Origin of the sequence: Maritalea mediterranea (assembly GCF_021568695.1) — a bacterium.
GTDB classification, from domain to species: domain Bacteria; phylum Pseudomonadota; class Alphaproteobacteria; order Rhizobiales; family Devosiaceae; genus Maritalea; species Maritalea mediterranea.
In genome coordinates, this window is the sequence record NZ_JAKGTI010000005.1 from 1 (window position 1) to 54,321 (window position 54,321).

Annotated in this window: 60 protein-coding genes, 1 tRNA gene, 1 pseudogene and 1 riboswitch (1 of these 63 only partly in view); of the genes and pseudogenes, 40 read left to right on the top strand and 22 right to left on the bottom strand. The window is 54.4% G+C overall.

Translation table 11 applies throughout. The features are described from left to right. Positions 1 to 487: 487 nt before the first annotated feature. On the bottom strand, positions 488 to 955 hold the full coding sequence (locus tag L1I42_RS15600) for a low molecular weight protein-tyrosine-phosphatase (protein WP_236115672.1): 468 nt from the start codon (positions 953 to 955) through the stop codon (positions 488 to 490). 207 nt (positions 956 to 1,162) lie between these two features. Here L1I42_RS15600 and L1I42_RS15605 point away from each other — a divergent pair, with 207 nt between their 5' ends. The 3 genes from L1I42_RS15605 to rlmN all read left to right on the top strand — a co-directional run bounded on the left by L1I42_RS15605 (position 1,163) and on the right by rlmN (position 3,631). After that, positions 1,163 to 1,696: an invasion associated locus B family protein gene (locus L1I42_RS15605; RefSeq protein ID WP_236115673.1), complete on the top strand. Its 534-nt coding sequence runs from the start codon at positions 1,163 to 1,165 to the stop codon at positions 1,694 to 1,696. A gap of 186 nt (positions 1,697 to 1,882) precedes the next feature. Next, complete coding sequence (locus L1I42_RS15610) at positions 1,883 to 2,362, top strand: invasion associated locus B family protein (protein WP_236115674.1); 480 nt, start codon at positions 1,883 to 1,885, stop codon at positions 2,360 to 2,362. 78 nt (positions 2,363 to 2,440) lie between these two features. Beyond that, positions 2,441 to 3,631, top strand: coding sequence for a dual-specificity RNA methyltransferase RlmN (gene rlmN, locus L1I42_RS15615; RefSeq protein WP_236115675.1), 1,191 nt, complete (start codon positions 2,441 to 2,443; stop codon positions 3,629 to 3,631). Positions 3,632 to 3,643: 12 nt separating this feature from the next. Here the strand turns inward: rlmN and L1I42_RS15620 are convergent, their stop codons facing one another. Continuing rightward, complete coding sequence (locus tag L1I42_RS15620) at positions 3,644 to 4,318, bottom strand: LysE family translocator (RefSeq protein WP_236115676.1); 675 nt, start codon at positions 4,316 to 4,318, stop codon at positions 3,644 to 3,646. 160 nt (positions 4,319 to 4,478) lie between these two features. Here L1I42_RS15620 and L1I42_RS15625 point away from each other — a divergent pair, with 160 nt between their 5' ends. Together L1I42_RS15625 and L1I42_RS15630 are read left to right on the top strand one after the other, a co-directional pair. Continuing rightward, the gene (locus tag L1I42_RS15625; RefSeq protein ID WP_236115677.1) at positions 4,479 to 5,699 is read left to right on the top strand and encodes an argininosuccinate synthase; all 1,221 of its coding nucleotides are present in this window, start codon (positions 4,479 to 4,481) and stop codon (positions 5,697 to 5,699) included. Further along, on the top strand, positions 5,696 to 6,298 hold the full coding sequence (locus L1I42_RS15630; RefSeq protein ID WP_236115678.1) for a VOC family protein: 603 nt from the start codon (positions 5,696 to 5,698) through the stop codon (positions 6,296 to 6,298). The genes L1I42_RS15625 and L1I42_RS15630 overlap by 4 nt, the downstream gene beginning before the upstream one ends. Before the next feature lie 187 nt (positions 6,299 to 6,485). Here the strand turns inward: L1I42_RS15630 and L1I42_RS15635 are convergent, their stop codons facing one another. Then, positions 6,486 to 7,685, bottom strand: coding sequence for a benzoate/H(+) symporter BenE family transporter (locus L1I42_RS15635; RefSeq protein WP_236115679.1), 1,200 nt, complete (start codon positions 7,683 to 7,685; stop codon positions 6,486 to 6,488). 264 nt (positions 7,686 to 7,949) lie between these two features. Here L1I42_RS15635 and typA point away from each other — a divergent pair, with 264 nt between their 5' ends. Next, positions 7,950 to 9,767, top strand: coding sequence for a translational GTPase TypA (gene typA / locus L1I42_RS15640; protein WP_236115680.1), 1,818 nt, complete (start codon positions 7,950 to 7,952; stop codon positions 9,765 to 9,767). Between the two features lie 21 nt (positions 9,768 to 9,788). On the opposite strand, the gene L1I42_RS15645 is transcribed toward typA, so the two are convergent. Then, a complete protein-coding gene (locus L1I42_RS15645; RefSeq protein ID WP_236115681.1) occupies positions 9,789 to 10,283 on the bottom strand; it encodes a hemerythrin domain-containing protein in 495 nt (164 codons plus the stop codon). 185 nt (positions 10,284 to 10,468) lie between these two features. On the opposite strand from L1I42_RS15645, the gene ccoN reads away from it, so the two are divergent. From ccoN to ccoP, 4 genes are read left to right on the top strand one after another with little or no spacing between them, the layout of a single operon-like run. After that, complete coding sequence (gene ccoN / locus L1I42_RS15650; RefSeq protein ID WP_236115682.1) at positions 10,469 to 12,085, top strand: cytochrome-c oxidase, cbb3-type subunit I; 1,617 nt, start codon at positions 10,469 to 10,471, stop codon at positions 12,083 to 12,085. A gap of 10 nt (positions 12,086 to 12,095) precedes the next feature. Further along, the gene (ccoO, locus tag L1I42_RS15655; RefSeq protein ID WP_236115683.1) at positions 12,096 to 12,827 is read left to right on the top strand and encodes a cytochrome-c oxidase, cbb3-type subunit II; all 732 of its coding nucleotides are present in this window, start codon (positions 12,096 to 12,098) and stop codon (positions 12,825 to 12,827) included. A gap of 13 nt (positions 12,828 to 12,840) precedes the next feature. After that, the gene (locus L1I42_RS15660) at positions 12,841 to 13,011 is read left to right on the top strand and encodes a cbb3-type cytochrome oxidase subunit 3 (protein ID WP_236115684.1); all 171 of its coding nucleotides are present in this window, start codon (positions 12,841 to 12,843) and stop codon (positions 13,009 to 13,011) included. Between the two features lie 4 nt (positions 13,012 to 13,015). Next, positions 13,016 to 13,879, top strand: coding sequence for a cytochrome-c oxidase, cbb3-type subunit III (ccoP, locus tag L1I42_RS15665; protein ID WP_236115685.1), 864 nt, complete (start codon positions 13,016 to 13,018; stop codon positions 13,877 to 13,879). A gap of 76 nt (positions 13,880 to 13,955) precedes the next feature. On the opposite strand, the gene L1I42_RS15670 is transcribed toward ccoP, so the two are convergent. Then, positions 13,956 to 14,537: a flavodoxin family protein gene (locus tag L1I42_RS15670; protein WP_236115686.1), complete on the bottom strand. Its 582-nt coding sequence runs from the start codon at positions 14,535 to 14,537 to the stop codon at positions 13,956 to 13,958. A 214-nt stretch (positions 14,538 to 14,751) separates the two neighbouring features. Between L1I42_RS15670 and L1I42_RS15675 the strand changes: the two genes are divergently transcribed. Next, positions 14,752 to 15,132 (top strand): winged helix-turn-helix transcriptional regulator, encoded by a 381-nt coding sequence (locus L1I42_RS15675; protein WP_305067713.1) that lies wholly within the window; start codon positions 14,752 to 14,754, stop codon positions 15,130 to 15,132. Between the two features lie 122 nt (positions 15,133 to 15,254). Beyond that, positions 15,255 to 15,422, top strand: coding sequence for a hypothetical protein (locus tag L1I42_RS15680; protein WP_236115687.1), 168 nt, complete (start codon positions 15,255 to 15,257; stop codon positions 15,420 to 15,422). 16 nt (positions 15,423 to 15,438) lie between these two features. Here the strand turns inward: L1I42_RS15680 and L1I42_RS15685 are convergent, their stop codons facing one another. From L1I42_RS15685 to msrB, 4 genes are all read right to left on the bottom strand, one after another. Then, positions 15,439 to 16,038, bottom strand: a complete 600-nt coding sequence (locus L1I42_RS15685) for a GNAT family N-acetyltransferase (RefSeq protein WP_236115688.1) — start codon at positions 16,036 to 16,038, stop codon at positions 15,439 to 15,441. After that, positions 16,035 to 17,258, bottom strand: a complete 1,224-nt coding sequence (locus tag L1I42_RS15690) for a cation:proton antiporter (protein ID WP_236115689.1) — start codon at positions 17,256 to 17,258, stop codon at positions 16,035 to 16,037. The genes L1I42_RS15685 and L1I42_RS15690 overlap by 4 nt, the downstream gene beginning before the upstream one ends. A gap of 63 nt (positions 17,259 to 17,321) precedes the next feature. Further along, positions 17,322 to 17,678, bottom strand: coding sequence for a cupin domain-containing protein (locus L1I42_RS15695; RefSeq protein WP_236115690.1), 357 nt, complete (start codon positions 17,676 to 17,678; stop codon positions 17,322 to 17,324). 7 nt (positions 17,679 to 17,685) lie between these two features. Further along, positions 17,686 to 18,138, bottom strand: a complete 453-nt coding sequence (gene msrB, locus L1I42_RS15700; protein ID WP_236115691.1) for a peptide-methionine (R)-S-oxide reductase MsrB — start codon at positions 18,136 to 18,138, stop codon at positions 17,686 to 17,688. Between the two features lie 193 nt (positions 18,139 to 18,331). On the opposite strand from msrB, the gene ccoG reads away from it, so the two are divergent. The 5 genes from ccoG to L1I42_RS15725 are packed head-to-tail and all read left to right on the top strand — an operon-like array spanning position 18,332 to position 23,153. Beyond that, positions 18,332 to 19,900, top strand: a complete 1,569-nt coding sequence (gene ccoG / locus L1I42_RS15705) for a cytochrome c oxidase accessory protein CcoG (protein ID WP_236115692.1) — start codon at positions 18,332 to 18,334, stop codon at positions 19,898 to 19,900. A 16-nt stretch (positions 19,901 to 19,916) separates the two neighbouring features. After that, on the top strand, positions 19,917 to 20,402 hold the full coding sequence (locus L1I42_RS15710) for a FixH family protein (RefSeq protein ID WP_236115693.1): 486 nt from the start codon (positions 19,917 to 19,919) through the stop codon (positions 20,400 to 20,402). Then, entirely contained in the window at positions 20,402 to 22,687 is a 2,286-nt protein-coding gene (locus L1I42_RS15715; protein ID WP_236115694.1) for a heavy metal translocating P-type ATPase, read from the top strand. Before L1I42_RS15710 ends, L1I42_RS15715 begins: the two co-directional genes overlap by 1 nt. Further along, positions 22,684 to 22,854, top strand: a complete 171-nt coding sequence (gene ccoS / locus L1I42_RS15720; protein WP_236115695.1) for a cbb3-type cytochrome oxidase assembly protein CcoS — start codon at positions 22,684 to 22,686, stop codon at positions 22,852 to 22,854. Before L1I42_RS15715 ends, ccoS begins: the two co-directional genes overlap by 4 nt. An 8-nt stretch (positions 22,855 to 22,862) precedes the next feature. Further along, entirely contained in the window at positions 22,863 to 23,153 is a 291-nt protein-coding gene (locus tag L1I42_RS15725) for a 4a-hydroxytetrahydrobiopterin dehydratase (protein WP_236115696.1), read from the top strand. Between the two features lie 7 nt (positions 23,154 to 23,160). On the opposite strand, the gene L1I42_RS15730 is transcribed toward L1I42_RS15725, so the two are convergent. Beyond that, entirely contained in the window at positions 23,161 to 23,685 is a 525-nt protein-coding gene (locus L1I42_RS15730) for a hypothetical protein (protein WP_236115697.1), read from the bottom strand. 110 nt (positions 23,686 to 23,795) lie between these two features. Here L1I42_RS15730 and L1I42_RS15735 point away from each other — a divergent pair, with 110 nt between their 5' ends. The 3 genes from L1I42_RS15735 (at position 23,796) to L1I42_RS15745 (ending at position 25,222) form a co-directional block, all read left to right on the top strand. After that, entirely contained in the window at positions 23,796 to 24,242 is a 447-nt protein-coding gene (locus L1I42_RS15735) for a tellurite resistance TerB family protein (protein ID WP_236115698.1), read from the top strand. A gap of 365 nt (positions 24,243 to 24,607) precedes the next feature. Continuing rightward, the gene (locus L1I42_RS15740) at positions 24,608 to 24,898 is read left to right on the top strand and encodes a YggT family protein (protein ID WP_236115699.1); all 291 of its coding nucleotides are present in this window, start codon (positions 24,608 to 24,610) and stop codon (positions 24,896 to 24,898) included. A 9-nt stretch (positions 24,899 to 24,907) separates the two neighbouring features. Then, entirely contained in the window at positions 24,908 to 25,222 is a 315-nt protein-coding gene (locus L1I42_RS15745) for a DUF167 domain-containing protein (RefSeq protein ID WP_236115700.1), read from the top strand. Here the strand turns inward: L1I42_RS15745 and L1I42_RS15750 are convergent. Further along, positions 25,219 to 25,947 (bottom strand): Crp/Fnr family transcriptional regulator, encoded by a 729-nt coding sequence (locus L1I42_RS15750; protein WP_236115701.1) that lies wholly within the window; start codon positions 25,945 to 25,947, stop codon positions 25,219 to 25,221. The two genes, L1I42_RS15745 and L1I42_RS15750, sit on opposite strands and share 4 nt — an antisense overlap. Before the next feature lie 305 nt (positions 25,948 to 26,252). On the opposite strand from L1I42_RS15750, the gene L1I42_RS15755 reads away from it, so the two are divergent. From L1I42_RS15755 to L1I42_RS15770, 4 genes are all read left to right on the top strand, one after another. Next, the gene (locus tag L1I42_RS15755) at positions 26,253 to 26,837 is read left to right on the top strand and encodes a helix-turn-helix domain-containing protein (RefSeq protein WP_236115702.1); all 585 of its coding nucleotides are present in this window, start codon (positions 26,253 to 26,255) and stop codon (positions 26,835 to 26,837) included. Between the two features lie 122 nt (positions 26,838 to 26,959). Further along, positions 26,960 to 28,159 (top strand): glycine C-acetyltransferase, encoded by a 1,200-nt coding sequence (locus tag L1I42_RS15760; RefSeq protein ID WP_236115703.1) that lies wholly within the window; start codon positions 26,960 to 26,962, stop codon positions 28,157 to 28,159. Further along, the gene (tdh, locus tag L1I42_RS15765) at positions 28,159 to 29,184 is read left to right on the top strand and encodes an L-threonine 3-dehydrogenase (RefSeq protein WP_236115704.1); all 1,026 of its coding nucleotides are present in this window, start codon (positions 28,159 to 28,161) and stop codon (positions 29,182 to 29,184) included. The genes L1I42_RS15760 and tdh overlap by 1 nt, the downstream gene beginning before the upstream one ends. 426 nt (positions 29,185 to 29,610) lie before the next feature. Continuing rightward, positions 29,611 to 29,847 carry a DUF1858 domain-containing protein gene (locus L1I42_RS15770; RefSeq protein WP_236115705.1) on the top strand — a complete coding sequence of 79 codons (237 nt, stop codon included), beginning with the start codon at positions 29,611 to 29,613 and terminating at the stop codon, positions 29,845 to 29,847. A 7-nt stretch (positions 29,848 to 29,854) separates the two neighbouring features. Here the strand turns inward: L1I42_RS15770 and L1I42_RS15775 are convergent, their stop codons facing one another. Further along, the gene (locus tag L1I42_RS15775; protein WP_236115706.1) at positions 29,855 to 30,559 is read right to left on the bottom strand and encodes a Crp/Fnr family transcriptional regulator; all 705 of its coding nucleotides are present in this window, start codon (positions 30,557 to 30,559) and stop codon (positions 29,855 to 29,857) included. A gap of 95 nt (positions 30,560 to 30,654) precedes the next feature. Between L1I42_RS15775 and L1I42_RS15780 the strand changes: the two genes are divergently transcribed. Continuing rightward, complete coding sequence (locus tag L1I42_RS15780; protein ID WP_439651514.1) at positions 30,655 to 31,104, top strand: pseudoazurin; 450 nt, start codon at positions 30,655 to 30,657, stop codon at positions 31,102 to 31,104. 64 nt (positions 31,105 to 31,168) lie between these two features. Beyond that, complete coding sequence (locus L1I42_RS15785) at positions 31,169 to 32,374, top strand: NnrS family protein (protein ID WP_236115707.1); 1,206 nt, start codon at positions 31,169 to 31,171, stop codon at positions 32,372 to 32,374. Positions 32,375 to 32,470: 96 nt separating this feature from the next. Here L1I42_RS15785 and L1I42_RS15790 read toward each other — a convergent pair whose 3' ends face one another. The 3 genes from L1I42_RS15790 to L1I42_RS15800 form a co-directional block, all read right to left on the bottom strand. Next, positions 32,471 to 33,391 (bottom strand): formylglycine-generating enzyme family protein, encoded by a 921-nt coding sequence (locus L1I42_RS15790; protein WP_236115708.1) that lies wholly within the window; start codon positions 33,389 to 33,391, stop codon positions 32,471 to 32,473. A gap of 88 nt (positions 33,392 to 33,479) precedes the next feature. Then, positions 33,480 to 34,586 carry a copper-containing nitrite reductase gene (nirK, locus tag L1I42_RS15795; RefSeq protein WP_236115709.1) on the bottom strand — a complete coding sequence of 369 codons (1,107 nt, stop codon included), beginning with the start codon at positions 34,584 to 34,586 and terminating at the stop codon, positions 33,480 to 33,482. 199 nt (positions 34,587 to 34,785) lie between these two features. Continuing rightward, positions 34,786 to 35,712: a DMT family transporter gene (locus L1I42_RS15800; RefSeq protein WP_236115710.1), complete on the bottom strand. Its 927-nt coding sequence runs from the start codon at positions 35,710 to 35,712 to the stop codon at positions 34,786 to 34,788. A gap of 110 nt (positions 35,713 to 35,822) precedes the next feature. Next, positions 35,823 to 35,973, bottom strand: a riboswitch (FMN riboswitch). A gap of 189 nt (positions 35,974 to 36,162) precedes the next feature. On the opposite strand from L1I42_RS15800, the gene L1I42_RS15805 reads away from it, so the two are divergent. Then, positions 36,163 to 37,344, top strand: coding sequence for a BaiN/RdsA family NAD(P)/FAD-dependent oxidoreductase (locus L1I42_RS15805; protein WP_236115711.1), 1,182 nt, complete (start codon positions 36,163 to 36,165; stop codon positions 37,342 to 37,344). 150 nt (positions 37,345 to 37,494) lie between these two features. Beyond that, positions 37,495 to 38,280 carry a DUF2189 domain-containing protein gene (locus L1I42_RS15810; protein WP_236115712.1) on the top strand — a complete coding sequence of 262 codons (786 nt, stop codon included), beginning with the start codon at positions 37,495 to 37,497 and terminating at the stop codon, positions 38,278 to 38,280. Here the strand turns inward: L1I42_RS15810 and L1I42_RS15815 are convergent. Continuing rightward, on the bottom strand, positions 38,269 to 38,739 hold the full coding sequence (locus L1I42_RS15815; protein WP_236115713.1) for a GNAT family N-acetyltransferase: 471 nt from the start codon (positions 38,737 to 38,739) through the stop codon (positions 38,269 to 38,271). The genes L1I42_RS15810 and L1I42_RS15815 overlap by 12 nt on opposite strands. 70 nt (positions 38,740 to 38,809) lie before the next feature. Between L1I42_RS15815 and L1I42_RS15820 the strand changes: the two genes are divergently transcribed. Further along, a complete protein-coding gene (locus L1I42_RS15820) occupies positions 38,810 to 39,763 on the top strand; it encodes an alpha/beta hydrolase (protein ID WP_236115714.1) in 954 nt (317 codons plus the stop codon). Positions 39,764 to 39,780: 17 nt separating this feature from the next. Here the strand turns inward: L1I42_RS15820 and L1I42_RS15825 are convergent. Further along, positions 39,781 to 39,856: transfer RNA gene (locus L1I42_RS15825), tRNA-Thr, on the bottom strand. A gap of 358 nt (positions 39,857 to 40,214) precedes the next feature. Between L1I42_RS15825 and L1I42_RS15830 the strand changes: the two genes are divergently transcribed. Further along, positions 40,215 to 40,658 (top strand): MarR family winged helix-turn-helix transcriptional regulator, encoded by a 444-nt coding sequence (locus tag L1I42_RS15830; protein WP_236115715.1) that lies wholly within the window; start codon positions 40,215 to 40,217, stop codon positions 40,656 to 40,658. A gap of 16 nt (positions 40,659 to 40,674) precedes the next feature. Further along, a complete protein-coding gene (locus L1I42_RS15835) occupies positions 40,675 to 41,391 on the top strand; it encodes a deiodinase-like protein (RefSeq protein ID WP_236115716.1) in 717 nt (238 codons plus the stop codon). A gap of 4 nt (positions 41,392 to 41,395) precedes the next feature. Here the strand turns inward: L1I42_RS15835 and L1I42_RS15840 are convergent, their stop codons facing one another. The 4 genes from L1I42_RS15840 to hemC are packed head-to-tail and all read right to left on the bottom strand — an operon-like array spanning position 41,396 to position 45,922. Further along, complete coding sequence (locus L1I42_RS15840; RefSeq protein ID WP_236115717.1) at positions 41,396 to 42,787, bottom strand: heme biosynthesis protein HemY; 1,392 nt, start codon at positions 42,785 to 42,787, stop codon at positions 41,396 to 41,398. Continuing rightward, positions 42,784 to 44,199 carry a hypothetical protein gene (locus L1I42_RS15845; protein ID WP_236115718.1) on the bottom strand — a complete coding sequence of 472 codons (1,416 nt, stop codon included), beginning with the start codon at positions 44,197 to 44,199 and terminating at the stop codon, positions 42,784 to 42,786. The genes L1I42_RS15840 and L1I42_RS15845 overlap by 4 nt, the downstream gene beginning before the upstream one ends. 43 nt (positions 44,200 to 44,242) lie before the next feature. After that, positions 44,243 to 44,956 (bottom strand): uroporphyrinogen-III synthase, encoded by a 714-nt coding sequence (locus L1I42_RS15850; RefSeq protein WP_236115719.1) that lies wholly within the window; start codon positions 44,954 to 44,956, stop codon positions 44,243 to 44,245. Positions 44,957 to 44,965: 9 nt separating this feature from the next. Then, complete coding sequence (gene hemC / locus L1I42_RS15855; RefSeq protein WP_236115720.1) at positions 44,966 to 45,922, bottom strand: hydroxymethylbilane synthase; 957 nt, start codon at positions 45,920 to 45,922, stop codon at positions 44,966 to 44,968. Between the two features lie 79 nt (positions 45,923 to 46,001). Between hemC and tsaD the strand changes: the two genes are divergently transcribed. The 8 genes and pseudogenes from tsaD to L1I42_RS16415 all read left to right on the top strand — a co-directional run bounded on the left by tsaD (position 46,002) and on the right by L1I42_RS16415 (position 53,188). Continuing rightward, positions 46,002 to 47,084 (top strand): tRNA (adenosine(37)-N6)-threonylcarbamoyltransferase complex transferase subunit TsaD, encoded by a 1,083-nt coding sequence (gene tsaD / locus L1I42_RS15860; protein WP_236115721.1) that lies wholly within the window; start codon positions 46,002 to 46,004, stop codon positions 47,082 to 47,084. After that, complete coding sequence (locus L1I42_RS15865) at positions 47,081 to 48,073, top strand: NAD(P)H-dependent glycerol-3-phosphate dehydrogenase (protein WP_236115722.1); 993 nt, start codon at positions 47,081 to 47,083, stop codon at positions 48,071 to 48,073. The genes tsaD and L1I42_RS15865 overlap by 4 nt, the downstream gene beginning before the upstream one ends. Before the next feature lie 12 nt (positions 48,074 to 48,085). After that, the gene (locus L1I42_RS15870) at positions 48,086 to 48,376 is read left to right on the top strand and encodes a YciI family protein (RefSeq protein ID WP_236115723.1); all 291 of its coding nucleotides are present in this window, start codon (positions 48,086 to 48,088) and stop codon (positions 48,374 to 48,376) included. Between the two features lies 1 nt (position 48,377). Then, complete coding sequence (locus L1I42_RS15875) at positions 48,378 to 48,794, top strand: EVE domain-containing protein (protein ID WP_236115724.1); 417 nt, start codon at positions 48,378 to 48,380, stop codon at positions 48,792 to 48,794. A gap of 145 nt (positions 48,795 to 48,939) precedes the next feature. After that, positions 48,940 to 49,278: pseudogene (locus L1I42_RS15880) on the top strand (DUF1761 domain-containing protein); the annotation flags it as partial. Between the two features lie 296 nt (positions 49,279 to 49,574). Then, entirely contained in the window at positions 49,575 to 50,087 is a 513-nt protein-coding gene (locus L1I42_RS15885; RefSeq protein WP_236115726.1) for a PAS domain-containing protein, read from the top strand. Then, entirely contained in the window at positions 50,062 to 51,648 is a 1,587-nt protein-coding gene (locus tag L1I42_RS15890; protein WP_236115727.1) for a methyl-accepting chemotaxis protein, read from the top strand. The genes L1I42_RS15885 and L1I42_RS15890 overlap by 26 nt, the downstream gene beginning before the upstream one ends. 82 nt (positions 51,649 to 51,730) lie before the next feature. Continuing rightward, positions 51,731 to 53,188, top strand: coding sequence for a cryptochrome/photolyase family protein (locus L1I42_RS16415; protein ID WP_369413110.1), 1,458 nt, complete (start codon positions 51,731 to 51,733; stop codon positions 53,186 to 53,188). On the opposite strand, the gene L1I42_RS15900 is transcribed toward L1I42_RS16415, so the two are convergent. After that, positions 53,177 to 53,353 (bottom strand): DUF1674 domain-containing protein, encoded by a 177-nt coding sequence (locus L1I42_RS15900; RefSeq protein ID WP_236115729.1) that lies wholly within the window; start codon positions 53,351 to 53,353, stop codon positions 53,177 to 53,179. The genes L1I42_RS16415 and L1I42_RS15900 overlap by 12 nt on opposite strands. 132 nt (positions 53,354 to 53,485) lie before the next feature. Between L1I42_RS15900 and htpX the strand changes: the two genes are divergently transcribed. Continuing rightward, positions 53,486 to 54,321, top strand: the 5' portion of a protein-coding gene (gene htpX, locus L1I42_RS15905) for a zinc metalloprotease HtpX (protein ID WP_236115730.1). It continues 166 nt past the right edge of the window; only the first 836 of its 1,002 coding nucleotides appear in the window; it begins with the start codon at positions 53,486 to 53,488; the stop codon falls past the right edge of the window.

Below are 54,321 nucleotides of genomic sequence, written 5' to 3' on the forward strand. Positions count from 1 at the left end.
CGAGAAAGAAGGCGGGGGTGCCGGGGTAGCGAACGCAGCGAGCGACGGCGGCGCAAAAAAGAGCCGGGGGTGCCGGGGCAGCGAACGCGTGAGCGACGGCCGCGAGAAAGAAGGCGGGGGTGCCGGGGTAGCGAACGCAGCGAGCGACGGCGGCGCAAAAAAGAGCCGGGGGTGCCGGGGCAGCGAACGCGTGAGCGACGGCCGCGAGAAAGAAGGCGGGGGTGCCGGGGTAGCGAACGCAGCGAGCGACGGCGGCGCAAAAAAGAGCCGGGGGTGCCGGGGCAGCGAACGCGTGAGCGACGGCCGCGAGAAAGAAGGCGGGGGTGCCGGGGTAGCGAACGCAGCGAGCGACGGCGGCGCAAAAAAGAGCCGGGGGTGCCGGGCTTAGCCCGTCCGGCGTGAGGGCAGAAAATTAGAACGTCGTGAGCGACGGCGGCGCGAAAAACGGCAAAGCCGCCGCTCGACCTTGAGCACAAAAGCTCCCCCTCTATTCCTTATACCGCGCCAAAATGCTGCTGCTGGCGTCCTCGATCAGGTTGAGGACATGATCAAATCCGTCTTCACCGCCAAAATAGGGGTCGGGCACTTCTTCGGTGGTGCTGTCGCCGTAGGGCAAAAATAATTCGACTTGCGCGCTGGCATCGGCAGGGGCGAGCTTTTTTAGATTGCGCAGATTGGAGCGGTCCATGGCGAGGATCAGGTCGAAGCGGTAAAAATCATCCTGTGTGACCTGACGGGCTTTTAAGGCGGACAAATCATATCCCCGTGCCGCTGCGGCATTCATCGCCCGTTCATCTGGTGTGTGGCCAATATGCCAATCGCCGGTGCCGGCGCTGTCGATTTCGAGCGAGATATCATCCTTGAGCGCCATTTGCTGCAACACAGCGTGCGCGGTGGGTGAACGGCAGATATTGCCAAGGCACACAAGCAGGATTGAACGGGGAAATGTCGACATTTTGGCTCCTTTTGGCCGAGGTTTTAACGCTTCGTTCACCTTGAATTGTGAAACAGGGTATATGGATAAGACATATGCCAAAATAAGGTCAAATTTCTGCTTATGTTGAGGATTTGATTAAAAAGCTGCAAATCTTTGCGGCTTGGTAACCCTCATTGGCGGATAATAAGCGGGAACGTGGGTGAGTGGATAAAGGAACCCAAAGGAATGATTGAAGCTAAACAGATGAAAAGATTTGCGCTTAAGGCGGGTGTTGCAGTGATGGTTGGCCTGCTATCAGCAGGCTCAGCGCAGGCCGCGGCGACAAAGCTGGGCACGTTCAACTTTTGGACCGCGTGGACCGATCAGGATAGCAATGGCAAAATCTGCTACATCTCTTCGCAACCTCAGGATGCGCAGCCGACCAATGTGAAACGCAGCCCGATTCACTTTTTGGTGACCCATCGCATGGGCACGGGCAAACGCAATGAGGTGGCGACCTTGATCGGTTATCCCTATAAGCCAGGTGCCGAAGCCAGCGCCACCGTGGATGGCAAAGCCTATCCAATGGTCACGGACAGTGAGCAGGAAGCGGGGTGGTTGGCCTCTACAGCAGATGAGCCCAGCTTTGTGGATGCGATGAAACGTGGCTCTGAGATGGTGGTGCGCGGTATTTCCACCCGGGGCACCCGCACAACGGACACCTATTCATTGTCTGGTGTGACCGCCGCGATGAATGCCATCGACAAAGAGTGTAATTAATCCCGCTTGGGATATAACGTCATGTGAAGCGCGAACCTGGTTCGCGCTTTCATGCGTTTAGGGGTGCATTTTTGCCAAAGCTGTGGTTTAACCCCAAAATAAAGCGATCAACCGATAGGGCTGCATATGCGCATTCGACATTTCTGGATTTCCCAATGCACACTGGTCAGGCTTGGATTTCTGGCTATGCTCATATTGTTGGCGTTCGGCCAGGCGGGTTTTGCACAATCGGTGCAGTCTTTGGGAGACTTTAAAGCCTGGTCAGCCTATTCGACAGTGAAATCGGCCACCAATTTGTGCTTTGTGCATTCCAAGCCGGTGGAGATTGAGCCGCAGTTGGAAGATATGGGTGACCCGTATTTTTATGTGACCCACCGCCCGAATGAGGGCGTGCGCTATGAGATCAATCTGGTTGCTGGCTTCAATTTTCAGACTGACAGTTTGGCCGCGGCGCAAATTGGCGGTCAGTCTTATTCCCTGTTTACACAAGGGGATGCCGCCTGGCTGGAAGATGTGAGCCAAAGCGCGGACATGGCCGCAGCGATGCGGCGGGGCACCACAATGGTGGTTGAAGGGATTGATGAACGTGGCACCAAAGTGCGCATGGTCTTTTCCCTTTCGGGCGCAACCGCGTCCATGCGCGCCATTGATAATGCCTGCAGCTAGCGGGCCACACACCAAAATTCTTTGCCTTTTGGCCTAGTCTCTGGTATTGGCTCGCCTCTGAATTGATGAGGTTATAAGATGTCGATCAGCCTAGATATTGCCAATGCCAATGTGAAAACCGCCACCAAACCGTCTTTGGTGGGGATGGATCGTGATGATCTGATGGCGGCGTTGGAAGAGTTGGGCCTGCCCGAAAAACAGCGCAAGATGCGCGTTTCACAGCTGTGGAACTGGCTTTATGTCAATGGCGTGAGCGATTTCGACCAGATGACCAATATCGCCAAAGGCTTGCGGCAAGAACTGGCTGACAAATTTGACCTGTCGCGCCCGGAAATCGTGTCCGAGCAAGTCTCGACAGACGGCACCCGCAAATGGTTGTTCCGGTTCAAAGATCCGATGCAGCCCAACATGCCGCCGGTAGATGTTGAGACGGTCTATATTCCCGAAGAAGATCGCGGCACCTTGTGTGTGTCGTCGCAAGTGGGCTGCACGCTCACCTGCACCTTTTGCCATACGGGCACGCAAAAGCTGGTGCGTAATCTGACCGCGGGTGAAATCGTGTCGCAAATTTTGATGGCGCGGGAGCGTTTGGGCGATTATCCGGGGGGCGAGCGCCCGACGGACGGGATCGTACCGCGCGCAGGCATTCGCTCGGTCACCAATGTGGTGATGATGGGCATGGGCGAGCCGCTTTACAATTATGACAATGTGAAAAAGGCGATGCTGCTGATGTCAGACGGGGAAGGCATTTCCCTGTCACGCCGCCGCATTACCTTGTCGACCTCCGGGGTTGTGCCGTTCATTCCAAAAATTGGCGAAGAGACCGGCGTCATGCTGGCGATTTCATTGCATGCGGTGAATGATGAGTTGCGCAATGAGCTGGTGCCGATCAATAAAAAGTGGCCGCTTGAAGAGCTGCTCGAAGCGTGCCGCAATTATCCGGGGCTTTCCAATGCCAAGCGGATCACTTTTGAATATGTGATGCTCAAGGATGTGAACGATAGCGTGCAGGACGCCAAAAAGCTTGTGCGCATGCTGGATGGCATCCCCGCCAAGATCAATTTGATTCCGTTCAACCCGTGGCCAGGCTCACAATATGAATGCTCAAGCTGGGCGCAGATTGAAAAATTTGCCGACATTGTCAATATGGCCGGTTATGCCAGCCCGGTGCGCACCCCGCGCGGCCGCGATATTTTTGCCGCCTGTGGTCAGTTGAAATCTGAAACTGAGCGCATGAGCAAAAAAGAGCGCGACGCGCTCGCCTCCTGATCTGATCTCGGGCTAGTGCCGCGCTTGCGCGGTCAGGATGGTCGCGGCGAAAGCCGTGAACACCGCGGCGAACGAGTAATTGAGCGCGCGCCCGATCCATTTTGATTTCATTAGTGCTTTGGACAGCCAGTCCGCGCCGAATATCATGGCGAGGGTGAGGGGCAGCGAAATCAGAATGAATAAAAGCCCCAACGTGAATAGCTTGTGAGCGGCATAAGGATCGCCCGCCACCACAAATTGCGGCAAAAAGGTCATAAAGAACAGAACGATTTTGGGGTTCAGCAAATTGATGCCCACCCCCGTCAGATAGGATTTTTTGAGGCTGGGCTGTTTGCTGCTTTCCCCGAAATTGAGTTGCATGGTGTTGCCCGCCCGCACGGCGGCGATGGCCAGCCAGATCAAATAGAGCGCCCCGGCAATTTTCAGCACCAAAAAGGCGGTCGGCGCGGTGGCGATCAGCACGGAAATGCCCAGCGCCACAAGCAGTGTATGGATCAAAATGCCGGTGCAGGCGCCTGCCAGCGCGGCCATGCCGTGGGCGCGGCCAAAATTGAGGGCGCGCGACAAGAACAGCGCCATATCCGGGCCGGGGGTGATCGCCAAAACAATGGTGGCCAGCGCGAAGGCCAGCAGCAATGCCGGTCCGGGCAAAAGAATCGTGCCCAGTTCTGCCATATATGCCAACATATGTGATGACCTCCCCATCGAATTCGATGCATCATAGGCGCGGTTTTTAGGATTTGTCCATTGGTTTGAAAAGGCTGAAATTGCCCGGAATGGCTTTTCATTTGGCTTGGGCAAATCTATAAGGGGCGCGAGATAGCACAAAAGCAAAGAGTTTGAGCCGATGAGCAAGAAAATCAATAAAGTGGTGTTGGCCTATTCTGGCGGGCTGGACACCTCGATCATCCTGAAATGGTTGAAAGTGGCCTATGATTGCGAAGTGGTGACCTTTACCGCCGATCTGGGCCAGGGCGAAGAGTTGGAACCCGCCCGCAAAAAAGCGGAAATGATGGGCATCAAGGAAATCTTTATCGAAGATGTGCGCGAAGAATTTGTGCGCGACTTTGTGTTTCCCATGTTCCGCGCCAATGCCCTTTATGAAGGGGTTTATTTGCTCGGTACCTCCATCGCACGCCCGTTGATTTCCAAGCGTCTGGTCGAAATTGCCCATGAAGTGGGCGCCGATGCGATTTCGCATGGGGCGACCGGCAAGGGCAATGACCAGGTGCGGTTTGAGCTGGCGGCCTATGCGCTGGATCCGAACATCAAGGTGATTGCGCCATGGCGCGAGTGGGATTTGCAATCGCGCACCAAGCTTTTGGAGTTTGCCGAACAGCATCAAATTCCGGTGCCAAAGGATAAGCGCGGCGAAGCGCCCTTCTCGGTGGATGCGAACCTGTTGCACACCTCATCAGAGGGCAAAGTGCTGGAAGATCCCGCGCAAGAAGCGCCGGATTATGTCTATCAGCGCACCGTGAACCCGGAAGATGCGCCGGATACGCCGGAATATATCACCATCGAATTTGAAAAAGGCGACCCGATCGCCGTCAATGGCGAGAAATTGTCGCCCGCCTCCCTGCTGACCAAGCTGAACGAGCTTGGCGGTAAGCATGGCATTGGCCGGTTGGACCTGGTGGAAAACCGGTTTGTGGGCATGAAGTCGCGCGGCATTTATGAAACACCGGGCGGCACCATTTTGCTCGAAGCGCACCGGGGCATGGAATCCTTGACCTTGGATCGCGGCGCGGCGCACCTGAAAGATGAGATTATGCCACGCTATGCCGAGCTGATCTATAATGGCTTCTGGTATTCGCCGGAGCGCGAAATGTTGCAGGCACTGATCGACAAGAGCCAGGACATGGTGGCAGGTGAAGTGCGCTTGAAGCTTTATAAAGGCAGCGCCACCATTGTGGGTCGCTCTTCACCCTTCTCGCTTTATTCAGAAGATCTGGTGACCTTTGAAGAAGGCTCGGGCACCTATGACCATCAGGACGCGCAGGGCTTTATCCAGCTCAATGGCCTGCGGCTGAAAACTTATGCCGCGCGGCGGGATCAAAATAAATGAAACTCACGCTAGACCATTTGGTGTTGGGCACCGCAGACCTTGCGCAAAGTGCAGCGCAACTGACTGAATGGTTTGGTGTGGCGCCTTTTGGTGGTGGCGAACATGATTTGTTTGCCACCCACAATAAATTGTGGCGGCTGGATGCACCTAACTATCCGATCTATCTGGAGTTGATTGCGATTAATCCGGCGGCCGAACCGCAACAGGCGCGCTGGTTTGGGTTGGATGCTTGCGACTTTTCCGACAGCTCAATCTTGCCAATTGGCATGGTGGCCCGCTGTGTGGATATTGTGACCGCCGTGCAGCAGTTCGGCCCTGACCATTATGATGTTCTGGCTCTGTCGCGCGGTGATTTGCATTGGAAATTCGCTGTGGAGCGCAGCGATTATTGTTTTCCCAGCCAATACCCCAATCTGATCGAATGGGAAGAAGCACATCCGCTGGACGGGGTAGCGTCTCAGGGGCTGACGCTGGAACAGGTGGTCTGGCCGCAAAATCTGGCGTTGGACTTAGATTGGCCTTGCTCGGCGAAATTAGGTGATGTGGGGAAATTTGGTTTCGTGATGGCCAATGCTATTGGTCAAACCATTCAATTTTAAATCAAATTCCCACTCGCTCTGCGCTTACGGTGATGAAAGAAAATCATTGGGTTGGTATCATTCAGGTCATCTTGAGCGATGCTCCCTAATTCAGGCACTATGGCCAAGATTTTGAATGCATCGCGAACTCCCGTTTGCTGCTGATAAATCAGTTTATAAGGGTCTCTCAGCGCCAGATGAGGGGCCCTTATTTGTTTTCAGATTTCGCATTATATCGCTTCATCATATTGTTGGCGAACACGATAAAAATACCGGCCAACAGCCCCCAAAACGCTCCTGCCACCCCAAAAAAACTGACACCTGAGGCGCTGATCAAAAAGGTGACCGCTGCGGCCTCGCGGTGGTCTTCCGCTTCAAACGCCCCCTTGGCAGAGGCGGCAAAAGCCCCGATCAGGGCCAGCCCGGCCACCGCTTCGATCAAAATGCTGGGGGCCAGCGTAATAAAGGTGGCGGCGACGCCGGCGATCAAGCCCAACAATACATAGGCGATGCCCGCAATGATGGCCGCCCAATAGCGTTTTTGCGGGTCTGGATGCGCCTCTTCGCTGGCGCACATGGCGGCGGTGATGGCGGCTAGGGTTACTCCATGGGCCCCGAAGGGCGCGGCCAACAGGCTGAATATGCCGGTGCTGGAGAACAGATCGCCGGCTGGGGCATCATATTTATGCACCCGCAAGACGGTGAGGCCGGGAATGTTCTGGCTGGCCATATTGACAAAAAACAGCGGCAGCGCCAGGCCGATCAGGGCGGGCAGGCTGAACTGAGGCGTCACCCAAGCCAGTTTGGGCGGAAAGGCCGCGGCCAGTTGCGCGCCGCTATCCGCGGGCAGTTCAATGGCCAGCACCACAACAATGATAAAGGCGATCAGCGCGGCAGGCACCGCCAAGACTTTGTTGAACCGTCCCACTATAAGCCAGGCCAAAACGATGGGCAGGCCCAACGCCGGATTAAAGGCAATGGCTTTAAAGGGGGCAAAGCACAGGATCACCAGAATACCAGCTAGCATGGCGTTGGCGATGGCGTGGGGAGTTTTGTTAATCAGATGGCCAAAGGGCTTTATATAGCCCGCCATGATCACCAACAAAGAGCTGATAAGAAACGCGCCGATGGCCACACCAAATCCGCCCTCGACGGGACCCGAATTGATCAAGAGGGCCGCTCCCGGTGTGGACCAGGCCACAGAAATGGGCATGCGATATTTTTGCGCCAGATAAATGCCCCCCAGTCCCATGGCGATAAACAGCGCCATGAGACCTGTGGAGGCCTGATCTTCGGTCGCGCCAACGGCGCGCAGACCCTGCAGCACCACGGCGAAGGAGCTGGCAGAGCCGACAAAGGCAACAAGAAGGCCCATAAACAGGGCTTGGGGGGAAAATTGCTTAAGCATGGTGATCATTCTGTTGGCGTACTTATGGGTACACTACCAGTTTTTACAACTGGGCCAACCAATTATTATAGGTCGATGCCTTTGTTGCGCTGGTGAAATGGGTGGTGAACCCTGTTGCACCAAACGCACATCATTTACCCAATTTGTAAATATGGGCGTCAAACACCTGGTTTTTCGGCTGTTTGCGCAAATATAACTTGCTAGAAGGCCCGATCACACGTAAAGCAGCCCCAGATAGAATTCCCAATAGATTGGACTTGAATAATGGCTTTGCGCAATATTGCCATCATCGCGCACGTTGACCATGGCAAAACCACTTTGATTGACGTGCTTTTGAAGCAGTCAGGCTCTTTCCGCGAAAATCAACGCGTTGAAGAACGGGCCATGGACAGCAATGATCTGGAACGTGAGCGCGGCATCACCATTTTGGCCAAGGTTACCTCGGTCGACTGGAAAGACACGCACATCAATATCGTCGATACGCCCGGCCACGCCGACTTTGGCGGCGAGGTGGAGCGGATCCTCAATATGGTGGATGGCGCGATTGTGTTGGTGGATGCGGCCGAAGGCCCGATGCCCCAAACCAAATTTGTGTTGTCGAAAGCCTTGAAAATTGGCTTGAAACCGATTGTGGCGATCAACAAAATTGATAAGCCGGACCAACGGGCTGAGGAGGTTTTGGACGAAATCTTTGATTTGTTCGTGGCGCTGGATGCCAATGAAGAACAATTGGATTTCCAAGTGCTTTACGGCTCGGCCAAACAAGGCTGGATGGCGGCAGACCCGTCAGGGCCGCAAGACAGCATGACCCCCTTGCTGGATATGGTAATTGACCATGTGCCGGAACCGAAGGTGGAAGAGGGCGAATTTAAAATGTTGGCGACCACCATTGAATCCAACCCATTTTTGGGCCGGATTTTGACAGGTCGCGTGGTTTCAGGTTCGATCAAGCCAAATGATCAAGTGCACGGCCTTTCTGCTGATGGCACTGTGATTGAGCGTGGCCGGATTTCTAAGGTGCTGACCTTTAAAGGGTTGGAACGTGTGCCTGTGGAAGAAGCGAAGGCGGGCGACATTGTTGCGCTTTCTGGCTTGTTGACCACCACTGTGGCCGACACGATTGCATCGCCCAGCGTGAAAGAAGCGTTACAGGCACAGCCGATCGATCCCCCAACCTTGTCCATGTCGTTCCGGGTGAATGATGGCCCGTTGGCGGGCACGGAAGGCGACAAGGTTCAGTCGCGCGTTATTCGCGACCGTCTTTATGCGGAAGCGGAAGGCAATGTGGCCTTGCAGGTGACCGACGGCGTTGATGGTGACAGCTATGAAGTGTCGGGCCGTGGCGAATTGCTGTTGTCAGTTCTGATTGAGACCATGCGTCGCGAAGGCTTTGAGCTTTGCCTCGGGCGTCCGAAAGTGGTGTTCCGGGAAGAAAATGGCCAGACGCTTGAGCCGATCGAAGAAGTGATCATTGATGTGGACGAAGAGTTTTCTGGTCCGGTCGTGCAAAAACTTTCTGAGCGCAAGGGCGATCTGATTGAAATGAAGCCGTCTGGTGGCGGCCGCACCCGTTTGGTGCTGCATGTGCCCACCCGTGGCTTGATCGGCTATCAGCCCGAATTGCTTTCTGATACGCGCGGCACAGCAATTTTCAACCGCGTGTTCCACGAATATGCGCCATTCCGGGGCAAGATGCAGAGCCGTTGTACTGGCGTGTTGATTTCCAACGGAAATGGCAAAGCGGTGCCTTTCGCGATGTTCAACCTTGAAGATCGTGGACCGATGATCATCGAACCCGGCGTTGATGTTTATGAAGGCATGATTGTTGGCGAACATTCGCGCGGCAATGATTTGGAAGTGAATGTGCTTAAAGGCAAGCAGCTGACCAATGTGCGGGCATCAGGCAAGGACGATGCGGTGAAATTGACACCGCCCAAAAAATTGTCTTTGGAGCAGGCCCTGTCTTACATCGCTGATGATGAATATGTGGAAGTGACGCCCAAAAGCATTCGCTTGCGCAAAATCATGCTCGACCCGAATGATCGTAAACGCGCTTCACGGGCCGCGGCCAAGGCGTCATAGCGCGCTAAGCAGATCAAGACTTTAGGAAGCGTCGGATTTATCCGGCGTTTTTTTTTGTCTAAGGGCCGAAGTTAGATGGCGTTCATAGGCCATATGGCGACGAAGTTTTTCGAAAAAGCCCCGCAACATATAGCCCGTGGCGTTGGCAGTCTGTGTCGGCTCGCCATTGATGATGGCGCGCAGATTGTCGCGCACCTCTTCGGCGAAGCACAAATCTTCATAATGTTCGTCGCGCAATTGTTTGATGATTTCGCCAATGTCGGTGTCCAACAGGCTCAACGCCTCAAGGATCGGGAAAAGTTCCTCTTCTTCAAAGCTTTGAGCGTCTGACAATGTCTTCACCATGCCGTCGCTGGTGAATTTGCAAAGGGTTGGATCTGCCTGATCGGGCAGCAAATCAGCAATAAGCTCCAGCCGCGTGCACAAAGCTTCCATCTGGCGTTGATGCGCATCAAAGCTCTCAAGCACGGTGAGAGCCTTTTGTTCAGTCCTGACGGATTTGCGATCAGTTTTCATGTTGCTTTGATTTGCTCGTTAAGGCGGTTGTGGCGTCGTTGGCTGAGATGATGCCGGTAAAATTTGGGCTTGGCCTTGACCTAGATCAACGAGGCGATGAGCGCACCTGGCTAGGTTGCTCTTGGGGCAAACCGGGAAATCATTCCGGTGCAACTTAAACCGAGATAATTTTTTCGCGGGGACATATGAGAAATTTAGGCTGGACGATCTTGCTGGCATTTGGGGCTATGCTGTCGCTGTTGGCGGCTGGCTTTGCACAAGACGTATTATTTCAAACACATGCGTGGGTGATCTTTTTCGCTCTGGCATTGGCAACAATCTATATGCTGCGCAAAGTCGACTTTGCCGGCACGGCAGCGCCGGTTGATAAATCGGGCTATTTTGACGACCCCATTCGTGCAGGCGTGATCCTGACGACCTTTTGGGGCGTTGTTGGTTTTCTGGTCGGGGTTGTTGTTGCGTTACAACTGGCGTTCCCGCAGCTCAACATTGAACCCTATTTGAATTTTGGTCGTTTGCGCCCGTTGCACACCTCCGCGGTGATTTTTGCATTTGGCGGTACGGCGTTGATCACCTCCAGCTTCTATGTGGTGCAGCGCACCACGAGTGCCCGTTTGATATCTGACGGGTTGGCTCAATTTGTGTTCTGGGGCTACCAGCTGTTCATTCTGATGGCGGCCACCGGCTATGTGCTCGGCATTACCCAGGGGCGTGAATATGCAGAGCCTGAATGGTATGTCGACATTTGGATCACCATTGTTTGGGTAGGCTATTTGATCCTGTTCCTCGGGACTTTGTTTAAACGCAAAGAGCCACACATTTATGTGGCGAACTGGTTCTATCTCGCCTTTATTTTCACCATTGCCATGCTGCATGTGGTGAACAATCTGGCGATGCCGGTTTCTCCATTCTCGATCAAGAGCTATTCCGCTTTTGCCGGCGTGCAGGATGCGTTGACTCAATGGTGGTATGGCCACAATGCGGTGGGCTTCTTCCTGACAGCGGGCTTTTTGGGCATGATGTATTACTTTATGCCAAAGCAGGCTGAGCGCCCGGTTTATTCTTACCGTTTGTCCATCATTCACTTCTGGTCGCTGATCTTTATGTATATCTGGGCTGGCCCGCACCATTTGCACTACACCGCGCTGCCAGACTGGGCGCAAACTTTGGGCATGGTGTTCTCTGTAATGCTCTGGATGCCTTCTTGGGGCGGCATGATCAACGGCTTGATGACCCTTTCAGGCGCTTGGGACAAGCTGCGCACCGATCCGATTATCCGGATGATGGTGATTGCGGTGGCCTTCTACGGCATGTCCACATTTGAAGGGCCAATGATGTCCATTAAAGCGGTGAATGGTTTGTCTCACTATACAGACTGGACCATTGGTCACGTGCACTCAGGTGCACTGGGCTGGGTGGGCATGATCAGCTTCGGCATGGTCTATTTCCTGGTGCCACGTCTTTGGGGCCGCGAGCGTCTCTATTCGCTGCGCATGGTCAACTGGCACTTCTGGCTCGCCACCCTCGGCATTGTGGTTTACGCCGCGGTGATGTGGGTGTCTGGCATCACTCAAGGCCTGATGTGGCGCGAATATGATGCGGAAGGCTTCCTGGTTTATTCCTTCGCTGAAACCGTTGCCGCGTTGAAACCTTACTACATCCTTCGGGCTGTGGGCGGGGCCATGTATCTCGTGGGCGGCTTTGTGATGGCCTACAATGTGTACATGACCATCAAAGGCAAAACCCGTAACGAAAAACCGATCGCCGTTGCCCACGTGGCGTCAGCGCAACCAGCAGAATAGGGGTTGAACCATGGGATTGTTAGATAAACACGGTGTTATTGAACGTAACGCAACCCTTTTGCTGGTCGCTGGTCTGGTGACCGTTTCCATCGGGGGGATCGTTGAGATCGCGCCTTTGTTCTATTTGGAAAATACGATTGAAGAGGTGGAGGGCATGCGGCCCTACACCCCGCTCGAACTGGCAGGCCGGAACATTTATATTCGTGAGGGGTGCTACAATTGTCACTCCCAAATGATCCGCCCCTTCCGGGATGAAGTGGAACGTTATGGTCATTATTCATTGGCGGCGGAGTCGATGTATGACCACCCGTTCCAATGGGGATCGAAACGGACCGGGCCGGATTTGGCGCGGGTGGGCGACCGCTATTCCAATGAATGGCATGTCCAGCACTTGAAGGATCCGCAATCTGTAGTGCCGGAGAGCATTATGCCCAGCTATAGCTTCCTGGCGAAAGCTGATCTTGGCTTCAATAATGTGAAAGACCATTTGGTGGCCAATCAGCGCGTCGGCGTGCCTTACACCGAAGAGATGATTGAGAATGCCGAGGCGGATTTGAAAGCGCAGGCAGACCCGAATGCGGATTGGGAAGGCTTGGAAGCGCGCTATCCAAAAGCGGTATTGGGCGACTTTGACGGGGACCCGAGCCGGCTGACGGAGATGGATGCGTTGGTGGCCTATATGCAAATGCTGGGTACGCTGGTTGATTTCAGCTCTTACGACGCACAAGCAAACTATCGCTAGGGGAGAAAAGATTATGGATTACAACGCTTTTCGACACTTTGCAGACAGTTGGGGACTTTTATATCTGCTCGCGATCTTTGTGTTCGTGGTGCTGTTTATGTTTCGTCCCGGTGCGAAGAAACATGCCCAAATGGCTGCCCAAATCCCTTTAAAAGATGATCGTTCGCCTCAAGGAGAGGAATAGGCCGATGAGTAAAAAAGAAATTGATGAAATCAGCGGCGTTGAAACCACCGGTCACGAATGGGACGGGATTAAAGAGCTGAACACACCCATGCCGCGTTGGTGGTTGTGGACCTTTTACGGCACGATTGTGTGGGCCGTGATCTACTGCATTCTTTATCCTGCAATTCCATTGATCAATGGGGCAACACCAGGCATTCTGGGCTATTCCAGCCGTGGGGAGCTGGCCAAAAACGTGGCCGCTGCCGAAGAGGCAAAAGCCGAGTTTGTCACTCAGATTGAAGGCATGGAGGTTGGGGCCGTTCTTGAAAATTCAGAATTGACCCGCTTTGCAGTTGCCGGAGGTGAATCGGCCTACAAGGTCTATTGTTCTCAGTGCCATGGCGCGGGTGCGTCCGGGGCTGAAGGCTACCCGAACCTGAACGATGATGAATGGTTGTGGGGTGGGTCAATTGATCAGATCTATCACACCATTGCCCATGGGGTGCGCTATGAAGCGGATGATGAAACCCGCTTTGGTGAAATGCCCGCCTATGGCGAGTTTTGGGAACGGGATCAGATCAATGCGACGGCCAATTATGTGGCCAGCCTGTCCGGCCTTGAACATGACGAAGCCTATCTGGATGAAGGCAAAACCCTGTTTGAAGAAAACTGCGCAGCCTGTCACGGTGAAAATGCAGGCGGGATTGCAGAACTGGGTGCCCCAGACCTGAGCAATGCCATCTGGCTCTATGGCGGCAGTGTGGAGGCCATTGCGGCGCAAATCCGCGATCCGCAACATGGCGCCATGCCCGCTTGGCAGGAGCGTTTGGGGGATGCAACCGTGAAGCAATTGGCGGTTTATGTCCACTCACTGGGTGGCGGTCAATAGGCTGCCCCTTCGACAAAGATGAGAAAAGGGCCCCGTCTGGGGCCCTTTTCTTTTTGGCAAAGAGGTGCGGTTTGGATCAGGCGGCTTGTTTTTTTGCTGCGACAAACTGGGCCGCGACCTTGGCTACCCGCTCGCCCAAATGGGCGGCTGTTTCCAGATCAGAAGGGATAGGTCCGTGTTCGGGGCCCTGATCAGCGTTGGATTGGGCCATGGCCCCCAGGGAGGCGCCCAAGCGATTCAAATCTTCATTCGAACCTGTTGAGGAATTGTTGCCGGGCATCAGGCCCAAGCTCACCCAATGCATGCCATGCTGCGCGGCCAATAAGGAAAGCTGCTGCAGGGTCGAATGTTTATCGCCATTCAGGCTGGATGAGTTGGTGAAGCCAGCGGCAATTTTGTCTTTCCAGCCCTGCTCAAACCAAACTTTAGAGCTTTTGTCGGCAAAGGCTTTAAACTCACCTGAGACGCTGCCCATATAGGTGGGGCTGCCAAAGATGATGGCATCGGCTGCTTTCAGATCATCCCAGTGATTATCGGCTTCCTCCACGGGGATCAGGATGGGTGTTGCCTTGGTACGGGCCACGCCATTGCGGACGGCTTCGGCTTGTTTGGCGGTGTGGCCGTAACCTGAGTGAAAAACAATTGCAACTTTCGTCATTTGAACATTCCTACTTGGTCAAAAATCTTTTTCGCCTGATGGGCAGACAATATGTCGTCACCGGCGGCGCTTGACCTAAATGGGGGCATTAGGATAAAAACTGCAAGAAGGCACTATTTTGATATGTAGGTACAAAAAGTATACTAACAAAATTGTGCCTAAAGGAAAGCTGGGCGTTTGCGCCGGCATGGGCGCAAAATCTGCGGAGAAAAAAATGTGCGAGATGGAAATTAACGGCCTCAAAATGCCCGAATCGATGGACGAGAAGACAAGAAGTCAGCTCTGTCCGGTCGTCTATGCAGTGTCAAAACTGGGCGGCAAATGGAAATTGATCGTCGTGCATAATCTGATTGAGGGGCCGAAGCGATTCGGCGAATTGCGCCGCGCCATTCCCGATATCACCCAGCGCATGCTCACTTTGACCCTGCGGGAATTGGAAGAGGATGGCATTGTGAACCGCGAGGTGTTTGAAGTGGTGCCGCCGCATGTTGAATATTCCTTAACCGAAATCGGACAGGGCCTTGAGACGGTGATGAGTTCGTTGGGAGATTGGGGCCGCTCAAACTTCCAGCAGCGTCGCAATGCGGTAGCTTAGCGTCCCTAAAGTAAGTTGTCGGGTTGACAGGGAACGCGTTCACGGCTCCCACGTTGAACTTCGTTTTACGATACGGGTGATGTAGAAACCACCAATGCCGCGGCGCGTTAACGAAGTTGCCCTTGCCGAGTCGGCAGCAGCATGATCCTTCAGCGCATATCTCACCCAAATGGGTGGCCCAAGCCATCGCCTATTTGTGCGGGCCAGCGGGTTATGATTATCTGCGACAAGATTTTTCGCTAAAAACTGATGAAGGGCGGACGGCACTTGGCATGTCGCCCGCAGACTAATCCATCTGGGCCGTGCTTAGTCGCGCGGCTTCTCCAATTGCCATTGCAGATTGGCTTTCACCGCCGGCCATTCGTGGGGCAGCACCGAATACACAGCGGTGTCGCGCGTGGTGCCATTGGGCAAGATCATGTGGTTGCGCAAAATCCCGTCGAGGCGCGCACCCAGCCGTTCAATGGCGCGGCGGCTTTGGTGGTTGAGGTGGTGGGTGCGGAACTCGACCACATTGACGCCGATCTCGTCGAAAGCGTGGCCCAGCATCAGTAATTTGCATTCTGTGTTGATGGGCGAGCGTTGAACTGATCTGGCATACCAGGTGGCGCCGATTTCGGCGCGGCGATTGGTGGGATCGAGATTGAGAAAAGTGGTCTGGCCGATCACTTTGCCTGTACGTTTGTCCATCACGCTGAACGGCAGCATCATGCCGTCGGCCTGTAGCCCCAATCGCCGATCAATCTCGGCCTCCATCTTGTCCGGTGACGCAATCCCTGTGTACCACAGCTTATACAACTCACCATCGGCGCATGCCTTTTGCAAATCGGCCAAATGATCAAGGCTGAGCGGCACCAGTTTCGCGGTTTCAGCTTCAAGGGTGATGGGGGCAAACCATTTGCTCATTGGCTTTTGACTTTCTGCATGGTTTTTTCAAAATGGTGGGCGAGGGGCTTGGCGCTCAGGCCATGGGCCAAAATGGAGAGACCTACCGTCAACACGGTGCAGGCCAGCATCTGGTCAATATGGGGCATGTCATATTGTTCGGCAACAAACAGCGCAAAAAGAATGGAGGCCAGCCCTTTGGGGCCGAACCAGCCCAGAATAAACCGCTCATACAGGTGCAGCTTTTTACCCACAAGGCTCAGCGCGATGGGCGCCATGCGGATAAGGGTTAGGAAGCTGACCGCGATCAACAGGGTGGTCCAATTGGCGTGGGCAAGGCCGACCGGGGCCAGTACCGCGCCGAAAATCATAAAAGTGAGGATGGACAAAAAGTTGCTTTCGCCCTCCAAAAATTCGGTGATGAATTTATGGTTGGTCTTCTTGGTGTTGCCGAAAGTCAGGCCCGCCACAAAGGCGGCGATAAAGCCATTGCCGCCCACGGTTTCTGCGCCAAAAAAGGCGGCCAGACCGACGCTGAGGAAAAAGATGCCCTCATAGATCGGCTGCGTGAATTTATGATGGGTCGCCAGATCAAGCAATTTGGCGCCGCAATAGCCGACCACAATGCCAGCCAACGGGCCAAAAATGATCTGCGCGCCGACAAACTGGCTGACGCCAAATGGGGTGAGGCTGATGTCGCGTGTGGCCTCGTTGGCCATCAACAGGGCGGCAAACACCACCACGGGCAGGGCAAGTCCATCATTCAGCCCGCTTTCCACGTTGATCGCTTCTGCAATGCGCGGCGGCACGTCCTTGTCGGCGAGAATGGGCTGGGCCAGCGCCGCGTCGGTCGGTGTCAAAATGGCAGCGGTGAGCAGCGCCATCGCCCATGGCAAATCCGGCGCCAATAGCAAGATCAGTCCCGTACCCAGCAAAATGGTGAGCGGCATGCCCACCAGCAACATGCGTGCGGGCAAGCCATAATGGGCTTTAAGGTTGCGCAAACGGATTTTTGAGGCATCAAGAAAAAGGGTGAAGATCAGTGTGATCTCCGCCACCGTATGAATGGTGCTGTCTTGTAAGTCAAGATCAATAAAGCCAAGCCCGGCTGGCCCCAGAACAAAGCCCAACCCGGCAAAAAAGATCGGCAATGTGATCCAGGAGCGCTCAATTGGCCGCACAAACAGGGCAAATCCCATTATGCCAAACAGGATCAGAGCGAATTGAAAACTGTGGGACATGGGGGAGGGGCCTTGGCGCTGCGGTCAGGTTCAAATCGCGCCAATTGAGCCATGTTCTGCCCGTTAGATCAACTCTTTATGAGCTGCAGTTGCCGGATCACCCGTATTGGGCACGCCTTGCGGCTCGATCAACATGATTTTCGCCTCACCTTTGGCCACCGGACGATGCGCCTTGCCTTTGGGCACCACATAGAGTTCCCCGGGCCCGAGCGTGACGTCACCCTCCTTCATCTCAATGGTGATTTCGCCCTCAATCACCATAAACATCTCGTCTGTGTCCGGGTGATCATGCCAGTTGAACTCACCCTCCACCTTGGCAATCAGAATGTCGTAATCATTGAGCTGGGCGACAATTTTTGGCGACCATTGTTCGGTGAAGGTCGAGAATTTTTCGCGCAGATTAATGGCTTTATTGCCCATGGTTTTCCTATCCGTCGATAAGTTCTAAATACTCACCATAGCCCTCTTCTTCCATTTTGGATGCGGGGATAAAGCGCAAGGCGGCGGAGTTGATGCAGTAGCGCAGGCCACCCATCTCTGCGGGGCCATCGTCAAACACATGGCCCAAATGGCTGTCGCCGTGTTGGGAGCGCACTTCGGTGCGCACCATGCCGTGGCTGGTGTCGGCATGTTCTTTCACCCAATCGGGGTTTATGGGGCGAGAAAAGCTGGGCCAACCACACCCGGCGTCAAATTTGTCGGCGGACACAAACAGGGGTTCGCCCGAGACAATATCGACATAGATGCCTTTTTCATTATGGTCCCAAAATTCGTTTTGGAACGGGCGTTCGGTGCCGTTCTTCTGGGTCACATAAAACTGCTCTTCAGTCAGTTTCTCCAACGCTTCTTGGGTCTTTTGATAAGATTTTTGTTCGGCCATCTCGGGTCACCTTTGTTTGCACGTCAGATTGACTATAACGGGCGGCCATTGCCACCCACAATCATAATTTGGTGAGCCCTTGCATTGTTCCGTAAATGACAAATTGTCGCGAGGGGAATTGACTCATATCAACACGGGGCGGCGCGGAATAATCTAGATTGGTCTCTAATGCGATGGATAGGGATCATTTAGCATGACAGATTTGAGCGCCTCCAAGGGCGAATCCCACGTTGAAGATTTTGACGTGGAAGCGGTCAACCGCGCGGGCAAACGCCCACCGCTCTATGCGGCGCGGAAAAAGATTTTTCCAAAGCGCGCCAGCGGCAATTTTCGTCGTTTGAAATGGTTGATTATGATCGTGACGCTGGGGATTTATTATATCACCCCGTGGTTGCGGTTTGACCGGGGTGAATATGCGCCGGATCAGGCGGTTTTGGTTGATCTTGCCAACCGGCGCTTTTATTTCTTCTTCATCGAGATATGGCCGCAAGAGTTTTATTATGTGGCGGGCCTGCTGGTGATGGCCGGGGTGGGGTTGTTTCTGATCACCTCCACGGTGGGCCGCGCCTGGTGTGGCTATACCTGCCCGCAAACGGTGTGGGTGGATCTTTTTTTGGTGGTCGAGCGCTTTTTTGAAGGCGACCGCAACCAGCGCATGAAACTTGATCAGGCCCCATGGTCCGTTAATAAGGTCTGGCGGCGGGTGGCCAAGCACAGCATTTGGCTGTTGATCGGTGTGGCCACGGGCGGTGCCTGGATTTTCTATTTCGCAGACGCGCCAACCCTTTTCATGGATGTCATCCATTTTGAAGCGCCGATGGTGGCCTATTTCACCATTTTGATTCTCACCGCCACCACCTATGTTTTCGGGGGGCTGATGCGGGAACAGGTCTGTACCTATATGTGCCCTTGGCCTCGGATTCAGGGGGCGATGCTGGATGAGCATTCTTTGACCGTGACCTATAATGACTGGCGCGGCGAGCCACGCACCAAACATGCAAAAAAGGCGATCAAGGAAGGCATTCCGGTCGGTGATTGTGTGGATTGCAATGCCTGTGTGGCGGTGTGCCCGATGGGGATTGATATTCGCGATGGGCAACAGCTGGAATGCATCACCTGCGCTTTGTGTATCGATGCGTGTGACAATGTGATGGACAAGCTGGGCCGCGAGCGCGGGCTGATCTCTTACACCACGCTCAATGATTATAATGAAAATATGCAATTGGCGACCAGTGGCTCCTCTACGATTGACCCCGCAAAGGTACGCGACGGTGAGGGCAATCTGCTGGATCGGGTGCGGCGCACCAATTGGCGCTCGATCATTCGCTGGCGCACCTTGGTATATTTCTGCTTCTGGGCCGCGATTGGCGTGGCGATGCTGGTGGCTCTATCCTTGCGGGATCGGCTGGACGTGAACGTGCAGCATGACCGCAATCCGCTTTATGTGATGCTGTCGGACGGGGCGGTGCGCAATGGCTATGATGTCAAGGTGCTGAACATGACGCCAGAACCGCGCACGGTGCGTTTGTCGATTGAAGGGTTGCCGGGTGGCGAGATGACCCTGGCCAGCTCTGTAAATGAACCCCAAAGCTCGATTGTTTTGGATGTGGAACCAGACCGGGTGTTGCCGGTGCGGGTTTATGTACGGGCCATGCCTCAACAGCTGGATGAAAATCCTGTACGATTTGAGTTCGTGGTGACGGATCTGTTCGGCGAGGAAAGCTCGCGCGAAACAGTCAAATTTGAAATGCCACGGGAGTAAAATGATGGAGCAATCAATGTCTAAACCACAAAAGTCAAAAGAATTTACCGGCAAGCATATGCTGTTGGTGATTGGCTTGTTTTTCGGCACCATCATTACGGTCAATTTGATCATGGCCTATTTTGCCACCACAAGTTGGACTGGCCTGGTGGTGAAAAACTCCTATGTGGCCAGCCAGCATTTTAATGAAAAGCTTGAGGCCAATAAGGCGCAGGATGCGCTGGGCTGGACGCCCACTTTGGCAATAGAAGAAGGAACACTGCGTTACCGCTTGCTGGATGCAAAGGGCGCGCCGGTGGTGGCGGATCAGGTGGCGGCCAAACTGATGCGGCCCAGCCATGAACGGGAAGACCATGTGGTGACCTTGTTGCCGGCAGCGAATGGCGACTTTGTGGTGGATCATGCATTGAGTGCGGGTGCCTGGGACATTGAGCTGCAATTGGTCAGCGCCAATGACATTCCGTTTGTTTATCGCGAGCGCTTTATGGTGGAGGCAAACTAATGAGCTGCTGTGCCCCGGGCGTGGAGGCTGGATCGAACCTGATTGAAGATGGCGCCAGCCAAATCAGCAATGAAGCGATTATCGCGGCCTCTGCCGATCTGGGGGATGGGCAACGGCAAGTGGAATTTGGCGTGCCGGATATGTATTGCGCGGCCTGCATCAAGTCTATTGAGGCCGAGTTGAACGGGCTGGAAATGGTCAGCTCGGCGCGGGTGAACATGTCCACCAAGCGGGTCAAAGTGATCTTTTCCGCCCAGGCCGGGGCGGCGCCGATGGATCTGGTCGCGGCCATCGGGCGGGCGGGCTATCGTAGCTTTTTGCTCGATGTGGATGAGGCGGGCAAGGATAAAAGCCTGTCCAAACTGATTCTGGCACTCGCCGTGGCAGGCTTTGCCGCCATGAACATCATGCTGTTTTCCGTTTCGATCTGGTCGGGGGCCAATGAAAGCACCCGCGATCTGTTCCATTGGATTTCAGCCCTGATTGCGGTGCCGACCGTCTTCTTCTCCGGCCAGGTCTTTTACAAATCTGCCTGGGGTGCGTTGCGCCAAGGGCGGTTGAATATGGATGTGCCCATTTCTTTGGCCGTGCTGTTGGCGCTGGCGCTCAGCCTTTATGAAACCATCAATTCGGGCGAACACGCCTATTTTGATGCATCTGTGAGCCTTTTATTCTTTTTGTTGATCGGTCGCACGCTGGACCATGTGATGCGCGAGCGCGCGCGCTCTGCGGTGCGGTCTTTGGCGTCGCTCGCCCCCAAAGGGGCAGTGCAAATTCTCGCCAATGGTCAACGCGAGTTCATCAAACTGAATGATGTTCAAGTCGGCATGGTGCTGGAAGTGGCCGCCGGTGAGCGTATTCCAGTGGATGGGCGCGTGATTGAGGGCAAAAGCGAGTTGGATATGTCGCTGGTCACAGGCGAAACGGTGCCGGAATTATGCGCAAAGGGCAGCGCTGTTTTGGGCGGCGCCACCAACTTATCCGGTGCGTTAAAAATCGAAGTTGAAAAAGCGGCGCATCAGAGCTTTCTGGCCCGCATGATTGAATTGATGGATGCGGCAGAAGGCAGCCGTGCCGGTTTCAAGCGCATTGCTGACCGTGCGGCAGAGATTTATGCGCCTTTTGTGCATTTATTGGCGCTATTCACCTTTATCGGGTGGGGGCTTTATAATGGCGATTGGTATCATGCCACGGTGACGGCCATTGCCGTGCTGATCATCACCTGCCCCTGCGCTTTGGCGCTGGCGGTGCCAATTGTGCATGTGGTGGCCGCCGGGCGGTTGTTTGAGCGCGGGGTGATGATGAAAGACGGGGCGGCGCTGGAGCGATTGGCACAAGTGACCAAAATTGCCTTTGACAAGACCGGCACCTTGAGCTTGGGCACACCCATTTTTCATGGGCAGATTTTTGGTGATGACAGCGCGATTGATCGGGCTTTGCAATTGGCGCAGCTGTCGCGTCATCCATTCTCGAAAGCCTTTGCGCGCGCCTTCGCTGGCCGGGCGGTGGCGCCGCTCAAGGATGCAGAGGAAATGCCTGGCGCCGGGGTGGAAGCCCACATTGATGGTCAGCTATGGCGCTGGGGGCGTGCCGATTTTTGCGATGCCAGCTATCAAGGCTCGGATGCGGCGCAAAGTGAAGTTTATCTTTCCTGCGATGGGAAGATGGTGGCCGGGTTTGGTTTTGAGGATATGTTGCGGCCAGACGCGCATGCGGCGTTGGCTGACCTGAAAGCCGGCGGCTACGATCTGGCGATTTTCTCGGGCGACCGGAAACAGGTGGTGGCCAGCGTGGCCAAAGCCTTGGGCGTGGCCGAGGCCCATGGGGCATTGACGCCTGACCAAAAGGTGGAGGCGATTGCTGAATCTGGTGCCAATGAGAAGATCCTGATGGTGGGGGATGGCATCAATGATGCACCGGCTTTGCGGGCAGCCCATGTTTCAATGGCCCCCTCAAGTGCGGCTGATGTGGGGCGCAACGCCGCCGACTTTATTTTCACCCATAACCGCTTGACCGATGTGCACTTCGCGCTGGAAATGTCCAAACGGGCCAGCCGAGCAGTGGTGCAGAATTTCGGGTTGGCGCTGTGTTATAATGCGGTGGCCATTCCGCTGGCGGTGATGGGATTTGCCACGCCATTATTGGCGGCGATTGCCATGTCCTCATCTTCGGTTATCGTCACGCTCAATGCGCTGCGCCTGCGTTTGGGGCAGCAGGATGGAACCAAAAATCTCCCGGCGCATTCATCTCATGCGCCTCAAATGGAACCGGTGGCGGCTGAATGACTCCTTTATTGATCCTTATTCCTGTTGTTCTGTTGATCGGCCTACTGGCGCTGGGCGCGTTTTTATGGTCTTTAAAAAGTGGCCAGTATGAAGATCTGGACGGGGCGGCAATGCGTATTCTTGACGATGAGGATGAGCGCAAGCGCCGCGCGGAGGAAAAAGAATAGGGAGATCAATGGTAGAAGCTTTGGATATTGAGGGTCGGGAAAAGGCTTTGGGTCAATTGCCAGACTGGGTGTTTAACCCGGTGAAAAATGGCATTGAACGCGAGTTCAAATTCAAAAATTTTATTGAAGCATTTGGATTCATGAGTTCGGTGGCGATTTTGGCGGAAAAACATAATCACCATCCTGAATGGCACAATGTGTACAATAAAGTGTCCATTCTATTGACCACGCATGATGCCAATGGGCTGTCAGAGAAAGACATTGAGTTGGCCCACGCGATTGAAAAGCTAGATCCCTGATTTCACCCTAGCGCGCGCGATCATTTAAACGGTTCAGCGCGACAAAGAAGAGGTTCAGGCTCCAAAGGAGGCTGGTCACAAACTGCCAGTCCAACGGCAAGGCCAGCAGTCGGCTGGCGGCAAACAGCAGGGTGCTGGCCGCCAACAGTATGGGAGCGGGATGCCAGTGTTGCATATGGCGCGTTTGCCAGTGGGCCGCCGCCAGAGTTAGAGCGCTGACGGACAAGCCAATATGGGCCACCCAGAACAAATAATTGTCATGGTGGAGAAACAGGCTGGTGCGGCCATAGCCAAGCAAGTCAAAAGCGAAAAAGGCCATCAAAAAAGTGCTGATTACCCACATGAAACCGGCATAGCGCTTCAAGCGGCTGTTTTCCGGCCCGAAGGCGACGCCGAGAAACCCCACTGCGAGCAAAAGGCAGGCCAGCAACTGCACCCCGGCATTTGCGGCATCAAACTCATGGGCAACAAAGCGCATGATTTCCGACATGAGGAAAAGAAATGCACCAATAGCGAGGGTAATTCGTAGCATAGGGACAGATTCACTTAACGGTCAAAGCGGTTGAGGTTAAAGGGGAATTCCATTTTGTGTTGAATTATTTTACTCTCAATCCGACTCGCATGGAAGGAAGATGCACGATTATGTTTGATGCCATCAAAAAATTGTTCTCTGCAAACAAACAGCAAGATGTCTCATCCCTTGATCCAAAAATGTGCGTCGCCGCCCTGTTGGTACATTTATCCGCTGTGGATGGCGAGAGTAGCGATGAGGAAAAAGCGGCGATTAAAGACACGTTGCAATCCTATTATGGATTGAGCCCGCAGGAGGTAAAAAGCCTGTTGGATCTGGCGATTGAGCAGAGCAATGATGCGGTTGATCTTTATGCGTTCACCTCCGTTTTGAATCAGCTTGAGGTGGAAGAGAAACACGCCATCATCAATATGATGTGGCAGATTGTGTTTGTGGATCAGCACAATCACGAATTGGAAGACAATATGGTCTGGCGGGTGGCCGAGTTGATCGGTGTTTCGGCCCGGGAGCGCACCTTGTTGCGGGCCGAGGTGCGGCACGCTGCCAAAATCAAATAGCGCAGATTGCAACTTGTTGTTGCAAATTGCATTTCATATTGCGCCGGTGCAGACGCACGTCCGTTAATTATTATTCATAAATGCTGTAGTTTTGTGTCGGGTTAGGGCGCTAGACCACTAAATATAGTGGTGTGCCTGGTGCCAAAGAGTTGGCACGCTTTGTGCAATCTTTTCTGCGTGACGGGAATTTTGGTTTTGCGTATTCCGTCTAGGTATTAAACAAACCCGCGTGGCCGTGTATTTGGCGACGCGGGTTTTGTTTTGGCTGGTGTTTACCTTGATTGGCGCCAAGCACACGCCTGCTCTTGTGATCAGCGGTGCAAATGGCTACATAGGAAGGGAAAAAGCGCAACGCGGAGAAAAATATGCTGGTTCTGTTGGAAATTATCATGATCGTGCTGACACTTTATTGGTGGGTCGCGATCATTATGATCGTGATGAGTTGGTTGCTGAACTTTAATGTGATCAATTATTCAAACCAGTTTGTGGCGACGATCTGGCGGATTGTAGATGGATTGACCAAGCCGGTGCTGGACCCGATCCGGCGGTTTGTGCCTAGCTTTGGCGGGATCGATATTTCGCCCATTATCCTTTTTATTGGCATCTATGCGTTGCAGCGGGTGATCCAGATCTATCTGATGCCTTACGCGTTTTAACGCAAGCTGATGCCCGAAGCAGATTTGAAAGCCTGGCGTAACACCAACGCCGGGCTTTTGTTGTTTTTGAAGGTCACCCCCAACGCCAGCCGCGACGAAATCGGTGACATTGTCGCTGATGCAGACGGGCAGGGGCAATTGGTGGTGCGGGTACGGGCTGTGCCGGAAAAGGGCAAGGCCAACAAGGCAGTGATCAGATTATTGGCCAAGCGCCTGAGGTGTCGGGCCGCTGACCTTGAATTGATCCGGGGTGAGGTTAGCCGACAAAAGCAGGTGCAGATCTTCAATCTGCGTGAAGAAGAATTGCTGGCGCGCTTGTTTTAACCGCAGCGATCTTCCAGCCGCTCCATGCTCGGCACGAAGAAGCTGCGGTTGTTTTCAATTTCGATCACCCCGTCCTTACGTAATTTGGTAAGCTGGCGGGAAATGGTTTCCACGGTCAGGCCCAAAAAGTCGGCAATATCGACGCGGGTAAGCGGCAGATCAAACTTGATGCTATCCACCTCATCCATATTTTTGGTGGGGTCGATATGGGTGGCGATCAAATAGAGAAAGCTGGCGACCTTTTCTGAGGCGGTTTTGCGCCCCAATGTCACCATCCAGTCGCGCGCTTCATCCAGCTCTTTCAGCGTTTGCATCAGCAGCCGATGTTCCAACTCGGGGGATGACTTGATCATGGATTCCAGCGCTGATTTGGGGATTTTACACAGATTGACCCCAGAGGCCGCTTCAGCGCTCAGCCGACTTTCTTCGGCAAAGGGTCGGCCCAGAAAGTCGGGCGCAAATTGGAGCCCAATCACTTGTTGACGGCCGTCCGAGAGCATTTTGGTGAGCTTGACCACGCCCGAGATCACATTGGCATATGATTTTACTTCCTCGGTGTCGCCAATCAGTTCTTCGCCTGATTTTGCGCGCACCTGCCTGGTGTGGCGGGCCAACTCCACCAACTGGTCGGGCTCCAATGCCCCGCAAATGCCTTTGTGACGTGCCTCGCAAGATTGGCACAAAATCGGAATATCCGAATTATGTATGTCTTTTCTCGAACTCATATTCATCCCCTGAGGCCCAGCCTCGGTGTGAAGCATAGCATAATTATTTTGATTTTCGACTCATTTGACGAAAGGTCGCAGGGCGGCATTGTGCCACTTGCTGATAGGCCCGTAATACTGGCGGTTACGCGCGATTTATACCGGCTCTAGCGGCAAAAGATTTTAAGATTTAGTCATTGGTGTTCGAGGTGCGGTGCCGCATATTCGGGCGCCACGGGCAGACAATAGAATCACATGTAACCATTGTTCGCGCCAGAATTCCGCTATATTGTATTTTTTGTTTCGAACCGTAAAAAAAGGTGCCTATGTCACGCGCATTGTCCAGATCATTGATGCCACCGCCGCATTTGGGTGAAATGGTGCGCAAGGCCCGCAAGGAGCAGGGACTGACCCTTGAAATGCTGGCGGAACGTTGCGGCATTTCCAAATCCATGCTCAGCCAGATTGAGCGCGGGGCGGTCAACCCGACCTTCACGCTGGTGTGGAACTTGGCCCAGTCACTGGGTTTGGACCTCTCCACGTTGGGGGAGCAGGCAGCGAGCGACCATATGATTACTCATATCCCGGCCTATTCCACCCCCTCAAAAGGCAGTGCCGATGGGTTGTGCACAGTCCGGCTGTTGAACCCGCCCCGCACCCCGATGCCGATTGAATGGTATGATTTCAGTGCGGCGCCGGGTGGCGCGCTTTTGTCGCAACCCCATGCGCCTGGCACTTTTGAGCATTTAACCTGCTTAAAGGGCACATTGGAAATTGAAGCGGGGGAGAAACGCGCCAAGGCGGAAGAAGGCGATACGTTGCGATATCGCGCCGATCAGCCGCATGCGATCCGCAATATCGGTGAGGGGCCAGCGCGGGCTATTCTGGTGGTGGCGCAACCGCAACATTAGGTCCGATTGCGTTTGACAAATCCGCTCGTTGCGCGGTGCAAAAATCTTGGTCGGGTGATGTTGGCAGCGCATTTAAATTCCACTATATTGGATTTAATCCAATATATAGAGATTTGTCTGCTATGTCGAAAAAATTGATTCAACACACCGAACAGGCGCTGGCCCAATTGCGGGAAGAGGGGCTGTTCAAATCCGAATATGGAATCACCAGCCCTCAATCCGCCAACATCACTGTGCGCGGTGAAAATGGCGAAGATGTGCCTTTGCTCAATATGTGCGCCAACAATTATCTCGGCCTGGCCGATGATAAACGCCTTGAAAAGCGAGCGATTGAAACGATTGAGCACGAAGGCTTTGGCATGGCGTCGGTGCGCTTTATCTGCGGCACCCAGGCGATCCACCAGCAGCTCGAAGCGCGGCTTTCTGAGTTCTTGGGCACTGAAGACGCCATTCTGTTTATCGCGTGCTTTGATGCCAATGCGGGCGTTTTTGAAGCGCTGTTAGGGCCGGAAGATGCGATCATTTCTGATGCGCTGAACCATGCCTCGATCATTGACGGGGTGCGGCTTTGTAAAGCCCAGCGTTTCCGCTATGCCAATAATGATATGGACGCGCTGGAAGAACAGCTGAAGGCGGCGCAGGACGCGCGCCACCGCTTGATCGTCACAGATGGCGTGTTCTCCATGGATGGGATCATGGCCAACTTGCCGGGCATTTGTGATCTGGCGGAAAAATATGATGCGCTGGTGATGGTCGATGACAGCCACGCCGTGGGCTTTATGGGGCCGAACGGGCAAGGCACGCCGCACCATTTTGGCGTTGAAGATCGTGTGCATCTTTATTCCGGCACCTTCGGCAAGGCGCTCGGCGGCGCTGCAGGCGGCTATATTGCCGGGGCCAAGCCACTGGTGACCATGTTGCGGCAAAAGGCGCGGCCTTATTTGTTCTCCAATGCCTTGCCGCCTATGATCGCAGCCGCGACCTTGGAAGCGCTGGATATTGTGGAGCAATCACCCGACCTGCGGGAAAAGCTGTTTGAAAATGCCAAATATTTCCGCGCAAAAATGGCGTCTTTGGGCTTTGAACTGGTGCCCGGCGAACATGCGATTATCCCGGTGATGCTGAAAGATGCGGTGCTGGCGCAAAAATTCGCTAAACGCATGCTGGCGCTGGGCGTTTATGTGACGGCGTTCTCCTTCCCTGTGGTCCCGAAAGGGTTGGCGCGGATCCGCACCCAAATGTCGGCGGCACACACGACCGAAGATTTGGATCGAGCTATTGCAGCCTTTGAACAGGTTGGCAAAGAATTGGGAGTGATCTGATGCGCGCATTGGTGAAAGCAAAGGATGCACCGGGCCTTGAACTGCATGAGGTCGAAAAGCCTGAAGTGGGGCCCCATGATGTGTTGATCAAGGTGAAAAAAGCCTCGATATGCGGCACAGATATGCACATTTGGAAATGGGACCAGTGGGCGAAAAATACGGTGCCGGTGCCCATGGTGGTGGGCCATGAATATATGGGCCTGATCGAAGAAGTTGGCGACGAGGTGAAAGACCTTAAGGTCGGCCAGCGTGTGTCTGGTGAGGGTCATATTCCGTGTGGCAAATGCCGGAATTGCCAGTCCGGTCGGGCGCATATTTGTGCAGAGACCAAAGGGATCGGGGTGAACCGTCCCGGCGCGTTTGCCGATTATGTGGCGATCCCGGAAGCCAATGTGCGGCCTTTGCCGGACAGTGTGAGCGACGAGGTCGCGTCCATTCTTGATCCGCTGGGCAATGCGGTGAACACCGCGCTGACCTTTGACGTGTCGGGCGAAGATGTGTTGATCACAGGGGCCGGGCCGATTGGCTGCATGGCTGCGGCGGTGTGCCGTCATGTGGGCGCGCGGCATATTATTGTGACCGATCTGAATGACGACCGATTGGCGTTGGCGGAAAAAATGGGCGCCACGCGCGGCGTGCGCGCCGACAAGGAAAATCTGCGTGAGGTCATGGGCAAATTGGGCATGAAAGAGGGCTTTGATATTGGCCTTGAAATGTCCGGCGCGGCCCCGGCGATGGATTCGATGATCGAACATATGATCACCGGCGGGCGTGTGGCGCTTTTGGGCCTTTTCCCCGGCAAGGTGGAAATGGATTTGAACAAGGCGATCTTTAAAGGCCTCACCCTTGAGGGCATTTATGGCCGCAAAATGTTTGAAACCTGGCACAAAATGCTGGCGATGCTGGAATCGGGGCTGGATGTGACGCCCGTGATTTCACACCATTTGCCATTTGAAGATTTTGCCCAAGGCTTTGAAGCGGTGGGCAAAGGCGCGGCCAATAAGGTGATTTTGGATTTGGATTAGACCGGTATTTTGTGACGTCGGTTTTTGGCTTCGGCGTCTCGACACCCAAGGGGCCGCCCCGGACAACAAGCGGCGCTCGCGCCACGCAGGCTGATCCGGGGCCTATACCCCTGCGCTTGAGGGTTGGTCCCGGCTCAAGGCCGGGACGGCCACAGAGATTAGGGCGGGGGGTCAAAATCCTGTTGTTGCGAATTCGCGCCAGCGGTTCCCTTATGCACTCCACCACCCCGGACCTGATCCGGGGTCTGAGCAGCCTGCGAATTTGGGCACGACACTGGTTCTCCCCTGAGCGTCATTGCAAGATCAAGACTTGGGAAGGCGGGACGGGGTGGCGCTACGCTGCGCGCTCAGCAAAAACTATTTGCGCTGGCGCAAAGTTGTATCTGCAACCTTAGTTTAATGTGATGAGATGAAGGGATTTGTCTCATGATGTTTGCATCGTCAAAGCCGGTGGCTATTGATCCAGATATGAGCCTCGACGAAATCATGCGTCGGTGGCCCGCCACGGTATCCGTGTTCATGAAGAACCGTATGTCCTGCGTGGGCTGTCCTATTGCCAGCTTCCACACCATTGTGGATGCAGTAGAGGAATATCATCTGGATGAAGAGCGGTTTGCCGAAGAGCTGGCGCTGGCCCGGGACGGATCGGCCAAACGGTTCTAACGTTCGCTCACTGTCCCTGCGCCAAAAGCGCCAGTTTGTGCGCTTCCAAGACTTCAATTTTCTGCCGCCCGACCTGCATCAATCCTTTGCTGCTCCAGGCGCTGAACAGGCGCGAGACGGTGTGCAAGGTGGTGCCGGTCATTTCGGCAATGTCCTGCCGCGAAACGGGAAAATCAATCAAGATGCCCTTCTCAGTTTTGACCCCGCATTGATGGGTGAGGCGCATCACCGCATGGGCCACGCGGCGTTCCACCTGTTCGGTGGACATTTCCACGATCCGCTCCTGCGACTGGGCCAGCCGTTCGCCAACCGATTTATAGGCATTTTTGATAAATTGGGGGTGCTCGACCAAAAAATGATCCCAATATTTGTTTTCCCACAGCACCACCACGCAATCCACAAGGGCGCGGGCCGTGGCGGGATAGTTTTTCTGGGCAATGGCCGGGGCCACGCCAAAAATTTCTCCAACGCCAAAATGGCGCATAATCACCTGCGCACCTTCTTCGGTGGTTTTGCTGACCTCCAAATAGCCATCCAGCATCAAAAAGAAATGGGTGGCCTCATCCATCTGATCGAAGAAGCGATCACCCTTTTTAAAATGCTTGGCCACACCCTTATTTAGAATGTCCGCAATGGCCTGTTTGTCCATATCTGCGAACAGCGGACAATTTGTCACAAGGCTGGGGTCGATTTTCGATAATCTTTTCTGCATAGCGGCCCGTTTCTTTGATCTAGAGCAAATAATCAGTTTTCCAGATCGGTTACAAGATTGGTCAACGATTATAGTTTTGTTGAAAGGAACTAACGATGAAAAACGGGTTTAAAAAAGCAATCGCGATCTTTGGGCTTGTGGCAGCAACAGGCATGGTGCTGAGCCCTGCCATGGCAGAAGAATTTGAAGTGAAGATGCTGAACAAAGGCGAAAAAGGCACAATGGTCTTTGAACCTGACTTTATCGCTGCCCAGCCCGGCGACACCATTAAGTTCGTGCCGACCGACAAGGGTCACAATGTGGAAAGCATTGAAGGCATGCTGCCAGCGGGTGTTGAAGAGTTCAAAAGCAAATTCAACGTCGAATATGTGCTGACAGTGGAAGAAGAAGGTGTTTATGGCGTGAAATGTACGCCACACTACACAATGGGCATGGTGGCGCTGATTGCTGTTGGCGAGCTTGGTAATCTGGAAGAAGCCCAAGCGGTGAAGCATAAGGGCAAATCAAAGAAAGTTTTCGCGGATCTGTTCGAACAAGTTCAGTAAGGCGATTTTCGGGGCGGGCGAGATAAAGCCCGCCCTTTTTGTGTCTACTTGAAGGAATTTGAACATGGCGATCGCGCGCACCAATGCCTATTCCGGCCCCACCTTGTTCAGCTATGGGTTTCGCCCGTTCTTTTTGTTCGGCGCCTTTTATGCGGGGTTGACCATATTATTGTGGGTCCCGTTCTATTTTGGTGAGTTGAGCCTGCCGCTGGCGATGGGCCCGGCTGATTGGCATATGCATGAAACGCTGTTCGGGTTTGTGCCGGCGGTGATTGCGGGGTTCCTGTTGACGGCGGTGCCCAATTGGACGGGGCGGTTGCCGGTGAATGGCAATGCCCTGATTGCCCTCTTGCTCGCTTGGGCTTTGGGCCGTTTGGTGACCAATATGTCGGCGCTGGTGCCGCTCTGGAGCGTTGTGGCGCTCAATTTGGTGTTTCCCGTGCTATTTGCCGCGGCAGTGTGCCGTGAAATATTGGCCGGAAAAAACTGGCGCAATTTGAAAGTGCTGGTGATGTTCGGGTTGCTGGTGTTGGCGCAGGGCTGGTTTTATCTGGCCTGGGCCAATGGTGGCAGCACCCGCCCCGCGGCCTATCTGGCGCTTGGCGTGGTGTTGATGCTGATCATGTTGATTGGCGGGCGGATTGTGCCCAGCTTTACCCGCAATTATCTGGTGAAGCGCCAAAGTGAGACCCTGCCGCAACCTTTTAATGGATTTGACAAGCTCACCGTGCTCACGAGCGCGATCGTCCTGTTGGGTTTTGTGCTGCAAAGTACCGGGCTGTTCAGCCTGCCCCTTGTGTTTGCCTTTGGCTTTATGATTTTGGCCGGGCTGCATCTGGTGCGCCTGTTGCGCTGGCACCCGGAATTGATCTGGCGCGATGGGCTGCTGCTGGTATTGCATGTGGGTTATGGCTTTTTGCCCATTGGCTTTGCCTTCATGGGGCTTCACTTTCTGGATGAGGGGGTGGTGCCCATTGCGGCGCCGATCCATGCGCTGAGCACCGGGGCCATCGGTCTGATGGTGATCGGCGTGATGTGTCGCGCCACATTGGGGCACACGGGTCATCCCCTGTTGGCCAGCCAGGGCACCTCGGTGCTGTTTGCGGCTATATTGCTGGCGGCGATCTTGCGTATTGTCGCGGCACTCAGCCCGGACTTGAGCCTGTTATTGATGCGCGTGTCCCATCTTATGTGGGTGATTGGGTTTTGGGGATTTGTGGCGCTCTATGGTGGCAAATTGATGCGGCCTCGCGCAGCGCCGAAGGGCTAGGCGCTCCTTACTGACATTTATAATCATGAACAAAAACATGGCCCCTTGGACAGTTCCAAACGGGCCATTTTACATCGCCTTTGAGATAGCGCGCGCTTATCCGAAGGGCCAAAGGCGACCAAGCAGGCTCCAGAGGCTGGGTTGCTCGGCGCCTTTCACGAGGCGGATGCCCAAATGGTCCGGCGGATCCCCGACGGTGCAACCGCCGCCTTGAGGGTTTGAAATGAACACAGACAGATAGGTCCGGTGCTCCCCTTCCACCACACGTGCGCCGCAGCTTGTGGCGCGGGACTGGCTGCCGGTCGCATCCATATTGATGCGTTCATAGCAGGTGGAGGTCCACACCCAAACATTGGCGGCCACATCATTGACGCCAAAATTGTTGGGGCCGAACAGGCCAGCTGGCCTCAGGCTTTGGCGCGGCGCATCGCTTTCGCTCTTGGATTTAGACCGGTACTCTGAAAGCCAAGCCACGGCCGGGTTGCTGGGGTCGGATTGAATATCTTTATCAGGGTCTTCATATTTCTCACCTGCAAATTGCGCCCATTCCAGGGCGGAGGGCAGGCGCCAGTTTTCGCCGGTTTTGGCGCTCAGCCATTCGGCGTAGCTGGCGGCCATTTCATAATTGATGCCCACAACGGGATGATTGTCGATTGGGGACTTGATGGTGATGGCGGGTGCACAATGCCCGTCTACCACGCAAGCGCGATATTCCTTATTGGTGACCAGATTTTTGGCCACCTTCAGTTCGGTTTCCACGCGAGCATGAACCAAGGGGGAGACTTGCGGCAACTCATTCTCGATATAGCGGGCCGGATCGCGATATTCGAAACTGCGCGGGGGAATGGTGACCAGTTCCGGCGCTTCGATTGTGGCGTCAGCAGCAATACCACCACCGGCGGGAGACGTCGTTTCTTGCGGTGCGGTCAGGTTGGATAGAAGCCAAAGGCTCGCCCCGGCCAGCAAGGCCAATGGCAAAGCAACGGAACCTGTGTTTTTGAGTTGTTCAGCGGTCATCTCACCACTCCTTAGGCCCTAACCCTAGACAAAATGCCCGGCCGAGAGGAATCTGGCCGGGCAATCAACGCTTCTTTATGTGTCAGCTTTATTTGCTGATTGGGCCGGGCGCTTTAACCTGTTTCATCAGGTCGTCATTCCATTCGCCGTCAACCAGCACGTGGGCTGTGGCGCCAAGCTCGACCGCTTCGATCAGATTGTGGTTCACATAGGCGTAAACCCCGGGCTGCAAGAAGGTGTAAAGCGCTGCACCGGCTGAGCCGCCCCGGATGAACCATGTTTCAAGGTCACGGTCTGGCACATTGTTGAAGCTGCCAGCTTCCCAAACATAGTCACCATGGCCACCAATCAAGTGTGGACGTGTGTCGCGGTTGGCTTGTGAGTGCACAAACAAAACGGTTTCGCCAACTTTGGCTTTCAGGGCGTTCTCACCAGTCAGGGCGCCTTTTTTGCCGTTGAACACCACGTGAGTGGGGATCAGGCCGCGCATGGTTTCAATCTGGTCAGAGAAGCTTTCTGATACGGTTTCGTATGTTTTGTACTCGCCGTTTTCATCCCGTGGGATATAGAAATCATTCTCGCCGATATTGAACACGCGGTCATAGCGCAATGGGTTGCCTTTTTCGTCTTTCAGGCCATCACGAGGCAGGATCATAATGGTGCCGCTCATGCCTGAGACAACGTGCCATGGGATCATAGAACCGCCGGGAGCACAGTGATAAACATATGTGCCGGGACGTGTGGCTTTAAAGCGCAATACGCATTGTTCGCCTGGGGCAACTTCTGTCAATGCACCGCCGCCCAATGCGCCTGTTGAGGCGTGGAAGTCGATATTGTGCAGCAGTTCATTGCTTTCTGGGTTGATGAGGGTCAACTCAACATAGTCGCCTTCATGCACCACCATCATAGGACCAGGCACAGAGCCATCATAAGTCATGGCGTGGGTAACAGTGCCTTCATCATCTACTTCCCAGACTTTTTCCTGAATGGTCATTTCAAATTCAACGACCTGTGGGGGGCCTGAGGCAACTTGCTCATGCTCGTGCACAAACGGAGGAGGTGCCAATTTCACTTTTTTGCGTGGCATCTCGTCTACATTGTCAGCGGCCAAAGCCTGCGGTGACAAATTGGCCACCGCTGTTAGCGCTGCTGCTGTGCCGAGGGCTCCAAAAATTGTTTGACGACGGGTGACCATGACATTCTCCTTTAAGATCTCATTCGTTGGTCTTGATGAGGAGAAGGTAGGTGATGTTTGGAGAGGTTTCTTTGTCCTAGATCAAACTAAATGTGCGAAAATCTGAAAAAAAATTTATAAATCAAAAAGATAACATGTGTTTTATTGATCTGGATCAATAAAGGGGGCTTTAAAGCCCCCTCAATGTTTGATTGTTGCTTTATGGTCTTTGTTTTGCTTCGCGCTGGGCAATATATAAAGAGGCGACAATAATCAAAGCCGCCCCAACCCATAGATTGCCTGTGGGCACCCAGCCAAACACCAAAAGGCCGCCCAACACATTAAAGGGCAGTTTCAGATGATCAAAGGGCTGCACATAGGCGGCATCGGCGGTGGCATAGGCTTTGGTGATCATAAATTGCGCCAGCGCCACCAACAGGCCCGCGGCAATAATATAGATCAGCGCCATATTGTTTGAGATGGCAAAGCCATCCAGCAGACTCATTTCCGCATTGCCCTGCGCCGCCGACAAGGCAAATAGCGCATTAACGGGGGTCGTGAGCAATAAAAGATAGAGCGTGATGGAATCTGCATGTTCGGTTTTGGTCAGCTCTTTGGTGAACAAGGAGGTGATGGCCCAGAACAGGGCCGCGCCCACCGGCAGCAAGGAATTGAGAGTGAAGCCTTCGGCCCAGGGCTCCAGAATAATCATGCCGCCAACAAAGCCCACCAGCGTCGCGGCCCAGCGGGCCCAGCCCACGGTCTCCCGCAGGATCAGCGCGGCGCCAATGGTGACAAAGAAGGTGGAGGTCATGATCAAGGCAATGGCCTGCCAGATCGGCACGCCTTTGGCGAGGCCCAGCACCCAGAGCTGCACGCCAATTGACGCGGCGATCACCCGCATCACATGCATAATGGGGCGTTTGGTTTTCAGCGCGCCGGAGCCAAGCTGGCTGACCAACGGCAGCATGATCAAAAAGGCCAGCAAATATTGCCAGAAGGCCGCCGCCGTTGAGGGCGTGCCATGGGTGAGGGTGGCCAATTGGGTGAGCGAATTAACGGCAGCAAACGCAATGCCGGCGATCACCATATAGAGACCGGCCAATAGGGCCGGGTTGCGCAAAGACAGATTTGCAGACTGATCCATGTGTCGGTTCCTTTCCGAACAGATATGAATCAGGGCGTGATCAGGGTATTTCGATAAACGACATTTGCGCGGGGAAAATTGTTCCGTCGCGGCACATGCCATTCGGTCGACCCCCTTCTCTTCCATCCGGACTATAACCGTCGGCTCTGGAGTTGCACCAGATCTGCTTGACCCTTTTGGCAGGACCAAAAGGCGCTCGCGGGCTTATGGGTTGCCCCATTTACCGCCGGTGGGGAATTTCGCCCCGCCCTGAGAAGGTTTTGCCCCCGGACCATTCCGAAAGCGCATTGCTTTTAGCATGGGTTTTTAAGGTGTGGCAAGCTCCCCACAATGGAGGAAACTCACCAGAGCGATTTTGCTTACTGAGTGATTTTGCCCTCCCCGGTTAGGATTTCCTTGCCTTTAATTGTCATTTCCGCGTAAGGCTCGTCGCAAATGGAGGCGAGCCTTTTGCATAGAGTGGATGTGTTGATTATTGGTGCCGGGGCGGCCGGCATGCTGGCAGCGGCGGAAGCGGGGAAGCGCGGGCGCCGGGTACTGCTGGTGGACCATGCCAAGAAGGCGGGCGACAAGATCCGTATTTCCGGTGGTGGGCGGTGCAACTTCACCAATGTGAACACTAGCTTCAAACAGTTTTTGAGCGAAAATCCGCGCTTTGCCATTTCGCCGCTCAAGCGGTTTTCCGCCCAAGATTTTATAGGCCGGGTGCGCCAGCGCCAAATCGCCTTTCACGAAAAGACTTTGGGCCAGCTTTTTTGCGATGAGAGTGCGCAGCTCATCATTGATATGTTGCTGGATGATTTACGGGATGCAGGCGTTGAGCTGCGGCTGAAGACAAATGTGCATAGGGTGCAAAAAACCGGCGACAGATTTGTTGTCGAGCTGGATGATGAACAGGTCGAAGCTGACAAATTGGTGGTGGCCACGGGCGGCAAGTCGATCCCCAAGATGGGGGCGACGGGTTTTGGTTACGATGTGGCGCAGCAATTTGGCTTGCGCGTGGTCGAGACGCGGCCGGCCTTGGTGCCCTTGACCTTTGATCAATCGACCTTGGCGCCGATTAAAGAGCTGGCCGGGGTGGCGATTGATCCGGCGCGGGTCAGCCATGGCAAAACCCGCTTTGATGAAGCGCTTTTGTTCACCCATCGTGGCTTGAGTGGCCCGGCGATTCTGCAAATTTCGTCCTTTTGGCGGGAAGGGGACCAGATCGGAGTGAATATGCTGCCCGGCATGGATTTGTTTGCGCAGTTGCGGGCCGCGCGGCAGGAAAATGGCAAGCGGGCAATACAGACCGTGTTGAGCCAACATTTGCCCAAGCGGGTGGTGGACTTTGTGCTCGAGACACAGCAGCTTGGCGGCAATCTGGCCGATATCAGCGACAAAAAGCTGAAAAGCCTAGCCACAGCCATAGAGCAGTGGATGATCAAGCCCACCGGGTCAGAAGGCTATCGCACCGCCGAGGTGACGCTTGGGGGCGTGGCGACCGACGAGTTGGACAATCGCACGATGGAAGCCAAGAAAGTGCCGGGGCTTTATTTTATCGGCGAAGTCGTGGATATGACCGGCTGGCTCGGCGGCTATAATTTTCAGTGGGCCTGGTCTTCCGCCTGGGTGGCGGGGCAGGCGGTTTAGCCGGTCGTCTTTCCCTCGAATAATGATTGCTACATTCTGCTTTCCTTGCTTTGATGGTGGCAGGGGATGATGCCGATCAAGTCTTTCGCGTGGAGGCGCAGGACTTGGAGGGTGAGAGCGTTATTGGCTCTGTTCGGTTGAGGGAGAGATATGACCGAAAATTCACAAACGGCACAACGATCGGGCGGCTTGCCGCGGGTCAACAAGATCACTTTGTCTGATGTTGGGCAGGCGCTGGGCGCTGGCTGGCATGATTTTATGCGGGCCCCGCAATATGGGCTTCTATTTGGGGGCTTTTACGTGCTGGGCGGTTTCGCCATTCTGGCAGCGCTCGTCATTTACGATATGCCCTGGATGATTATTCCCATCGCCATCGGCTTCCCGCTGATCGGTCCTTTTATCGCGGTCGGGCTTTATGATGTGTCTCGCCGGCTGCAGGCGGGCGAGCCGCTGAGAATGGGCGAGATTTTTGGGCTTATGTTCCGGCAAAAAGATCGACAATTGGGTTGGATGGCGTTCGTGATCCTTTTTGTATTCTGGATCTGGGTTTATCAGGTACGGTTGTTGTTGGCGATTTTTTTGGGCTTTAAGAGCTTTTCGTCCATCGGCATGTTTCTGGCCGTGATCACCACCACGTCGGAGGGTTTGGGCTTTCTGGCTGCGGGCACGCTTGTGGGGGCCGGTCTCTCCTTTGTTTTGTTCTCTTCAACAGTGGTGGCGATGCCGCTTTTGCTGGAGCGGGAGCTGGACTTTGTCTCCGCCATCATCACCAGCTTTAAAGCGGTCACCAAAAATTTTCTGCCCATGATCGGTTTTGCGGCGGTGATTGTGTTGTTCACCTTTGTCGCGATGGTGCCTGCCTTTTTGGGGCTGGTTTTGGCGTTGCCCATTTTGGGTCACGCCACCTGGCATCTTTATAAACGGCTAGTCGGTTAACCGTAGGGTAAGGCCAATGGCCGAAACAGGTCGTTGGCCTCTGATCTTGCCTCGGGTACGTTTGAGCGGCCGAAAGCCCATATTTTCGTAAAGCCGCTGGGCGCGTTTATTGCCATCCAGCATCTGCACGTCCAGCGGTCGTTCCGTGGTTTCAAGAATATAGCTGATCAGGCGTTGGCCCACGCCCTCACCAAAATGGTTGGGCGCAACATAAAGCCAAGTCAGTTCGCGGGGGCGAAAAGCGGCAAAGCCCTTTATTTCATTGTTTATCGGGCATTCCGCCACAATGATACGGTTGGAAAGGAAGCCTTCAGCAATATGTGATTTTTGCAGCGGCAGATAAGCATGATCGGGCAATCGGACGGCTCGCAGCTCCACTTTGCGTGCCGCATTATGGATGGCACAGATGGCTGGCCAATCAGGATCGCGAAAAGCGCGGATGATGACGCTATTTTCCATGGCAAAATAGAATCTGATTTTCCGCTTATGCGTCAAGCATATGCGCTTTTCCTGCCACGGGATGAAACTGATGGTGCTGGTTTTTCGTATCCATTATATCGAAACAGGAGACATTGTGCGCATTCTGATTGGCAGTTTGATTATTTTGGCGGTGGTGAGTGCTGCTCTAGCGTGGGTGGTGTTTTATCCGCCTGCGCGTGATAAGGCGTTGATCGGGTTGAGCCATTTGATGGCCGCGCCCTATCGGGGCGATGTGCGTTCACATGTTTATGGGCCTGAGCCGCGGCATAAGCTTGATGTCTATCCGGCAGCGCCCTCTGCCGCATCGGCGGATAAGCCGATTATTCTGTTTTATTACGGGGGCGGCTGGCGCATGGGCGACAAGCCTTTTTATTATTTCGTTGGCGCGGCGCTGGCGGCGCAGGGCTATGATGTGGTGATCCCCGAATATCGTTTGTATCCGCAAGTGCAGTTTGCTGGCTTTATGGCCGATGCAAAGCGCGCCTATGACTGGGTCTGGCAGGAAATGGCCAAAGAGTCGGGGCGCGATATTGTGGTGATGGGGCATTCCGCCGGTGCCCACATCGCGGCCTTGCTGGCCTATGGTGAAACCTATCGGCCAGACGACGCACCTGCCCCATCGGCTTTTGTCGGCTTGGCCGGACCATACGCTTTTAACCCAAAAGAGTGGCCCAGCACCCAATCAATCTTTGCCGATGTCGCAAATGCTGATCTTGCGCGACCGGTGCATTTTGTTGACGACGCCAGCCCACCCAGCCTGATGTTTCATGGCGAAAAGGATGATGTGGTGAAGCTTTGGAACCAGGAACAGCTTTCCGAGGTGTTGGCGCAACATGGTGTGACGCATCAAAGTGTGGTGTTGTCAGATACGGGGCACTATAAAATCTTATTTTCCTTCGCGCGGCCTTTATTGGGGCAGATGCAGGTGCGCGCTCAAATTGAGGATTTCCTGTCGGCGTCCCATTCCAGTGGAGATTGGCGGTCAGCTTCGAAAGGCAATTAGGCACAATGCTCAAAAACTGGTGCCGCTGATAGGACTTGAACCTACGACCCCATCATTACGAATGACGTGCTCTACCAACTGAGCTACAGCGGCGCTCGCTATAATTTATCGTTATTTGCGTCAGCTGGACAAGATTTTTGTATGATGTTTGCGAGCCAAAATGAAAAAGGGTTGCACGGGAATATCCCGGCAACCCTTCGTCGATATATATCAGCATAAAGGAACTTTTGCGCCTTTTGGCTGCGTGGAAGAAGATGTTAGCGGTGCGTTGGCCCCTCTAACAGCACCTCACTTCCAAAGCCCTTTTTCTGATCTAGATATCGAATAGACAATGGATCACCTCCTTCCGAATTGTTGAAACTAATCAAGATTCTGCGCCCGAAATTTGAATCGGTCAAGCGTAAAATGCACTATTGATTGTACAATACAACTATTGTATATTGCATCTATTATGATGAATTATGAAGATATCCCGCTGCATTGGGTGAACAGGTTGAGCTTTTTGGTCCGGCGAGAGTTGGGGCAAAAATTTGCACGTGCCGGTCATAAAATTGCGGCGGAGGAATGGGCCGTATTGTTGATGCTATGGCAGGAGGATGGGCGGTTGCCCAGCGCCATTGCCGAGCTGACCTTTCGTGATCGCACAACAGTCACGCGTCTGTTGGATGGCATGGAGAAAAAACAGATGATCCGCCGAGAGGCGGATCCTCATGATCGCCGGAAAATGCGGGTTTTTCTGACCGATAAAGGCCGTGCACTGGAAGCGCAATTGAAGCCAATCGCGCAGGACCTTATCGCCCAGGCCCAACAAAATCTAAGCGGTGACGAGGTCGCGCAGCTCACCCTGTTGCTGCGTAAAATGACGCAAAATCTAACGCCAAATTCAACCCGCTAACCAGAGGAGCGGCAAAATGAGCGACTATAATTATCACGAATTTTCAACCGGAGATTATGATTTGGATCATTTTCGCGGGCCAAAGATTGGGCAGAAAGCGCCAGATTTTATGCTGCAAGACGTGAATGGCGCGCCACGTCGTTTACTCGATTTTGACGGTGAGTTTCTGGTGCTGGAACTTGGGTCCATCACCTGTCCCCTGTTTCAGGGGCGGCGAAAAAGCATGGGCAATTTGAAGGAAAGATTCCCTCACATCGATTTTGTTATTCTTTATGTGCGGGAGGCGCATCCGGGCAAAAGCATAGGGGCGCACCAAAGCTATGCGGAGAAACAAGGCGTGGCTCAAAGGTTGCACACTGAAGATGGCGAGCAACGCACCATTCTGGTGGATGATTTGGACGGAACGGCCCATAGCGCCTATGGCGGTTACCCAAACGCCGTTTTTATCATTAATAAAAATGGTTGCGTGGTGTTCAACGCAGATTGGAACAACCCCGAAGCCACGGCCAAAGCGCTTCGCTTGTTGCTAAATGGCAAACCTGCCAATGTGAAAAGTTATTTCAAGCCTGTGCCGCCACCCATGGTGGCGCGCACCATGGGGCGCAGCGGCAGGGGGTCATTTCTTGACTTCATCAAGGGTTTGCCGGTGTTGATTTGGAAGAATCTGATCCGGCGTAATCTGCTTCTTTTCATCAACCGACGTCACGCGGTGTTGCCCGACGCCGATTGCTGAGACCTTAAATGCCGGTGGGATTTGGCGGCGCAGGCAAGGGGGCTGGCGTCGCTTCATCTTTTGGTTGTGCCGGTGCAGGCGATGGCGCAGGCTTGGCGGGCCCGTTGGGCTTGGCCATGCTGCGTGATGGCACTTTCCATTCGAACTGGTCCAGCTTGCCGGTGAGCGGCGAGGTCGGCTCCCACTCGTCGGCGCTGATGCCATCGGCAATCCAGGTGGCGTCCGGCTTGGCGGTGACGGCGCGGGACAGCCAGGCGCGGGCCTTGCCCTGATCGCCAGTGTCGCCTTGTTCAATCTCGGCCATTAAGGTGCACACTTTTTGAGTGGCCTGCTGGTCGGTAAAGGGTTGCAGCGCGGCGCGGGCATCGGCCCATTCATGGGCGGCAATGGCCGCATTGGCCAGCAAGATGGCGCTTTCCAGATGATCTGGATGTTCCACGACCATGGTTTTGGCGCGCTTCAGCCGCTCCACGGCGGATGCGCCAGATTGGGCGTGGATATAAAGCTCGCCAATATGCGGGTGGGCGCTGGCGCGCCAGACCCGGCGCAACAGGCCGGAAGCCTTGCGCACTTCACCCGAGGAAATATAGAGCCGGGCGGCAATCAGCGCGGCGGGCACAAATTCAGGCTGTTTTTTTAACGCTTCATTGGCAAAGGCGATGGCGCGCTGGGGTTCGGTTTCCTCCAGTTCCTTGGCCAATGCGGTGCGCAACACTGCGTCGAGCCGCTTTTGGGTGTCGCGGTCGGCGCGATCAAAGGGAATATTGTCCAATTGCGCCAGTGCGTCTTCATAGTCACCCTCTTTCGCCAGATGGGCGAAAATGGCCTTTTGCGCCCACTCCAGTTTTGGGGAAAGGCTGGCGGCCTTGCGGGCAAATTGCAGCGCCGCATCCTCACGTTTTTGCTGGCGGGCCTGTTCATAAAGGCCTGAAAGGGCCGCAATGGCGGTTTTGGGATCTTCGATCATTTCCCGATATTGCAGCCGGGCCTGCTTTAATTCGCCCAATTGCATATTGGCCTGGGCTTCCAGCAATTGTGCGGCGGTGTTGCCCTCAAGCTTTAAGCGCGCTTCGCGGGCCAACTGCCGGGCTTTGTTCGGGTCGCCGGTTTGCAGCGCAATAATAGCGTTGGATAGAGCATCCACGCCCTTACGCTGTTTGCGCTTTTCATTGGCGCGGGAAAACAGGGCTGGAATGCCAAAAATGCGGCGAATGATCGCCCAGACAATAATGGTAATCAGCATCAAAAGGATCAGGCCGAACAGCACGATCCCGAGGCTGGGCTGCATCTGATAGCCAAAGCCGGTAATTACTACCTCGCCGGGCACCGACATGATGATGCTGGCGCCCCAGGCGATCAGCAGAGAGAAGGTGACGATGATGAAAATGCGAATCATTGTGCGTCTCCTTCACCCTGTTGGTTTTGGTTGAGCAGGCTGGTGCGCATCTCAGTCTGCCATTGCTCAATGAGCAGATGGTTGGCAATTGCGGTGGCCAGCGGTGAGGCTGCATTCTGCATAGGTGCGGGCAACTGAGCGATCAATTCCTGCGCCCGCGCCAGCCGTTGGGCGGCCAAGGCCGTTTCAATCTGGTCGAGCAGCACGAGCGGGTCGGTGCCGTCTGCATTCAGCGGCCGCAAATTGACGGCATCCTTCAACGTGCCGAGCAACCTGTCCTGCCAGGGCGCATCCTCTGCCATATCCGGGCGCGCGGCCAGCAAAGTGGGGCGCAGCGCTTCATAGCGCGCCAGAAGTTCGCTGGGTGGTACAAGGCCTTGTTGCGCAATGTCCATAATCTCGTCACGCGGGGTGATTTTGAGATAGTTGGTCAATTCTTCCAGCCGAGCGGCAAAGGGCTGGCCATTATTGATTGCGGCGTCAATTTCGCTCATCAGGATCGGAATGCGCGCCGCTGCCATGGCGCTATCTGCGGCTTGCCGGGCAGATTGGTCCTCTTCCAGCGTCGTGATTTGCGATTGCAGCGCGGCAATCTCTTCCCGCAAGCTGGCAAGTTCCTGGCTTTGCGTCTGCACCCGTTTTTGCAGGTCGCCCAATGTTTCGTCCTGGGTAGCAAGTGTTTCGCCCTGCGCCTGCAATTGGTCATTTAGCGGTGACAGATCAATTTCCGGCCCCGATTGTGCCGTTGGCGAATCGTTTGAAGCACTGGCCGCGCGATCAGCCAGTTGCTGCTGGGTTTGTTTCAGATTCGCTACATCTTGCTCCAACGCGTTAAGCGCCGATTCAATCGGGCCAAGATTGACTGGTGTTGTGGTCTCATCCGGGCTGCTGATGGTGGCCAGTTGCGATTCAATATTGGCGATGGCCTGCTCAATTTGGTCTGTATCAATCGCCTCGATCTCGCTTTGCAGGGCCTTTAAATCATTCTGGGTGGCGAACGGCGACAGATCGGGCTGCGCGTTTTCCAGGTCAAAGATGCGTTTTTGCAGCTTGGCGATTTCTGGTGCCAGATCAGACTGCTCGGCCCACTGATTGAACGGAAACACTTTATAATAGGCCAATCCAGCCGTGCCAGCCATGCCCAAGGCTGCGCTCAGCACGATGGCGGCTATAAAGGTGCCCGCACCACCTCCTTCACCGTCGTCACTTTTCGGCGGTGCGGATTTAGGCGGCTCGGATGGCTTTTTGTCGGCAGGCTTTGCAGTGGTCGACTGGGACTTATTATCTGTTGATTTCGGTTTATCGTCGACGGGCTTTTTCTCGGTCGATTTTTGATCGGCAGAACTTGTTTTTTTGGCTTCCGCATCAAGAATGGGGGGACGCACAGGACCCTTTTTATTATCATCGACCATTGAAAAACCTTTTTAGCCAGCGTTTGGTGTTTGGTTTCGGAACTTATGCCAAGAGTTCAAACAAAGCGTTTTCATTTGGCGCATTTGCGACAAATCCTTGTGTGGCGCCTTCGGCCTCCAATGCCGCCCAGATATTGGGTGAAAGGCAATAGAAGGGCAGCCCACTCAAATCTATTTTATTCTTGGCGCAAAGATTTGCAAATTGTGTGGCCGCGCGGGCGGAATAAATCAATATTCCGTCGATCTCACCCTGTTGCAACTGTGTCACCACCACGGGGGGTAAATCCTTGATTGGCGTCATCTCATAGGCGGGGGTGGCCTGAATGTTGACGCCGGTGCCCCGGAAATGGTCCTCAATATCAGGTTTACGATCAATGGCGCAGGGATAGAAATAGTTCCCGGTCAGTTCCATTTTTTCGATCAGCGCGATCAAATCCTGAGCGTCACCCTTGGCCGACAAAAGATTGGAGAATCCGGCATGAGTGGCCGCCTGGGCCGTCGTGTCTCCCACCGTGAAGCAAGGCAGCAATTTATGCCCGATCTCAATATCGTCGCGAGCCAGCGCCTGCACGCCATTGGCGGAGGTGAACAGGGTGGCGGTGATTTGAAAGGGCGAGGGCAGGTCGACGGGTAAAATACGCTTGGAAAAAAGCGGCACCGCCATAGGTCGGTGGCCCAGCCCCATTAAACCGGCAACTGTTTTCTGGCCCCCGGGAAAGGGGCGGGTGACCAAAATAGATTTACCGGTTTCGTTCATATTTGACCTCTAGTCCGGGCGCTTTTCAAAGGTTTCGAAAAACTTGTCCCCTGCCGCGTTTTTGATGATTTTGGCCAGTTCCTTGCCAATTTCTTCTGCATCAGCAGCATGGCCGGAAACCTCCGCCTCATAAACCGTTTGCCCGTCCAAGGATAGAACTTGGCCAAAGATATGCAACTCATCATTTTCTAACGTTGAAAACGCAGCAATCGGGGTACGGCAGGAGCCATCCAGCCCATGCAGATAATGACGCTCGGCCACCATTTTTGCGGCAGTGGGCGCATGGTTGAGGGTGCGCACCCAATCATTGATCTCATCATCTTCGGCGCGGGTTTCGATGGCCAGTGCCCCCTGGCCCGGCGCGGGTGGCATGATGGTGGGGTCGATCAGATCTTTGGCAATATGGCTCATCTCCAGCCGTTTCAGTCCGGCATAGGCCAGCAAGGTGGCTTCGGCCACGCCATCTTCCAGCTTTTTCATGCGGGTTTGCACGTTGCCGCGAAATTCAACAATCTGCAGGTCCGGGCGCTGACGCAAAATCTGGGCACCGCGGCGAATGGAGGAGGTGCCGAATTTGGCCCCTTCCGGCACATCAGCCAGGCTTTTATATTTTAACGATACAAAGGCGTCGCGCGTATCTTCCCGTTCCAAAAAGGCGGGCAGCAACATGCCGTCCGGCAAAATGGTGGCCACATCCTTGGCGGAGTGGACCGCAATATCGATGCGCTTTTCATAGAGCGCCACTTCGATTTCCTTGGTGAACAGCCCTTTACCGCCCACCTCAGACAGAGGCCGATCCAAAATGATGTCCCCGCTGGTCTTGATCACTTCAATGGCGATCTCGCTTTCGTCCAGCTCGGTCTTTTTCGCCAGCTCACGGCGTACCTGTTTGGCTTGGGCCAGGGCGAGCAGGGAGCCGCGGGTGCCGATGGTGAGGCGCGGTTTGGATGCGGGTTCTGTTTGCAATGTTCAATCCACTTGGTATAGGGCTTAGGGGCCGGTTATTTGGTCATTCTTTTCATGAAGGCTTAGCGAAATCAAAGCTATGGGGCAAGCAACAACCACCATTCTGGGCATTGAGACCAGTTGCGACGAAACCGCCGCCGCCATTGTGCGCCGCCATGGCAATGGCCGCGCTGAGATTTTGGCGAATATGGTGCGCTCCCAATTTGACGAACACAAAGCCTTTGGCGGTGTTGTACCGGAAATCGCTGCCCGCTCCCATGTGCAATATATGGATCATATTGTCGCGCAAGCGCTTGAGCAGGCGGGGCTTGGCTTTGGCGATTTGGATGCGATTGCGGCCACGGCGGGGCCCGGGCTGATTGGCGGTGTGCTTGTGGGGCTGACCAGCGCCAAGGCAATGGCCTATGCCCATGATTTGCCGCTGTTGGCGATCAATCATTTGGAGGGTCATGCCTTAACCCCGCGCCTGACGGATGGACTTGAGTTCCCCTATCTCTTGTTGCTGGTGTCGGGCGGGCACAGCCAATTTGTGCTGGTGAAAGGGGTCGGCGATTACGAGCGCTGGGGCACCACCATTGATGATGCGCTGGGGGAAGCGTTCGACAAGATGGCGAAGATGCTCGATCTGGGTATGCCTGGGGGGCCGCAGGTGGAGCAATGGGCAAAAAAGGGCGACCCGACGCGGTTTGATTTTCCCAAGCCCTTGCTGAAAGAAAAGCGGCTGGATTTTTCCTTCTCCGGCCTCAAAACTGCAGTGCGGTTGGCGGCAGAAAAGGCTGCGCCCCTCAGCGATCAGGATGTGGCCGATATTTGCGCCAGCTTTCAGGCGACCATTTTGAAAATTTTGGACAATCGCTGCCGGCTGGCCCTGGCGCGGTTTCAAACTGAATTTCCCGATCTGCCGCCGCGGCTGGTGGTGGCGGGCGGTGTGGCCGCCAACCGCGCCATTGGCCAATTGCTGCAGGATTTGGCGGTGGAATATGGTGCTGAACTGGTGGTGCCGCCGATTCAGTTGTGCACAGATAATGGGGCGATGATTGCCTGGGCGGGGATCGAGCGGTTTAATCTGGGCGCACAGGACGGGCCTGACTTTCAAGCACGGCCCAGATGGCCACTGGATGAGACGGATATGGCGCTGGCAGCAAAAGGGGATGCGGTGTGAGTGAGAAATCCATTTATGTGGTTGGCGCCGGGGCCTGGGGCAGTGCGCTGGCGCATACGCTGGGGCTGGGCGGTCGATCGGTGGTGTTGTGCGGGCGCGACGACGTGGCGATCCGCACCATAAATGAAGAGCGCCGCAACCCTCATTACCTCAAAACGGTGGAGATGGACGCGCGTGTGACCGCGCAGCTGGGCTATGACGGTATTGAGGCGGCGCAGGCGGTGTTGCTTGTGGTGCCAGCGCAAGCCAGCCGCGCGGTGTTGGCGGAAATCGGGGCGGACCGGTTGGCAGGCCAATCCATTATTCTGTGTGCCAAGGGGCTGGAGAAAGATACGCTTAAACGGCAAAGCGAAATTTTGGCCGAAGCCTGCCCCACGGCACATGCTTTTGTCTTGTCCGGACCCAGTTTCGCGGTGGATGTGGCGCAGGGCAAGCCCACGGCGGTGACGCTGGCGGGCAAAAGTCTTGCGGCAGCGCATGAGATTGTTGATCTGTTGGCGGGGCCGACCTTTCGCCCCTATTCCAGCGACGATATTGTCGGCGTGGAATTGGCCGGGGCGCTTAAAAACATCTATGCGCTGGCTTGTGGCGCGGTGGATGGGGCCGATCTGGGCCTTTCCGCCCGGTCTTCGATTATGGCGCGGGCCTTTGCCGAAATGGGGCCGCTGGTGGAGGCCATGGGTGGGACCAAGGAGAGCCTGAATGGTTTGGCCGGGCTGGGGGATTTGACCCTGAGTTGTACGGCGCGGGAATCGCGCAATTTTGACTTTGGCTATCGGCTGGGCGCGGGCGAAAGCGTGGATGAAATTGTGGCCTCCGGGGCGAAGCTGGCGGAAGGCGTGCATTCCAGCCCAGTAGGGCTAGCGTTGGCGGAAAAATATGGCGTTGAAGCCCCGATAATCAAAGCGGTGAACGCGCTGCTGCGCGGGGAAGCACCGATTGACAGTCTGGTGGCGCAATTGATGAGACGGCCCTTGCGGTCAGAATAGACGGAGAGTGATATGTATTTTGTGATTTCGGGGCGGGATCGCCCGGACGCGCTGGAAACCCGCAAAGAAACGCGGGCCGCGCATTTGGCCTATTGGCAGGATCTGGGCGATCAGCTGAAATTGGCCGGGCCCTATCTCGACGAGAATGGCAATCCCACCGGTAGTTTGATCATTATTGATGTGCCGTCCATGACCGCGGCGCGCACCTATGCCGAATCAGATCCTTATGTGACCCAGGGCGTTTTTGAGTCAGTCGGGGTGACTGAATGGAACTGGGCCATTAACCCACCGGAGAACAAGTAAAATGGCGTATTGGTTGTTTAAAAGCGAGCCCAACACATGGGGCTGGGATGATCAGGTAAACAAGGGCGCGCCGGAAGAATGGGATGGCGTGCGCAATTATCAGGCCCGCAACAATATGCGGGAAATGAAAGTCGGCGATAAAGGCTTTTTTTATCACTCCGTGAATGAAAAGCGGATCGTGGGCATTGTGCGGGTGACCGCCGAAGCCCATCCGGACAGTACGACTGATGATCCGCGGTGGGAGTGCGTTGATATTGAGGCCGTGGAAAGTCTTGAAACACCGATCACTTTGGAAGATGTAAAGCAGCATCCGGACCTCAAAGATATTGTATTGGTCAACAATTCCCGGCTTTCTGTTCAGCCAGTTACTGAAAAAGAGTGGAAAATTATTTGCAAAATGGGTGGCGTGAATCCATAGTTCTTGCTGAGTGCCAATAAGGCACTCATCTCATCTTTTCTGGGAGGGTAAAAAGATGACTCATTTTGCAGATGTGAACTGGTTGGCTGTGTTGCTGGCCGCTGTGGGCAGCATGGTGCTGGGCATGGGCTGATATACTGCCCTTGGCAAGCAATGGATGAATGCTTTGGGCAAAACCAGAGAAGAGCTGATGCCCGATGGCAAAGCTTCGCCCATGCCGTTCATCATCGCCGGTGTGTGTCAGTTGATTATGGCTTATTTTTTGCTGTTGCTGACGCGTTCGATTGTCGACACCAGCGCCACAGATATCCAAATCTGGGACGCAGTGATGATCGGCGCGCATATGTGGTTTGGCTTTATTTTGACCTCAATGGTGCTCAACCATGCTTATCAGGGCCAAAAGGCGAGCCTGACTGTTATTGATGCAGGCTATTTGATGGGGGTGATGATCGTGCAAGGCGTGATATTGGGGCTTCTGGCCTGATTTGATCTTTCGCTCTAGCTGACTAAAGCTGGCTTGCGTCATTTTGCCGCACGCGCTTGGCGCGGCGGCATTTTTAATGAATTTTTAATGGTTGCAGCTGTAACCAGCCTGAAGAAATCAGGTTTTTGTAACCATCCCACCGGTCTGTAGTGTTTAAGTAAAGCCGATGTTTTGTTTTTGAAAAATGCTTAAATTCGGTTCTTGTTTATTCGATTTTAAACATATGAATCAAGAATTCGATGAATCAGGATTTTTACGTACTTAAAGTTTATTGACCAAGCCATTTTGAGGTGCTCATGCTTGTCGCTGAAGGTGCACAGCGTCCATTTGATCCTGACCGGATCGTGGTCTCCAAAACAAATCTTAAAGGTCATATCCAATATGCCAACCGGATGTTTCTGGATTTGGCGGAATATGATGAGCGTGACTTGTTGGGCCAGCCCCACAATGTCATTCGTTCACAGGCCATGCCGCGGTGTATTTTCAAGCTGCTGTGGGACCGGTTGATGGCGGGCCGCGAGGTTTTTGCCTATGTGGTCAATGCCACGAAAAACAACAATCATTATTGGGTGTTTGCCCATGTGACCCCCAGTCGCAATGCGCGGGGCGAAGTCACCTCTTATCACTCCAACCGTCGGCATGCGCGACCTGAAGCAATCGCCAAAATCAGCGAGATTTACGCAATGCTCCTGGCGGTTGAGGGCAGCCATCAGAACCGCAAAGAGGGGCTGAAGGCCTCTACGGAAAAACTTGAAGAAATACTGGCTGAATTGGGCATGGATTATGACGAATTCGTATTCACTCTCTAACATTTTTCGCGCGTTGAGCGCGCTCGCCGCCTTGTTGTTTGCCGGTATCATTTGCCAGTTTGTTCAAACGCCCCAATGGTTTGAGTTAATCCTTGGGACGGCCGCCCTGCTGGTGCTGGGCTTTATGGCGCATCAGCTATTGTGTGTGCGGGGCTTTATCGGCAGGCTGAAGAATACGGCCGAAGAGCTGCGGCAAGGCAATTTTGATGCCCGTCTGACGGCAGTTGGCGCCAAGGGTGAGTGCAGCGATGTCAAAGATACATTCAACGACATGATTGATGTAGCGGATGCCTTTGTGCGCGAGAGCTATTTGGCGATGCAGGCGGCCAGTGAGGGGCGCTATTATCGCAAGATCCGCAAAGAGGGCATGTTGGGCGCCTATTCACATGCGGTGGATGGCGTGAATGCGGGGATCGACCGGATGGGCGACTTTGCCAACATGTTGGAAACGCTGCGTTGTGAAATTGGCGAAGTCGTGAATGCTGCGGTTGAAGGCGATCTGAGCAAGCGGGTGCGGGCTGATTTCGGGGATGAAGGCCTCAATCAGCTGGGCCGAAATGTCAATCAATTGATGGAAACGATTGATCAGGGTATTTCCGATACCGGCGAAGTTTTGTCCTATTTGGCCAAGGCGGACTTATCCAAACGGGTGAAAGGCGATTATCAAGGTGCGTTCGCCCGGCTGCGCGATGACACCAACAAGGTGGCTGAAGAACTGACCAATATTATTGGCGGATTGCGCTCAACATCCGGGGCCCTGAAGACAGCCACCAGCGAAATTCTTTCCGGTTCCGACGATTTGGCAGCCCGCACCATGCGACAGGCGGCGACGTTGGAGCATACGTCTGCGGCCATGCAAGAGATTGCCGATATGGTGCAAGCCAATGCCCAGCGGGCACAGGAAGGACATCAGGGATCGCTGCGCACACAGGAAGTGGCCCAGCGCGGTGGCGAGGTGATGCGCGAAGCCAATGCGGCCATGCAGCGAATCAATGAAAGCTCAAAGCAAATCTCCACCGTGATTGAATTGATCGACAATATTGCGTTTCAGACAAATCTGCTGGCTCTGAATGCGTCAGTTGAAGCGGCGCGGGCTGGCGAAGCCGGTAAAGGCTTTGCTGTTGTCGCGGTTGAAGTGCGGCGCTTGGCGCAAAATGCGGCAGAAGCATCCAATGAGGTCAAGACCCTGATCGAAAAGAGCACAACCGAGGTGGATAGCGGCACGGATCTGGTGGCGCGTGCTGGTCGTTCGCTTGAAGAGATTGTTGAATCTGTGGCCAGCTTTTCCACGCTGGTGAAGGATTTTGCACAGGACAGCCAAGTTCAGGCAGAAAAAATTGAAACCCTGCACAGCTCCGTGCGGGAGATGGATGAAACCACCCAGCACAATGCGGCTTTGGTGGAAGAGACCAATGCAGCAATTGAGCAAACCGAGGGCCGGGCCAGTGATTTGGACCAGGTGGTCAAGCGCTTTAAGACGAGCACTGGCGAGCTGGTTGCGGTTAAGATGGTGCCTGGTACGTCCACACCGAGGCGATCAGCGGCCAATCAGGTGGCCTGATCGCCACAAGGACTTTGTCGAATAATGATCTGAACATAACCCTCATACGTTCGTTCTATGGATGAAAGTATGAGGGTTTGTTGTGAGTCACCAAAAGCAGAAAATTGCCATTTGTTGGTTTCGTCGGGATTTACGGTTGACGGACAATCCCGCCCTTTGCGCGGCTTTGGACCATAATGTGCCAGTGCTGCCGATCTTTATAGACGATCAGGGCGTGGGCGATCAGCCGCAAAATGGCGGGGCCTCCAATGTCTGGCTGCATCACAGTTTGGCGGCCTTGCATCAGGATCTGCAGGATCGGCTGGTGCTGTTTAAGGGCGCGGCCCGCGATGTTTTCGAGCAATTGGCAGATCAATTCGAGATTACGGCGGTGCATTGGAACCGCATGTATGAGCCGGCGCCGATTGCCCGAGACAAAGCCCTCAAGCAGTGGCTCACCGATCAAAATATTGAGGTTGAGAGTCATAATGGCAGTCTGCTGTTCGAGCCCTGGACCATCGAGAAAAAAGATGGTGGGCCGTATAAGGTCTTCACCCCCTTTTATCGAAAAGGTTGCCTGAATGCTGAACCGCCTCGTACGCCGCTGAAAGCCCCGGATAAGGCCAGTTACGTTGGTAAAAAGGTTGATGGCGCGGTTGGTCTGGATGATCTCAAACTGTTGCCAAAGCTGAAATGGGGTGCCACCATTTGTGAGGGGTGGGACATCAGCGAGGCGGGTGCCCGTGCACGCTGGGACCGGTTTGTCGAGGACGGGCTCTATAATTATAAAAAGGGCCGTGATCGTCCGGACAAACAGTTTGTGTCCCGGCTTTCGCCCTATTTGCATTATGGACAGATTTCGCCACATCAATTGTGGGCAGCGCTGGATCATTATGATCAGGACCAGAATGTGGCGCACTTCCGTTCAGAGCTGGGCTGGCGCGAGTTTTCCGCCTATTTGCTCTATCACTTCCCGACCCTGCCGGAACAAAATTTTCAGCCCCAGTTTGAAGGCTTTACCTGGTCGAAGAACGAAGAATTTGTGCGCCGCTGGCAAAAAGGGCAAACCGGCGTGCCCATTGTGGATGCGGGAATGCGTGAGCTTTGGACCACCGGCTATATGCACAATCGGGTGCGCATGATTGTTGCCTCTTACCTGACGAAGAATTTGCGACAGGATTGGCGCGACGGTTTGGCCTGGTTCGAAGACACCTTGTTCGATGCGGATCTGGCCAGCAACAGCGCGTCTTGGCAATGGGTGGCGGGCACCGGCGCGGACGCGGCGCCCTATTTTCGCATTTTCAACCCGGTGTTGCAGGGCGAGAAGTTCGATCCGGAGGGCGACTATATTCGTGCCCATGTGCCCGAACTGCGCGACGTGCCCAAGAGCTATCTCTATGCCCCGTGGGACGCGCCAAAAGACATGCGTGAAAAATATGGGTTGGATGGCTCCAATTATCCCGAGCCGATGGTGGATCTAAAGCAATCGCGCAAAGACGCGCTGGCCGCTTATGAGCACCACAAAGAGGCGCGCGCCGAATCGAAAGAATCAGAAATCTGAGGCAATGCCTTTATTTTCCCAGTCGCCATAGCGTGCTGGATCAGGCCCCTTTTTGCCGTTGATCTCTTTGGGGGCCTTTTTTTGTTTTGCATCAATTTCAGCCCGTCGGGCCTTGGCTTCGGCCAGGGCCTGTTCAGCAATTTTGGGGTCAGGCTTTTTTTCCATTGGGTCCTCATTTCGCCCGCAATTTGACCTAAGCATATTAGAACAGGCAATTGGGTCGCGCAAATTTTCCCGCTGCGACCACTTGCCTCCAGCTGCGAACATGCCCATTTAATGGTCGGAAAGGACATTCAGATGGTAAATGCGATCAGAACCACATTTTTGCTGGCGGTTTTAACCGGGCTGTTTATGGCGATTGGCTTCGTCATTGGCGGCCAGGGCGGCATGATGCTGGCCTTGTTGATGGCGTTGATGATGAATTTGTTTTCCTTTTGGAACTCCGACAAAATCGTGCTGCGCATGCAAAATGCAAAAGCGATCAGCTATCAGCAATCGCCCGATCTGCATGAGATGGTGGATCGCCTGTCGCAAAATGCCGGCATTCCCTCGCCCAAAATCTATTTGATCCAAAGTGATCAGCCCAATGCATTCGCCACCGGGCGCAACCCGGAAAATGCGGCGGTGGCCGTCTCAACGGGGCTGATTAAGCTGCTGAATTATGACGAGATTGAAGGGGTGGTGGCACACGAATTGGCGCATATTCGTTCGCGCGATACACTGACCATGACCATCACCGCCACCTTGGCCGGGGCCATCTCCATGTTGGCGCAATTCGGCCTGTTTTTCGGGGCGCGCAATAATAATTCGCCGATCGGGCCGATCGGCTCGATCCTAATGGTGATCGTGGCGCCGCTGGCCGCCCTGCTGGTGCAAATGGCAGTCAGCCGCGTGCGCGAATATGAAGCGGACCGGGATGGGGCCGAGATTTGCGGCAACCCCGAAGCACTGGCGCGGGCGCTGGATAAGATTTCCAATTACGCTAAGCAAATTGCCAATCCTTATGCGCGCCGCGCACCGGGCATGGCTCATATGTTCATCATTAACCCTTTGGTGGGCCAGCGGGGTGACAATTTGTTCTCGACGCACCCCGACGTCAAAAACCGTATTAAGGCTTTGATGGATATGGCCCA

Bases quoted from the DNA above. Each gene is read 5' to 3' on its own strand.
- L1I42_RS15740 (WP_236115699.1), top strand. From the start codon at position 24,608: ATGCTGGTTCTGTTGGAAATTATCATGATCGTGCTGACACTTTATTGG.
- L1I42_RS15875 (WP_236115724.1), top strand. From the start codon at position 48,378: ATGGCGTATTGGTTGTTTAAAAGCGAGCCCAACACATGGGGCTGGGAT.
- L1I42_RS15725 (WP_236115696.1), top strand. From the start codon at position 22,863: ATGGTAGAAGCTTTGGATATTGAGGGTCGGGAAAAGGCTTTGGGTCAA.
- L1I42_RS15610 (WP_236115674.1), top strand. From the start codon at position 1,883: ATGCTCATATTGTTGGCGTTCGGCCAGGCGGGTTTTGCACAATCGGTG.
- L1I42_RS15600 (WP_236115672.1), bottom strand. From the start codon at position 955: ATGTCGACATTTCCCCGTTCAATCCTGCTTGTGTGCCTTGGCAATATC.
- nirK (WP_236115709.1), bottom strand. From the start codon at position 34,586: ATGGTCACCCGTCGTCAAACAATTTTTGGAGCCCTCGGCACAGCAGCA.
- L1I42_RS15695 (WP_236115690.1), bottom strand. From the start codon at position 17,678: ATGGGCAATAAAGCCATTAATCTGCGCGAAAAATTCTCGACCTTCACC.
- L1I42_RS15745 (WP_236115700.1), top strand. From the start codon at position 24,908: ATGCCCGAAGCAGATTTGAAAGCCTGGCGTAACACCAACGCCGGGCTT.
- L1I42_RS15630 (WP_236115678.1), top strand. From the start codon at position 5,696: ATGAAACTCACGCTAGACCATTTGGTGTTGGGCACCGCAGACCTTGCG.
- L1I42_RS15885 (WP_236115726.1), top strand. From the start codon at position 49,575: ATGCTTGTCGCTGAAGGTGCACAGCGTCCATTTGATCCTGACCGGATC.
- ccoO (WP_236115683.1), top strand. From the start codon at position 12,096: ATGGGATTGTTAGATAAACACGGTGTTATTGAACGTAACGCAACCCTT.
- L1I42_RS15675 (WP_305067713.1), top strand. From the start codon at position 14,752: ATGTGCGAGATGGAAATTAACGGCCTCAAAATGCCCGAATCGATGGAC.
- L1I42_RS15645 (WP_236115681.1), bottom strand. From the start codon at position 10,283: ATGAAAACTGATCGCAAATCCGTCAGGACTGAACAAAAGGCTCTCACC.
- L1I42_RS15605 (WP_236115673.1), top strand. From the start codon at position 1,163: ATGATTGAAGCTAAACAGATGAAAAGATTTGCGCTTAAGGCGGGTGTT.
- L1I42_RS15735 (WP_236115698.1), top strand. From the start codon at position 23,796: ATGTTTGATGCCATCAAAAAATTGTTCTCTGCAAACAAACAGCAAGAT.
- rlmN (WP_236115675.1), top strand. From the start codon at position 2,441: ATGTCGATCAGCCTAGATATTGCCAATGCCAATGTGAAAACCGCCACC.
- L1I42_RS15840 (WP_236115717.1), bottom strand. From the start codon at position 42,787: ATGATTCGCATTTTCATCATCGTCACCTTCTCTCTGCTGATCGCCTGG.
- L1I42_RS15635 (WP_236115679.1), bottom strand. From the start codon at position 7,685: ATGCTTAAGCAATTTTCCCCCCAAGCCCTGTTTATGGGCCTTCTTGTT.
- L1I42_RS15710 (WP_236115693.1), top strand. From the start codon at position 19,917: ATGTCTAAACCACAAAAGTCAAAAGAATTTACCGGCAAGCATATGCTG.
- ccoP (WP_236115685.1), top strand. From the start codon at position 13,016: ATGAGTAAAAAAGAAATTGATGAAATCAGCGGCGTTGAAACCACCGGT.
- ccoS (WP_236115695.1), top strand. From the start codon at position 22,684: ATGACTCCTTTATTGATCCTTATTCCTGTTGTTCTGTTGATCGGCCTA.
- ccoG (WP_236115692.1), top strand. From the start codon at position 18,332: ATGACAGATTTGAGCGCCTCCAAGGGCGAATCCCACGTTGAAGATTTT.
- L1I42_RS15730 (WP_236115697.1), bottom strand. From the start codon at position 23,685: ATGCTACGAATTACCCTCGCTATTGGTGCATTTCTTTTCCTCATGTCG.
- L1I42_RS15845 (WP_236115718.1), bottom strand. From the start codon at position 44,199: ATGGTCGATGATAATAAAAAGGGTCCTGTGCGTCCCCCCATTCTTGAT.
- L1I42_RS15760 (WP_236115703.1), top strand. From the start codon at position 26,960: ATGTCGAAAAAATTGATTCAACACACCGAACAGGCGCTGGCCCAATTG.
- L1I42_RS15790 (WP_236115708.1), bottom strand. From the start codon at position 33,391: ATGACCGCTGAACAACTCAAAAACACAGGTTCCGTTGCTTTGCCATTG.
- L1I42_RS15620 (WP_236115676.1), bottom strand. From the start codon at position 4,318: ATGTTGGCATATATGGCAGAACTGGGCACGATTCTTTTGCCCGGACCG.
- L1I42_RS15715 (WP_236115694.1), top strand. From the start codon at position 20,402: ATGAGCTGCTGTGCCCCGGGCGTGGAGGCTGGATCGAACCTGATTGAA.
- L1I42_RS15815 (WP_236115713.1), bottom strand. From the start codon at position 38,739: ATGGAAAATAGCGTCATCATCCGCGCTTTTCGCGATCCTGATTGGCCA.
- L1I42_RS15670 (WP_236115686.1), bottom strand. From the start codon at position 14,537: ATGACGAAAGTTGCAATTGTTTTTCACTCAGGTTACGGCCACACCGCC.
- L1I42_RS15785 (WP_236115707.1), top strand. From the start codon at position 31,169: ATGGCGATCGCGCGCACCAATGCCTATTCCGGCCCCACCTTGTTCAGC.
- L1I42_RS15835 (WP_236115716.1), top strand. From the start codon at position 40,675: ATGAGCGACTATAATTATCACGAATTTTCAACCGGAGATTATGATTTG.
- L1I42_RS15850 (WP_236115719.1), bottom strand. From the start codon at position 44,956: ATGAACGAAACCGGTAAATCTATTTTGGTCACCCGCCCCTTTCCCGGG.
- tdh (WP_236115704.1), top strand. From the start codon at position 28,159: ATGCGCGCATTGGTGAAAGCAAAGGATGCACCGGGCCTTGAACTGCAT.
- ccoN (WP_236115682.1), top strand. From the start codon at position 10,469: ATGAGAAATTTAGGCTGGACGATCTTGCTGGCATTTGGGGCTATGCTG.
- L1I42_RS15870 (WP_236115723.1), top strand. From the start codon at position 48,086: ATGTATTTTGTGATTTCGGGGCGGGATCGCCCGGACGCGCTGGAAACC.
- L1I42_RS15900 (WP_236115729.1), bottom strand. From the start codon at position 53,353: ATGGAAAAAAAGCCTGACCCCAAAATTGCTGAACAGGCCCTGGCCGAA.
- L1I42_RS15770 (WP_236115705.1), top strand. From the start codon at position 29,611: ATGATGTTTGCATCGTCAAAGCCGGTGGCTATTGATCCAGATATGAGC.
- L1I42_RS15685 (WP_236115688.1), bottom strand. From the start codon at position 16,038: ATGAGCAAATGGTTTGCCCCCATCACCCTTGAAGCTGAAACCGCGAAA.
- L1I42_RS15830 (WP_236115715.1), top strand. From the start codon at position 40,215: ATGATGAATTATGAAGATATCCCGCTGCATTGGGTGAACAGGTTGAGC.
- L1I42_RS15775 (WP_236115706.1), bottom strand. From the start codon at position 30,559: ATGCAGAAAAGATTATCGAAAATCGACCCCAGCCTTGTGACAAATTGT.
- L1I42_RS15660 (WP_236115684.1), top strand. From the start codon at position 12,841: ATGGATTACAACGCTTTTCGACACTTTGCAGACAGTTGGGGACTTTTA.
- msrB (WP_236115691.1), bottom strand. From the start codon at position 18,138: ATGGCCGAACAAAAATCTTATCAAAAGACCCAAGAAGCGTTGGAGAAA.
- L1I42_RS15755 (WP_236115702.1), top strand. From the start codon at position 26,253: ATGTCACGCGCATTGTCCAGATCATTGATGCCACCGCCGCATTTGGGT.
- L1I42_RS15750 (WP_236115701.1), bottom strand. From the start codon at position 25,947: ATGAGTTCGAGAAAAGACATACATAATTCGGATATTCCGATTTTGTGC.
- typA (WP_236115680.1), top strand. From the start codon at position 7,950: ATGGCTTTGCGCAATATTGCCATCATCGCGCACGTTGACCATGGCAAA.
- L1I42_RS15690 (WP_236115689.1), bottom strand. From the start codon at position 17,258: ATGTCCCACAGTTTTCAATTCGCTCTGATCCTGTTTGGCATAATGGGA.
- L1I42_RS15810 (WP_236115712.1), top strand. From the start codon at position 37,495: ATGACCGAAAATTCACAAACGGCACAACGATCGGGCGGCTTGCCGCGG.
- L1I42_RS15800 (WP_236115710.1), bottom strand. From the start codon at position 35,712: ATGGATCAGTCTGCAAATCTGTCTTTGCGCAACCCGGCCCTATTGGCC.
- L1I42_RS15820 (WP_236115714.1), top strand. From the start codon at position 38,810: ATGGTGCTGGTTTTTCGTATCCATTATATCGAAACAGGAGACATTGTG.
- tsaD (WP_236115721.1), top strand. From the start codon at position 46,002: ATGGGGCAAGCAACAACCACCATTCTGGGCATTGAGACCAGTTGCGAC.
- L1I42_RS15890 (WP_236115727.1), top strand. From the start codon at position 50,062: ATGACGAATTCGTATTCACTCTCTAACATTTTTCGCGCGTTGAGCGCG.
- L1I42_RS15780 (WP_439651514.1), top strand. From the start codon at position 30,655: ATGAAAAACGGGTTTAAAAAAGCAATCGCGATCTTTGGGCTTGTGGCA.
- L1I42_RS15625 (WP_236115677.1), top strand. From the start codon at position 4,479: ATGAGCAAGAAAATCAATAAAGTGGTGTTGGCCTATTCTGGCGGGCTG.